The sequence below is a fragment of the Aeromicrobium sp. Root472D3 genome (assembly GCF_001426485.1).
Lineage (GTDB): Bacteria > Actinomycetota > Actinomycetes > Propionibacteriales > Nocardioidaceae > Aeromicrobium.
The window spans coordinates 1787856-1845241 of the sequence record NZ_LMET01000001.1; the positions used below are offsets into that span (position 1 = coordinate 1787856).

A 57386-nucleotide genomic window follows, 5' to 3' on the forward strand; every position below is an offset into this window, starting at 1 on the left:
GATCCCCTCGATCGCGGCACGCAGCACGTCGCCATCGGTGTCACCCAGGACGAAGGTGCCGCGCGAGGTGCCGTCGCCGCGGCGAGCCATGGCGAACCGGGTGCGGACCCGGGCCCGCTCCTCTTCCTGGCGCAGCTGCTCGCCGAGGTGCTCGTCGTACCCGTCGGGGTCGATGACCTCCAGCACCCGGTGCGCCAACCGCTGCAGACCCTCCAGGTCGTGCTCGCCGGCCAGGGCGATCAGGTGCGTCTCGGCGTCGGCGCGGGGCTGCTCGTCGACCCAGTCCGGAAGCGCGCCGACGGCCTTGATGATGATCGCCGCCTGATCGGTCGACAGCTCACCGCGACCCCACGCCTCACGGGTCGCCTCGCACCCGGTGCCCTTGGACAGGCCCACCAGCTTGGACGCCGCACCCTTGGTCATGTTCGCGGCTGCGGACAGCCACGCGGTCGTCGAGGCCGCACCGTCGTCCTTCGCCAACCCCATCTGATCGACACACCCCACCAGCCGCGACATCGTCGCGTCCAGGGCGGTGCGGGTGCGCTGCACCGCCACGATCACCTCGCGCACCTCAGTGCCCGTCAACTGCCAGGGCTCGAGCTCGGCGAGGTCATCGGCCAGCGACGACAGCTGATCCACGATCACCACNCGCAACCCAAAATGGCGACTTGGAGGTCGTCATGAGTCGCAGACGCGCGGACGGGAGCGCGATCCCAACCTGCCCTCGGGGGCACGAGAACACGGACGTGGTTCGCGCGGGAACCTACGGCGCAGGGTCCGCCAGGCGGCAGTTGTGGTGGTGCCGACCCACCGACGGAACCCCGAAGCACCGGTTCGCGGAACGTCTCCCACGCACCCTGCTCGCCTCGGCGGACGACCACGCGTGCGCGCACTGCGAGACGCATCTGGCGGTCTTCGAGGGGCCGCAGCATGCCCGGCAGTACGAGCACGCTGCCCGGACCATCGCGAACGCGCTCGCGTCGATCGGTGTGGGCGGCTCGTACCGGCATGCGGCGTTCGTGGCCAGGCGGGTGGCCGGCGGGGCGAAGACGTGGGACGTGAAGAAGCGGACCCACCCGGGCCGGGCGGGCGGGAACGGGACCCTGGCCGCGGACTGGGTCGCCGCGTTCGCTCCGGTGGTGACGGCGCCGGTCTTCGACGCGGAGGTGTGGCCGGAGGTCGTGGCGCTCGACGAGCTGCCGTTCAAGACCACGTACGCGGTCCCCGGGACACGGCACAAGCACCTGACGAACTGGGTGATCTGGGGTGCGTACGCGCACTACCGGTCCGGGCCGGGCCGCCTGTTCCGGTTGGGGTGCTCGGGGCAGCTGAACTCGGTCAAGGCGGCCGAGTGGCTCCTGACGGTGCCGGGGCGTCCGAAGTACGTGGTGTGCGACGGCGCGAAGATGTGGCCGAAGGCGATCGCGTTGGCGTGGCCGCAGGTGGTGGACGAGGAGACGGGCGAGATCCTCGAGGAGAGCCCGGTCATCGTCCCGTGCCGATGGCATCTTCAGCAGCAGATGCGCGAGCAGCTCAAGACCGCGTCCATCCTTCCGCCGCGGGACGCGCCGGCGCCACGGCCGGTCACACCGGCACCGAGGTTGCGCCTGGCGAAGAACAAGAACCTGCGGGTCCAGGCGGAGTCACCGCAGGAACGGCGGCATCGCACCTTGCTGCGCCAGGGCGACGACCCGGAGACGCACCCGATCACGATCGCGACCCACAAGGCGCTGAAGTCGGTGAAGGACTGGGACGCGTGCCTAGCCGAACTCGACCGGTGGCAGGTCAACACGATGGCCGCCTGGATGCGCCGCAACTCGCACATCCGTGAGGAGCTCGCGACCCGGCCGTCGTGGTTGCCGAACTCAATCGGCGGCCTGGAGAAGCAACTCGCGCAGGTCAGGGCCATCGTCGGGCCGCGGTCCAAGGTCCTGAAGAACCAGCCCCGGACTCAGCGGATGCTCGACCTGGTCACGCTCCACCAGCGGGGCCTGGACAGCGTCGACGAGTACGCGACGCACATCCGCCGGCACCTGGACCAGAACGCCGGAACGGCCCCGGACCAACGCCAAGGCGTGACCGGGACCGTCCCCATGTACTGACTTCAGAAGCCCGCCTGAGCCCCATTCGGGGCCGGCGGAGGGCTGGTGGTGGTGAACCCCTCGATCTGCGACCAGGACACTGCGCTGGGCTGACCTGGGAGGAAGCCGAAGCCGCTGATCTGGTCAAGGAACACGAGGTCCTTCGTGATGCCGAAGATCTGGCCCCGGACGGTGCGGTCATCCTTGAGGTTGACGCTGATGGTGTGGCCCACGGTGAGCCCCCAGGTGGTCATGTCGTCGAGCTTGACCTCAGGATCCTGCGCGGTCTCAGCGGTCCTGTCTGCCATGTGTACCTCCAGTGTTGGCCGCCACGGTGGCGGCGTTCCCGCCTGACGGTTCGGCGTATCGTCTGACGGCGCACGCACCCGCTAGAAGCTCGCCTCGGCGTCCTGCTTAGTGAGGACCAGGGCTCGCATCGTGTCGACCCAGGATTCCCGCAGGTGGGGGTCGGTAGCCCGGTCCCGCTCGAGAAACATGACCGCGAGCTTCCGGTCGAGGAGGTCTTGGGCCCCGACCGTCGGAAGCCGCTCGTGGAACCTCCCCTCGAAGACATCCGCCTGGACGACACCGTGGCCGAACGCTTCTCGCAAGGCCTCGTACGAGCCGACTGGTCCGAAGGCTGAAGGGTGGAGACCGTTGTGCTCGAGCAGGCCGAGGAGGGCTGCTTCGCCCTCGGCGAACGTTGTGCCGCGAGGTAGCGCGGCTACCGCCAACGCTTGCGGCGCACTGTGGCCGGCGGCCACCGCGTCCTCCGCTGCGACGACGACCTGCTGGACCACCGGGGTCATCGGGGCCTGTCCCTGGACGAGCGCCGCGGCGAGCGGGCGCAGGGCGTTGAGGAGCCGGTCGCCGCCCTGAGGTTCGTCCATGACCTTCATTGTCCAGCGTTGCGGGGCCCAATGCACGGCACTTGCGGCTGACCCGAGATGTTCCGGCAGCGCACCGTCCGTCGTCTGGTCGTCTCTCATGCCACTGTGATCACACCAGCCACAGATTCCATGCGCTCTGGTATCAACGGAATGCGTCACTGAACACCTGTTCGAACAAGTCCAATCTACTACCGCCCACCGACACACGTCCCGCGTCGTGCACAGGGCTCAGCGCACCTCGAAACCGCTGTGGCCCGAGGGCTCCCGTTCCGTCACGTCGACGCCCGTCACGACTGCCCTGGGCGGGCCGGTGCGGCACCAGTCGAGCATGTGGGCGACGGCGTGGTCCGGTCCCTCGAGCTCGGCCTCGACCGACCCGTCGGGACGGTTCGCGACCCACCCGGCGACGCCCACCCGGGTGGCCTCCTGCTGGCACGACGCCCTGAAGAACACCCCCTGGACGGTGCCATGGACGATGACGTGACGACGGGGCATGCGCACCACCGTAATAGGGTCGCCGGGTGGATCGTCTCGAGCTCGTCGCCGACTGCGGCAGCTGCTTCGGGCTGTGCTGCGTGGCGCTCGCGTTCGAGCGGTCGGCCGACTTCCCGGTCGACAAGGACGCCGGCGACCCGTGCGTGAACCTCGACAGCGGCTTCGGCTGCTCGATCCACTCGCGGCTGCGCGACGAGGGGTACCGCGGGTGCACCGTGTACGACTGCTTCGGAGCGGGTCAGCAGGTCTCGCAGGTGACGTTCGGGGGCGTGAGCTGGAGAGACGACCCGTCGACGTCGGCGTCGATGTTCGCGGCCCTGCCGGTCATGCGGCAGCTGCACGAGATGCTCTGGTACCTGGCCGAGTGCGTCGAACGCCCGGAGGCCCGGGGCCTGCGCGACGAGCTGGACGCTGTCACCGCACGCACGGTCGAGCTCACGCGCACCGACGCCGCGCACCTCGACGCGATCGACCTGCCCGCCCACCGCGCCGTCGTCTCACCCCTGCTGCAGCGCGTCAGCGCGCTCGTGCGCGAGCCGTTCGACGGACCCGACCACCGTGGGGCACCGATGTTCGGCGCGAGGCTGCGCCGTGGACGTCTGAGAGGAGCGGACCTCCGCGGCTCGATCCTGATCGCCGCCGACCTGCGCCAGGCCGACCTGCGGCAGGCCGACCTGCTCGGCGCCGACCTGCGCGACGCCCGCCTCGACGGAGCCGACCTGACGGGCTGCCTGTTCCTGACCCAGACGCAGGTGGGTTCGGCGAGGGGCGACGCCGCGACGCTCGTCCCGCCCGGGCTGCGGCGACCGGCGCACTGGGTCGCGTCGCCGTAGGCTCGGGGGATGCCAGACCTCACCGCCGTCGACGCCCTGAAGGAAGTGGCGTTCTGGCTCGAGCGGTCGCGAGCGTCGACCTACCGGGCGGAAGCCTTCCGCAACGCCGCCGCCGCCATCGACGACCTCTCGCCCGAGCAGGTCGCGACCCGCACCCGCAACGGCCAGCTCAAGCGGGTCAAGGGCATCGGCGACCGGACGTTCGGCGTCATCCGGCAGGTCGTCGAGGGCGACGTCCCCGAGTACCTGGCCGAGCTCCGCGACGAGGGTGCCGAGCCGTTGGCGTCCGGGGGAGCGGCGCTGCGCGCCGAGCTGCGCGGCGACCTGCACAGCCACTCCGAGTGGTCGGACGGCGGCTCGCCGATCGCCGAGATGGCACGTGTCGCACGGTGGAGGGGCCGCGCGTACCAGGTGCTGACCGATCACTCGCCGCGACTCAAGATCGCCAACGGGCTGAGCGCCGAGCGGCTGGCCCAGCAGCTCGACGTCGTCGCGGAGGTCGACGCGACGTACGACGACTTCCGGCTGCTGAGCGGCATCGAGGTCGACATCCTCGACGACGGCGGCCTCGACCAGACCGACGAGATGCTCGAGCGGCTCGACGTCGTCGTGGCGAGCGTGCACTCCAAGCTGCGGATGGAGCGGCGCGCCATGACCCGGCGCATGATGACCGCGGTCGCCGACCCGCACACCAACGTCCTGGGGCACTGCACGGGGCGCCTCGTGCAGGGCGGACGCGGCAAGCGTCCGGAGTCGGAGTTCAACGCCAAGGCGGTGTTCGCGGCGTGCGCCGAGTTCGACGTCGCGGTCGAGATCAACGCGCGCCCCGAACGCCAGGACCCGCCCGACCCGTTGATCGAGATGGCGCTCGACGCGGGGTGCCTGTTCTCGATCGACACCGACGCGCACGCGCCGGGCCAGCTCGACTTCCTCGATCTGGGCGCCGAGCGCGCGGACGCAGCCGGCGTCCCCGCCGACCGCATCGTCACGACGTGGCCCGTCGAGCGCCTGCTCGAGTGGTCGCACGCCAAGCGCTGAACCGCCGGGTCGTCAGGCGAGGCTGTCGGCCAGCTCACGCACCTGGTCGGGCGTGACGTCCACGGCGACGCGCCCCGTGACCTGGTCGTAGACGTCGATGAGGCCGCTGAGGTCCTTGACCATGCGGCGCGCGCGGGCGGGTCCGTTGGCGCAGTCGGCGCGGCACTCGCCGGCGGCGACGCGGTGCGCGACCACGAGTGCGGCGAGGGCGTACGCCTCGGCCGCCTCGAGCTCGGGGGAGAGCGCGAACGGGAACATGCGCGACATGCCGACGTGGAACTCCGCGTGCTCGGGGTCGAGGTCGCCGTCGGCGACGGCCGAGCCCATCGCCGACGCGAAGGCCGCGCGGACGTCGTCGTCGGTGCCGTCGCGACCGATCCACGTCTCGGCGTGCTCGATCGCGACGAGCGCACGGGACCGGGCGGACGGCTCGATCAGCGCGACGACCTGCCGCGCCTGGGCCAGTCGCAGGCGGGCGCGCAGCTCGGGCGAGTCGTCCGTCGTGCCGAACAGGCGTCCGATGAGCGGGACGAGACGCGAGCGGTCGCCGTCGCGCAGGAGGTCGTTGGTGGTGCGTGCCTCGTGGGCCAGCAGGGGGTGCGTGCACTCGGGGCGGTCGCTCCACTCCTCGCCGGCCAGCAGCGAAACGTACTCCATGACGCAGGCCTCGCCCTGCTCGGCGTCGTGCGAGCCGGAGGAGAGCGTGGGCAGGAAGTCGGGAGCCGTCATGCGTCCATCCTCCCGCGCCGGGTCAAGCGGGGCGAGCCGACGACTCAGTCGTTGCCGATCACGAAGACACGCGCCGTCCGGCACTCCTCGGGCACCTTGTCGTAGAACGAGCTCGAGGGCCCGATCGTCCCCTCGCCTCCGCCGGTGCTGATCCGGTCACCGAGACCGTAGGTCTCTCCGTCGATCGTCACGCGCAGCGGGTCGGGCGTCTTGATCGTCGTGCCGTGGGGCCAGATCACGACCATCCCGCCGCGCCCCTTGCCGTCGGAGCTGGTGCCGAGGCAGCCGCCCACGTCGGTGAGGACGGCGTCGAGCCCGACCTCGTCGGTCGGGGTGTCCTTGCCGACCAGCACGAGCGTCTCGCCGTTCTCGTTCAGCACCTTCTCGCCGGCGCTGCGCACCACGACGATCGCGATCAGGACGGCCGCGAAGGCGGCGACGAGGGCTCCGCCGACGATGCGGCGTCGTGGGGCGGTGCGGGTGCGGTCAGGTTCGGCCATGGCGCCATTGTCTCAGCACCGTCACGGCATCAGCGTGGCGGCGACCGTCAGCATGCCGGTGCGCGTTCCGACCTGTTCGACGGCCGTCGAGATCTTCGGTCGCCAGCGGGCGCCAAGGAGGGATGGACCCCTTGCCGCTCTCGTCGGCACGTGCTCGGTCCTCCGGGGGCTGGGAGTGCCGCTCGGAGGCAGTAGTCCTTTCGAGTCATATGTGAGCAAAACGTACAAGTTGTCTGTGACAGCCGTTAGCGTCACCTGGTCACGTTCATCGAGGGGGAGGAACCCACCAGCATGCCTGAAACACCGCGACCGTCCGAGAACGGCAAGCCCGCTCCCGGTTTCTATCCGGACGGCTCCGGTACGTCTCGCTACTGGGACGGCAACGGATGGACCGAGCAGACCGAGAGCGCCGGCTTCGCCCCGGGAGGACCGCCCGCCCGGACGAAGGCTGATCGTCCTTGGTTCAAGAAGAAGCGCATCATCATTCCGGGCGTGCTCGTGGCGCTCTTGGTCGTCGGCGGGGTTGCCGGCGGTTCGGAGAGCGATCCCGACGACAAGGAGGCCGCGGCCGCGGCGGCTCCCGCCGCTCCTGACACGACGGACGACGCCGCCGACGATGCCGCCGCCCAGGCTGAGTCAGATGCCAAGATCGCTGCGGCCGACCTGGCGAAGAAGACGGAGGCCGAGGCGAAGAAGGCGGCCGACGCGGCTAAGGCGAAGAAGGCAGAAGCGAAGGCCGCAGCGGCAGCCAAGGCGAAGGCCAAGAAGGAGAAGGCGAACACCGTCAAGGTGACGGTGGCGCAGATCCTGGGAGACTACGAGGCCAACGAGCTTGCCGCTGACACGAAGTACGAGGGCAAGATGATCCAGGTCACCGGGACCATCGACAAGATCGACAAGGAGATCTTCGGGAACGACTACGTCCTGAACATCAGTGACGGGTCCGAATACTCGTTCCTCACGGTGAACTGCAACGACATGAGCAAGAAGGCCCTGTCCAAGCTGACTGTCGGCAACGAGGTGACCGCGATCGGCAAGTTCGACGACGGCGGAGATCTGGGCGTCGAGCTGAAGAAGTGCAAGGTCGCCTGACGCAGCGCACACCAGAGCCACCGGTCCATCCACGTCGGAGTAGATGGACCGGTGGCTCTGCTTGTTCGAGATCGTGCAGCGGGCAACGGCAGCACGTTGCAGCTGGCGCTCCGCGTCTTGCTCACCCCACGCTTCGTCAACCGGTCGAGCTGTCGGCCGGCGCCGCGCTGGTGCGCCAGATCAGCGGTGGGGGCTCAGCACCGTCACGGCATCAGCGTGGCGGCGACCGTCGCGCCCAGCTCGGTCGCGGCGGCGAGGTGGGTGTCGTCGGGGTCGCCGAGGAAGCACAGGGGGTCGACGGCCCTCGACCAGCCGAGGCCCGTCGTGATCGACTGCATCGCCCGCTCTGCCCCGCTGGTGTCGCTGCGGCCGTGGACGTAGTAGCCGAACGGACGCCCGCGGGTCTCGGCGCTCGCGACGTCGAACGTGACGTCGAAGAAGTGCTTCACCGCGCCCGAGATGTAGCCGATGTTGGCGCTCGTGCCGATGACGTAGCCGTCGGCGGCCAGGACGTCGTCGACCGTCGCCTCGAGCGCCGGGCGGACGTCCACGTCGACGCCCTCGATGTCCTCATGCCGCGCGCCGGCCATTACGGCACCGAGGATGCGGGTCAGGTTCGGGGTGGGCGAGTGGTGGACGATCAGCAGTCGGGCCATGACGTCACGGTATCGACCACGCCGCCCACGGCCGCCGCACCGAGCGAGGAATCGGGGTTTGTCCGCACGGGGGCGGACAAACCCCGATTCCTTCGTCCCGATGAACCGGTCCGCCCGAATCGCACTGCGTGTTTGCGCTGGTGTGCCTAACATCGCGTATGGAGTTCGAGACCGTAGCGCGGGCCATTCTCGGCAACATCGAGAGGGTCATCGACGGAAAGCCCGAGGCCGCCGAGGCCGCGCTCGTCGTGTTCCTCGCCGAGGGTCATCTGCTGATCGAGGACGTGCCGGGCGTCGGCAAGACCGTGCTCGCCAAGGCCCTCGCCCGGTCGGTGAGCTGCTCGGTGCGACGCATCCAGTTCACCCCCGACCTGCTGCCGTCCGACATCACCGGCGTCTCGGTCTACAACCAGAGCGACCGCGAGTTCGAGTTCAAGCCCGGCGCGGTGTTCGCCAACATCGTGATCGGCGACGAGATCAACCGTGCGTCGCCCAAGACGCAGTCGGCGCTGCTCGAGGCGATGGAGGAGCGGCAGGTCACGGTCGACGGCACGACGTACTCGCTCGCCACGCCGTTCACGGTCGTCGCGACGCAGAACCCGTTCGAGATGGAGGGCACCTACGCGCTGCCCGAGGCGCAGCGCGACCGGTTCATGGCGCGCATCTCGATGGGCTACCCCGACGCGTCCGCCGAGCTCGCGATGGTGCAGCAGCGCGACTCGTACAACCCGTTCGACGGGCTCTCGGCCGTCGCCACGATCGACGACATCGCCGAGATGATCGCGGTCGCCCGGGCGATCCACGTGTCGTCGGCGGTCGAGCGGTACGTCGTCGACATCGTCCAGGCCACGCGCACCGACGCCGAGCTGCGCCTCGGCGCCAGCCCCCGCGCGACGCTCCAGCTCATCAGGGCGGCCAAGGCGCGCGCCGCCGTCCACGGCCGCGACTTCGTGCTGCCCGACGACGTCGACGCGCTGGTCCAGGTCGTCCTCCCGCACCGCCTGATCGCGATGCGCGGGGTGTCGTCGGTCGAGGACGTCGTCGCGCGCATCGTCGCCGAGACCCCGGTCCCGGCCGGCGCGGTCCACCAGAGCTGACGTGGCCCGCGACCGCTCGTCCGCGCTGCGTCGTGCGGTGACGTCCGTCGTCGTGACCCGACGGGGCATCGGGTTCGCCGTGGTGGCGATCGTGATGTTCGTCGCCGCGCCCGTGCTGTCGCTACCGGCGCTGCTCTACGTGACCGGTCTGCTGCTGGGGCTGCTGGTCGTGTCGACCGTCTTCGTGTTCGTCGGGCACTCCCGGGTGCGCATCGAGCGCTCGTTCTCGCCGCAGGTCGTGGCGCTCGGCAGGCCCACCCGGGCGACCGTCCGGGTCACCAACCTGTCGGTGCTGCCGTGCCTCGAGGCCGACTGGGACGATCGCCTGCCGGCCGGCGTCACCGGCGACCACACGGGCGCGCTGCCGTCGCTCGGCGGCAGCCGCGGCGCCGACGCACGGGCCACGTTCTCGTACGAGCTGCAGGGCCTGCGCCGCGGACGCCACCTCGTCGGCCCCCTGCGGGTCGACGTGCACGACCCGTTCGGCCTGGTGCACCGGCGACACACGTTCGGCGGAGTCGAGCCGCTCACGGTGCTGCCACGGCGGATCGACCTGCCGCCCATCACCCCGCGCGGAGCGGGCGACGACGGTGCGACCAGGCCCGCGCCGCAGAACGTCGGCGTCGGCGACGACGACATCATCGCCCGCGCGTACCTGCCGGGCGACGCCCTCAAGCGCATCCACTGGAAGGCCAGCGCCCACCGGGCCGAGCTCATGGTGCGGCAGGAGGAGAGCCAGGTCACCCCACGGGCGGCGGTCATCGTCGACACCGAGCCGTCGAGCCAGGGCACGGCCCGCGACCGCAAGGACACGTGGGAGCACTCGCCGGCCCTGGAGTGGGCGGTCACGGCGACGGCGTCGATCACGGCGCACCTGGCACGCGCCGGCTACGTCGTGGCGCTGCAGTCGAACAGCACGTCGCTCGACCGGGTCGTCGCCGAGGGGCACGACACGCTCGAGGACGCGATGGTCGACCTCGCGCTGCTCGAGCCCGATCCCGCCGACCGGCCCGGCCGGCACGACGCCGACGGCGCGGCCTTCGTCGTGCTCGGACGTCTGACGGTCGAGCGGGCCCAGCAGTGGGTCGCCGCGCTGTCGACGTCGCGGACGATCCTGGCGCTCGTGGCGCACGGCACGGCGGCCCAGGCGCTCGAGGTCCTCGACGGGGCCCGCTGGAACGTCGTGGCGTGGACGCCCGGCGACGACCTCGCCGAGGCGTGGGCCGCATTCGACGGCACGTCCCGACAGGGGGAGCCCGCCCGTGCTGCGCGCTGACCCGTCGACGCGGCCGCCGTCCGGGAGCGCCCGGCAGACGTGGTTCGACCACGGCGTCATCGCCCTGGCCCTGGTGCTGCTGCTCTCGGGCTTCGGCACGATCGTCGCGGGACGCGACTGGTGGGTGACGACGATCCTCGTCTCCCTCATGACGGGGCTGACGTGCGCGGTGCTGCGCGGGCTGGGTGCGCGATTCGTGGCCCCGGTCGCGATCGTCGTCGAGCTCGTCGCGATCGCCTGGATCTTCGTGCCCGAGACGCTCCTGGCCGTCGTCCCGACGCCGCAGACCGTCACGGCGCTCGCCGACCTGGTGGCGGCCGCGCAGGAGATCATCGTCGAGGAGCAGGCGCCGGTCGGTGCGGCGCGCCCGATCGTGCTGGTCGTGGCGGCGTCGTTCGGCCTGATCGTGGTCGTCGCCGACGTGATGCTGCAGCGGCGGCGTGCCGCCCCTCTGATCGGAGCCCTGCTGCTCGCGGTGTTCGCCACTCCGGCACTGATCGCGGGCGAGACGCCGCCCGTCTGGCTGTTCCTGTCGGTCGCCGCGCTGTGGCTCGTGCTGCTGCGGTCGCGCACCACGACGGTCGGTGCCTCCCGGCGCGGAGCGGGGCCGGCGCTCGCGCTCGGGGCGGGCGCGCTCGCCGCGGCGGTCGCGTTCCCCGTCGTCGCGCCGGACGTCAGCGCCGTCGCGGCGTCGTGGGGCAAGCCCCCGGCGACGGTGTTCGGGCGGGGCATCAACCCCATGCTCGAGCTGGGCCAGAACCTGCGACGCAACAGCACCACCACGGCCCTGACGTACCGCACGTCCTTCGACGAGGCGCAGTACCTGAAGGTCGCGACGCTGCGCGACTTCACCGGCAGGACGTGGCGCCCCACCGAGACCGTGCGCAACGACCTGTTCGAGGGCGAGATGCTGATCAAGGACGGCATCGAGGTCGACGAGGGGACGACCACGATCAACATCGACAACCTGCGCAGCTCGTTCCTGCCCGTGCCGTACCCGGCGACCGGCACCGTGACGGGCCTCGACGGCGCCTTCTCGTTCCGTCGGGCGGGCATGACGCTCTCGTCGCGCAGCGACGACTCACGGGGCGAGACCTACACCGTGCCGAGCCTCGACGTGAAGCCCACCGCCGAGCAGATGCGCGACATCCGCACGAGGATCGGCCCGGCGCTGGAGTCGTACCTCGAGCTGCCCGAGCGCATGCCGGCCATCATCGAGCGCACGGCCCGCGAGGTCACGGCCGACGCCGACAACGACTACGACCGCGCGCTCGCCCTGCAGAACTTCTTCCGCAACGGTGACTTCCGCTACTCCGAGACCGCGCCCGTGGCCGGCGACTACGACGGAAACGGCGTCGACGTCATCGCGGAGTTCCTGCAGGAGAAGGCCGGCTACTGCGTCCACTTCTCGTCGGCGATGGCCGTCATGGCGCGCTCGGTCGGCATCCCGGCGCGCATCGCGGTGGGGTACGCACCAGGCTCGGCGGGCGCGCTCGAGGACGGCGAGACGGTCTACACCAACACGTCCGACGACCTGCACGCCTGGACCGAGATCTACTTCCAGGGCGTCGGCTGGGTCCGCTTCGACCCGACCACCAGCATCGGCGACGCGACGGCCTTCGTCGAGCCCGTCGTCGACACCCCGGACGCCGAGACCCCCGACACCCCCGAGTCGCAGGCGCCCGCCCCGCAGCAGGGCGCCGACCGCCTCGACGACGCCGCGACGCCGCAGGCGCAGGCCGACGAGACGTCGACGGCGCCGCGCAGCGCGATCGTCACGCTGGCGGCCCTCGCGGTCGTCGGTGCCGTGCCGTGGGCGCTGCGCTCGTTGCGCCGCAGGTGGCGGCTCGCGCGCGGACGCGCGGACGTCGAGCCGCTGTGGCGCGAGCTCGAGGACGTCGCCCGAGACCTGCGCATCCCGGCCTCGGCAGCCGACACCCCCCGGGGGTTCGCGGGACGCCTGGCACAGCAGCCCGGCGTCGACCAGGCGTCGCTCGACGCGTTGCTGCGACGGGTCGAGCAGGTGCGGTTCTCGCGGGGCGAGCAGCCGGACGGCGACGGCGTCGGCGACCTGGTGGCGGTCACGTCGTCGCTGCGTGCCGGGGCGTCCGGGCGTCGTCGCCTGCTCGCGACGTTCCTGCCGCAGTCGCTGACCGGGCGGACGCCGGTGCGTCTGCTGCCCGACCCGGTCGGCACGTCGTCCCCAGCGTAGCGTCCGGCAGACTGGGGGAGTGAGCACCGCCGACGACCCCCTCGACGACGTCCTGATCGGGGGGCGCGAGAAGCGCGACATCGTGATCGTCGAGCACGACCCCGCCTGGGCGGCGCGGTTCGAGGAGGAGCGTGCCCGCGTCGTCGCGGCGCTCGGCGACCGGGCGCTGGCGGTCGAGCACATCGGCTCGACCAGCGTCCCCGGACTCGCGGCCAAGCCGATCGTCGACATCGACCTCACGGTCGCCGACCCCGCCGACGAGGACGCGTACGTGCCCGACCTCGAGGCGGCGGGCTACGTGCTGCGCGTGCGGGAGCCCGGGCACCGGATGCTCCGGACGCCGGAGCGCGACGTGCACCTGCACGTGTGCGCGCCGGGCAGCGAGTGGGAGCAACGCCACCTGGTGTTCCGCGACTGGCTCCGCACCCATCCCGACGACCGTCGGCGCTACGAGGACGTCAAGCGCGAGCTCGCGGCCCGGGACTGGGACGACATGAACGACTACGCCGACGCCAAGGACGACGTCGTCGCCGACATCATGGGCCGCGCCACCGCCCCCCGCGCGCCGGGCACGGGAGGCTGAGGCGGATCAGGCCTCGGGCGAGGGCGGGGTGCCGTCGCCGAACGGACGGCCGCCGAGTGCCTCGCGACCGTGCTCGGTCAGCCACACCGCGGGGTCGGGCCCGACCGGCACGATCTGCGTGGGGTTGATGTCGGTCTGCACGACGTAGTAGTGCTGCTTGATCTGCTCGAAGTCGATCGTCTCGCCGAAGCCCGGGGTCTGGTACAGGTCGCGGGCGTAGGCCCACAGCACCGGCATCTCGGTGAGCTTCTGGCGGCTCGCCTTGAAGTGCGAGTGGTAGACCGCGTCGAACCGCGCCAGGGTCGTGAACAGGCGGACGTCGGCCTCGGTGATCGAGTCGCCCATCAGGAAGCGGCGGTCGGCGAGGCGCTCCTCGAGCCAGTCGAGCGCCGTCCAGAGCCGGTCGTACGCCGCCTCGTACGTCTCCTGGGAGCCCGCGAAGCCGCAGCGGTACACGCCGTTGTTGACCTCGGTGAAGATCCGCTTCATGACGTCGTCCATCTCGTCGCGGACGTCGGCGGGCCACAGGTCGGGGGCGCCCTCGCGGTGGTGGTCGACCCACTCGGTCGAGAAGTCGTGGGTGATCCACGGGAAGTCGTTCGTGACGACCTCGCCCGACGCGATCTCGACGATCGCCGGCACGGTGATGCCGCGGGGGTAGTCGGGGTAGCGCTTCAGGTACGCCTCCTGGATGCGCTCGATGCCCAGCACGGGGTCGACGCCGCCCGGGTCGAGGTCGAACGTCCAGCTGCGCTTGTCGTGCGTCGGGCCGCAGTAGCCGATCGAGATCGCGTCCTCGAGCCCCAGCAGGCGGCGGACGATGATCGCGCGGTTGGCCCACGGGCAGGCCTTGGCCACGACGAGGCGGTAGCGGCCGGCCTCGACGGGCCACAGGGGCCGGTCCTGGCCCGACTCGTCGGGCTCGGAGCCGGCGGAGGGGTCGCGCACGATGCGGTCGGGGATGTAGTTCATGTCGCGGTCGAACTCCTGACCGGCGTGCACGTAGGCGCCCGTGGTCGAGTGATCGGTGCTGGTGTCAGACGTCATGCTGCTAGCCTAGGCGCGTGCTGCAGATCCGCTCGCTTCTTCTCTGCCGCGTCGAGGTCCTCTAGGTCGGACCCCTCGGCGCGGAGTTTGTCACGTCCCGGCCGCCAGCCCGACGAGCACACCAGACAGACACCCCGAGGACAACCGATGACCAGCTACGCCACCAGCCCCCAGCGTCCCAGCGGCATGCCGTTCCAGCGCTACCAGCCGTTCGCGCCGATCGACGTGCCCGACCGCACCTGGCCCGCCACGACGATCACGCAGGCGCCGCGCTGGTGCGCCGTCGACCTGCGTGACGGCAACCAGGCCCTGATCGACCCCATGACCGCGCCCCGCAAGCTGGCGATGTTCCAGCTGCTCGTGCGCATGGGCTACAAGGAGATCGAGGTCGGGTTCCCGAGCGCGAGCCAGACCGACTTCGACTTCGTCCGCCAGCTCATCGAGGGCGGGCACATCCCCGACGACGTCGTGATCCAGGTGCTGACGCAGTGCCGCGAGCCCCTGATCGACCGCACCTTCGAGTCGCTGGTGGGCGCCAAGCAGGCGATCGTCCACTTCTACAACTCGACCTCGACCCTGCAGCGTCGCGTCGTGTTCGGTCTCGACAAGGACGGCATCACCGACATCGCGACGCAGGGTGCCCGGCTGTGCATGAAGTACGCCGAGATCCACACCCCCGACACGAAGATCTTCTACGAGTACTCGCCCGAGTCGTACACGGGCACCGAGCTCGACTACGCCCTCGAGGTGTGCAGCCGCGTCATCGACGTCATCGACCCGACGCCCGACTGGCCGCTGATCATCAACCTGCCCGCGACGGTCGAGATGGCGGTGCCCAACGTCTACGCCGACTCGATCGAGTGGATGCACCGCAACCTGCCGCGCCGCGACAGCATCGTGCTGTCGCTGCACCCGCACAACGACCGGGGCACGGGCGTCGCGGCCGCCGAGCTGGGCTACATGGCCGGCGCCGACCGCATCGAGGGGTGCCTGTTCGGCAACGGCGAGCGCACCGGCAACGTCTGCCTGGTCACGCTGGGCCTCAACATGTTCAGCCAGGGCATCGACCCGCAGATCGACTTCCACGACATCGACGAGATCCGCCGCACGGTCGAGTACTGCAACGAGCTGCCGGTCCCCGAGCGTCACCCGTACGGCGGCGACCTGGTCTACACGGCGTTCAGCGGCTCGCACCAGGACGCGATCAAGAAGGGCTTCGAGCACATGGCGGTCGACGCGGCCGAGGCCGGCGTCGAGGTCGACGACGCGCCGTGGGCCGTCCCGTACCTGCCGATCGATCCCAAGGACGTCGGCCGGTCGTACGAGGCCGTCATCCGCGTCAACAGCCAGTCGGGCAAGGGTGGCGTCGCCTACATCCTGAAGAACGACCACCAGCTCGACCTGCCGCGACGCCTGCAGATCGAGTTCAGCCAGATCGTGCAGCAGCTCACCGAGGGCGAGGCCGGCGAGATCGAGCCGGCGTCGATCTGGGCGGCGTTCCAGCGGGAGTACCTGGAGCGCGAAGAGCCCTACCGTCTCGAGAGCTTCAGCTCGATCACCGCGACCGACGGCAGCGACCAGCAGGTCGTCGAGCTGCGGGTGCGCGGCGAGGTGCAGGAGTTCAAGGGCGAGGGCAACGGCCCCGTCGCGGCCTTCATCGACGGCATGCGCCAGGCCGGCGCCGACATCCGCCTGCTCGACTACTCCGAGCACGCGCTGTCGTCCGGCGGCGACGCGTTCGCGGCGTCGTACATCGAGTGCGAGGTCGCGGGCGAGACGGTGTGGGGCGTCGGCATCCACGAGAACATCGTGACGGCCTCGCTGCGGGCCGTCGTGTCGGCGGCCAACCGCGCCGTCGCCCAGACGATCCCGGGCTGACGTCCCCCGCTGGGCCTGTCGCCCGCGAGGTGGGCGACAGGCTCAGCGGCGTGCGGTGCGGCGCTGGTCGAGCACGAGCGTGACCAGTGCCAGGGCGGCCAGGACGGCCGCCGCGACCGAGAAGGCGATGCCGGTCGGGTCGAGCCCCCAGTGGTCGGACGCGATGCCGCTGCCGATCACGGGCACCGAGATCGCCACGTAGGCGACGACGAAGAACGCCGACGTCGTCCCGGCGCGCTCGTGCGGCTCGACGCGACCGAGCACCGCCGCGAGCCCCTTGCTGAACGACACGCCCTGCCCGGCTCCGGCGATCAGGGCCGCGAGCAGCATGAGCCACAGGTCCTCGGTGGCCAGCGCCGCCGTGAACAGCAGCATGCCGGCGGCCAGCAGCGCACATCCGCGCGTCACGCCGGTGTCGGTCGGGAGCCGGTGCCAGGCGACCTGCGCCAGGACCGACGCGCCGAACAACGCCGCGACGACCGACACCGACACGAGGGCGGGCGGGTCGTCGACGGCCTCGGCGACGAACCGCGGTGACACCGCGGTGAACAGCCCGCACACCGCGAACCCCGCGAACCCGGCGATCCCGGCGCCGACGAACGTCGTGCGGGCCTCGGACGGCACGGTCGGACGCTGCAGGCGGGGCCGGGCGCCGGGGGAGACCTCGACGGTCTCGGGCACCCGCGTCAGCAGCGCCAGCACGACGACGCCGATCGCCGCGTGCACGACGAACGTCAGGTGCACGGGCCACGGGAGGGTGTCGACCAGGACGGCGGCGACGACGGGGCCGAGCCCGAGCCCGCCGATGTTGGCCGCGGTCGCGACCAGGGGAGCCCGCGACCGCCAGCGCTCGGGAGCGGCCTCGAGGACGGCGGCGGTCGCCGTCCCGACGTAGATGCCGGCCGAGATGCCCGAGACGGCGCGCGCGAGCAGCAGCACCCAGGTGGCGTCGGCCACGAGGAAGACGACGTCGCTGGCCAGCGACGTGGCGAGGCCCGCCACCAGCAGGGGGCGGCGACCCAGGGCGTCCGACCACCTCCCGAACGCCAGCAGGGCCACCAGGACGCCCGCCGCGTAGGTCGCGAACACGACCGTCACGGTGGTCAGCGAGAAGCCGAGACGTTGCTGGTAGATGCCGTACATCGGTGTCGGCAGCGTCGTGCCGATCATCGTCACGAGGAAGGCGAGCGCGACGACCGCGAAGGCGCGGTCCCCGGTGAGGCGGGGCATGGGGCTCCTCGGCGTCGGTGATGGGACGTGGGAGGTCAACGCGGACGGCGCCGCGATCCATCCCCGGGCCTCTCTCGAGCCGCCAGGTTGCAGTTTGGTGTACCGGCCAGCCGGTACACCAACGAAACATTCGCGCGATATCCTCCTCGTGACGCCGATCACAGTCGGCGCGTCGAGATGCCGTGGTGCGACCCACCGTGGCGAGGGAGAAGGAGTGGCGATGTCACGCATCATCAACCAGGTCGCGGTGTTCGGCCTGGGCAAGGTCGGCGAGCTCGTCGCCGACCTGCTGGGGGAGTCCGGCTTCAAGGTCGTCGGCTACGACGCGGCGTCGCGTCCCGACCTCGGTTTCGAGACCAAGCTGCTGGACGTCCAGGACGCCGAGGGCCTGCGCGAGTCGCTGCGCGGCGTCGACGCCGTCGTGTCGTGCCTGCCGTTCCACCTCAACATCGCCGTCGCGGAGGCCGCCTACGACGCCCGGGTGCACTACTTCGACCTCACCGAGGACGTGCCGACGACCAACCGGGTCATCGAGCTCGCGGCCGACCGCCCCGGTGCCGCGTTCGCGCCCCAGTGCGGCCTCGCGCCCGGTCTGATCGGCATCATCGGTGCCTCGATCGCCCAGACCTTCGACGAGATCCGGTCGATCGAGCTCAAGGTCGGTGCGCTGCCGCAGAACCCGACGGGCCTGCTCGGCTACGCCATCAACTGGTCGCCCGAGGGCGTCGTCAACGAGTACCTCAACGACTGCGAGGTGCTGCGTCAGGGCCACCGCCAGATGGTGCCGGCCATGACCGAGAAGGAGCGCGTGTTCATCGGTGGCATCGAGCTCGAGGCGGCGCTGACGTCCGGCGGGCTGGGCACGATGTGCGAGACGTACGAGGGCTCGGTGCACCGTCTGGACTACAAGACGCTGCGCTACCCCGGCCACTTCGACCAGATGCACTTCCTGTTCGACGAGCTCAACCTGCGCGAGCAGCGCGACCTGGTCGGTCAGATGCTGGTCGACTCCAAGCCGCCGGTCAACGACGACGTCGTTTACATCCACGCCGCCGTCGAGGGGCGCAAGAACGGTCAGCCGTTCCGCGAGAACCACGTGCGCGCGTACAAGCCGCTCGACATCTCCGGACGCACGTGGCGCGCGATCTCGTGGACCACGGCGGCCTCGGCCGTCAGCGTCGTCGAGCTCGTGGCCGACGGCACGCTGCCCGCAACGGGCTTCGTCAAGCAGGAGGACATCACGCTCGAGGCGCTGTTCTCGACCCAGGCCGGTCGTCACTTCGCCGAGCAGGGGAAGGTGTGAGCATGAGCGCATCATCGGCGACGAGCGTCGCGAAGCAGGCAGCAGACATCCTCGACCGTCTCGGTGCGGGCGACCCGTTCGTCGCCGACGGCGACCTGGTGTGCCGGTCGCCGATCGACGGCAGCGAGCTGGGGCGACTGCGGTCGCACACCGCCGCCGAGGCGTCCGACGTCATCGGTCGCGCCCACGAGGCCTTCGGCCGGTGGCGCACCGTCCCGGCGCCGGTGCGCGGGCAGTTCGTCCGCGAGCTCGGCGAGCTGCTGCGCGAGCACAAGGACGACCTCGGCGCCCTGGTGTCGATCGAGGCCGGCAAGATCGTGTCGGAGGGCCTCGGCGAGGTGCAGGAGATGATCGACATCTGCGACCTGGCCGTCGGCCTGTCGCGCCAGCTGCACGGGCTCACGATCGCGACCGAGCGTCCCGGCCACCGGATGATGGAGCAGTGGCTGCCCCTGGGCGTCATCGGCGTCATCTCGGCGTTCAACTTCCCGGTCGCGGTGTGGTCGTGGAACGCGGCGCTGGCCTTCGTGGCCGGTGACGCCGTGGTCTGGAAGCCGTCCGAGAAGACACTGCTGACGGCGCTGGCGTGCCAGGCGCTGGCGGTCGAGGCGGGCCGTCGCGCGGGCGTCCCCGAGGGCCTGTCGGCCGTGCTGGTCGGCGACCGGACGGTCGGCGAGGTCATGGTCGACGACCCGCGCGTGCCGCTGGTGTCGGCGACCGGGTCGACGCGGATGGGCAAGGAGGTCGCCCCCCGGGTGGCCGCCCGCCTCGGACGGACGCTGCTCGAGCTCGGCGGCAACAACGCCGCGATCGTCGCGCCCTCGGCCGATCTCGACCTCGCGGTGCGCGGCATCGTGTTCTCGGCGGTCGGCACGGCGGGCCAGCGGTGCACGTCGCTGCGGCGCATCATCGTGCACGAGTCGATCAAGGACGACCTGGTCGCCCGCCTGAAGGCCGCGTACGAGACGCTGCCGATCGGCTCGCCGCTCGAGTCGTCGACGCTGGTCGGACCGCTGGTCGACCAGGCGGCGTTCGACGCGTTCGGCGCCGCGATCGAGACCGCCCGCGCCGACGGTGGCGAGCTCGTCACCGGCGGCACGCGCGCCGACGTCGAGGGCGACGGCTTCTACGTCCGCCCGGCGATCGTCGACATGCCGCGGCAGACCGAGATCGTCAAGGCCGAGACGTTCGCACCGCTGATGTACGTCCTGACGTACTCCGAGCTCGACGAGGCCCTGACGCTGCACAACGAGGTCGCGCAGGGCCTGTCGTCGTCGATCTTCACGCTCGACGTCCGCGAGGCCGAGACGTTCATGTCGGTGGTCGGCTCCGACTGCGGCATCGCCAACGTCAACATCGGCCCGTCCGGCGCCGAGATCGGGGGCGCGTTCGGCGGCGAGAAGGAGACCGGGGGCGGACGCGAGTCGGGCTCGGACGCGTGGCGCGCCTACATGCGCCGCACGACCAACACCGTCAACTACTCGACCGAGCTGCCCCTGGCGCAGGGGGTGGAGTTTGTCTGACGACGGGTCCGCCGTGTCGCCGACCGCACTGCGCGCGCGGTTCGCCGAGGCGCTGTCGGAGCTGTACGGCTCCGAGGTGCCGGCCTACACGACGCTGGTCGAGGTCTCGGCCGAGGTCAACGCCGACGTCCTGGCCAGCCGCGACGACGCCGAGCGGTTCGGGTCGATCGGCCGGGTCACGGCCGAGCGGCACGGCGCGATCCGGCTCGGGACGACCGACGAGCTGGCGCAGGTGGCCCGCATCTTCGGGGCCTGCGGCATGTACCCCGTGGGGTTCTACGACCTGCGCGAGGCGACGCCCGCGATCCCCGTCGTGTCGACGGCGTTCCGGCCGACCGCCCGGCCCGAGCTCGACGAGAACCCGTTCCGCGTGTTCACGTCGCTGCTCGTGGTCGACGACCGACGGTTCTGCGACGAGGGGCTGGAGGCCGAGCTGCGGGAGTTCCTCGCGGCCCGGACGCTGTTCCCCGGCGAGCTGCTCGAGCTGGCCGACCACATGGAGGGCGAGCACGAGCTGACGTCCGCCCAGGCCGACCGGTTCCTCGAGCTGGCGACGGCCGCGTTCGCGCTGTCGCCCGAGCCCGTCGACCGTGCCTGGTACGCGCGGCTCGAGGAGGTGTCGAGCGTCGCGGCCGACATCGGCGGCGTCGCGTCGACGCACATCAACCACCTGACGCCGCGGGTGCTCGACATCGACGACCTCTACGCGCGGATGTCCGAGCGGGGCATCGAGATGATCGACCGCATCCAGGGGCCGCCGCGCGCCGAGGGCGGACGGCCCGACGTCCTGCTGCGCCAGACGTCGTTCCGGGCGCTGGCCGAGCCGCGGACGTTCCGCGAGCCCGACGGCTCGCTGGCGTCCGGCGACCTGCGGGTGCGGTTCGGCGAGGTCGAGGCCAGGGGAGTCGCCCTGACGCCCAGGGGCCGCGACCTGTACGACGCGCAGGGCGTCGACGCGTTCCCGTCCACCGACGTCGAGCTCGACGCGGCCGATCTGGCGTACTACGCGCGGGCCGGCGACGGCACGCTGCAGCCGATCGTCTACGAGGACTTCCTGCCGAAGTCGGCGGCGGGCATCTTCGCGTCCAACCTGACGGGCGACGGCTCGGTCGACGGCTCGCGCGAGGGCACGGTCCGCGACGCGAGCTGGCTGCAGGACGTCCTCGGCCGCACCCTGCACGATCCGTACGACCTCTACGAGGCCGAGCGCGCCGCGACGCGGTGACCTGGCGACCTGTCCTCCACGGGAGCGGTGACCTGGCGACCTGTCCTCCGCCGGGACACGTCGCCAGGTCACCGTCTCGTGGTCAGGTCCAGATGGCGGGGTGCGGACGGTCGCGGGGCTCGGGAGGGAGACGCTCGGCGACGCCGTCGGCGACCCTGCGGGCGGTCCAGGCGGTCGCCGCCGCGTCGAGGACGTCGTCGACCGCGACGCCCCGCCGGCGCTCGGCCACGACGTCGATGCCGTGCGCGGCCAGCAGCGCGCGGCGCAGCGCCTCGCCCGGGGCGGTGGTCTTGCCGTCGACCAGCATGCCGCCGTTCATGGCCGCGAAGCACACCTCGGGGTGCGCCTCGACGACCGGCACGCCGGGATCGGACGTCAGCCAGTCGTGCACGTCGCGGATCTTCGGCACGAGGTACCACGTCTGCTTGCTGAGCCCCAGGCCCAGCGCGGCCCTGTTGGCCGCGTTGGCGGCGGGGTAGTCGGCGGCGTCGAGCACCGCTGCGGCGGGCGCGTTGAACACCGTCGACGCGCGGCCCGGCAGGAGACGGCGGGCCAGCCCCTCGGCGACCCGTGGCACGTCGGCTGGCAGCCCGATCGGGATGTCGATCGCGACGGCCTCGACGGGCCCCGCGGCCTCGACGAGCTCGGCGATCGTCGCCGCGACCAGCACGTCGGTGGAGCCGTCCCACCGCACGCCGACCCAGCCCAGCCTGCACCCGTCGACCCCCAGCACCGCCATGCGCCGATCCTGCCACTGGAATCCGTCGGCGGCCTGCGGGACGCTGTCGTCATGCCGAAGACCGTCCAGATCACGATCGACTGCTCCGACCCCGCGGCGCTGGCCGCCTTCTGGGCCCAGGCCCTCGACTACGAGGTGCAGGGGCCACCGCCGGGCTTCGACTCCTGGGACGACGCGCTGCAGGCGTTCGGCGTGCCGCCCGACCAGCGCAACTCCCGCTCGGCCGTCATCGCGGACGGCCTGCCACGGGTGTTCTTCCAGCGGGTGCCGGAGGGCAGGACCGGCAAGAACCGCCTGCACCTCGACGTCCGGGCGGCCCCGGGCCTGGTGGGTGACGAGCGCATGGAGGCGCTCGAGGCCGAGGCCGCGCGTCTGGAGGCCATCGGGGCCCGACGCGCCTACCGGGTCGAGCCTGACGGCCGCATGGAGCACGGCTTCATCACGATGCACGATCCCGAGGGCAACGAGTTCTGCCTCGACTGAGGCCTGCGCGTGGTCGGGTGCGCGGGCCGGCCGTGGCGCGGCGGGTGGCGCAAACGTCCCCGCCGCACGGCACAATGGACGGGTGAGTCTCTACCGCGACACCGGCATCGTGCTGCGGGTCCACAAGCTGGGTGAAGCCGATCGCATCATCACGCTCCTGACCCGGCAGCGCGGCATCGTGCGCGCCGTGGGCAAGGGGGTCCGCAAGACGACGTCGCGCTTCGGTGCGCGGCTCGAGCCGTTCATGCACGTCGACGTGCAGCTCGCCGAGGGGCGCTCGCTCGACATCATCACGCAGGTCGAGACCGTCAACGCCTTCGCCAAGGACCTCGGGCTCGACTACGAGGCCTACACCGCCGGCACCGCGATGCTCGAGACCGCCGAGCGGCTGGTGCAGGAGGACGGCGAGCCCGCCGTCGCCCAGTTCCAGCTGCTGGTCGGCGCCCTGCGCGCGCTGCGCCAGCGCACCATGGCACCGGGACTGATCCTCGACTCGTACCAGCTGCGGGCCCTGTCGATCGCCGGCTACGCGCCGACGTTCGACGGGTGCGCGCGCTGCGGCGAGGAGGGCCCGCACCGCAACTTCCACGCCGCATCGGGCGGCATGCTGTGCGACGACTGCCGCGTCGCCGGCTCGGCCGCCCCGTCGCCGTTCACCGTCACGCTGCTGGCCGGGCTGCTCAGCGGCGACTGGCCGACCGTCGGCACGGCCGACGAGCGGTCGCGGCGCGAGGCCAGCAGCATCGTCAGCGCCTACCTGTCGTGGCACCTCGAGCGGGGGCTGCGCTCGCTCAGCCACGTCGACCGGTGAGGCGTCCGGTGCGCCGCCCGGTGCCGCACGCCTCGGGAGCCACGCCGCCCAGCATCCCGGTGGCGCAGGTGCCGCGGCACGTCGCGATCGTCATGGACGGCAACGGCCGCTGGGCCAAGCAGCGCGGCCTGCCCCGCACGGCGGGTCACGAGATGGGCGAGGCGGCGCTGTTCGACGTCGTCGAGGGCGCGATCGAGATCGGCGTCAAGGCCGTGTCGGCGTACGCGTTCTCGACCGAGAACTGGAAGCGCTCGCCCGACGAGGTCCGGTTCCTGATGGGCTTCAACCGCGACGTCATCCGCCGTCGGCGCGACGAGATGCACGAGCTGGGGGTGCGGGTGCGCTGGGCCGGTCGTCGGCCGCGCCTGTGGCGCAGCGTCATCAAGGAGCTCGAGACCGCCGAGGAGCTGACCCGCGACAACGACGTGCTGACGCTGACGATGTGCGTCAACTACGGCGGGCGCGCCGAGATCGCCGACGCCGCGGCGGCGCTGGCCCGCGACGTCGCGGCGGGGCGGGTCAACCCCGACAAGGTCACCGAGAAGACGTTCGCGCGCTACCTCGACGAGCCCGACATGGAGGACGTCGACCTGTTCTGGCGCACGTCCGGCGAGCAGCGCACCAGCAACTTCCTGCTGTGGCAGTCGGCGTACGCCGAGATGGTGTTCAGCGACATCGCGTGGCCTGACGTCGACCGCCGCGCCCTGTGGGCCGCCGTCGAGGAGTACGCGGCGCGCAACCGCCGCTACGGCAGCGCCTGACCCGTTGTCGTCCGCGGACGCGCTACGGCAGCGCCTGCACCTCGGGCCACGGCGCGGTGCCCGCGAGGACGTCCTCGATCGTGGCGCGGAAGCCGGGGCAGCGCGTCACGTCGTGCGCCTCGCACTCGAAGGCGTGCAGCGTCATGGCGCGCGACAGCCGCATCTCCTCCATGCGGCGGTCGAGGTCGGCCAGGTGCTCCTGCAGCACGGCGTGGCGCTTGGGCCCGTGGTCGTCGTCGAGCAGCACGGCGATCTGGTCGAGCGTCATGCCGGCGGCCTTGCTGCGCAGGATGACGGCGATGCGCACGAGGTCGTCGTCGCCGTAGCGCCGCCGGTCGGCTCCGTCGCGCTCCGGCCGCAGCAGCCCCTTGTCCTCCCAGTGCCGCAGCACGTGGGTGTCGAGGCCGAACCGGGCCGCCGTGTCGCCGATCGAGCGCAGACTTGACTTCATGTCGACATGAACTCACACGATGAAGGAGTCACGCAACCCACGACCCCAGGAGATCACCATGCACGACGTCATCGTCATCGGCGGCGGACCCGCCGGCCTGCAGTCAGCCCTCACCCTCGGACGCATGCACCGCGACGTGCTGCTGCTCGACTCCGGTGAGTACCGGAACGCCACGGTCGACCATGCCCACAACTACGCGACGCACGACGGCATCGCGCCCGCCGAGTTCCGGCGTCTCGCCCGGGCCGACCTGGCGGCCTACGCGACGGTCGAGGTGCGCGAGGCGAGGGCCGAGCGCGTCGAGCGCGACGGCGACGGCTTCGCGGTGCACGTCGGCGGGACGACCGAGCGTGCGGCCGCCCTCGTGCTCGCCACCGGCGTGAGGGACGCCCTGCCCGACATCCCCGGACTGGCCGGGGCCTGGGGCAAGGAGATCGCCGCCTGCCCGTTCTGCCACGGACACGAGACGGCGGGGCAGCGGGTCGCCCTCGACCTCGAGGGGCCGCACCTCGACCGCCTCACCGCGATGCTGGGCCGCATCGGAGCCGAGCTGGTCGACGTCCACGGTCGGGTGCGCAGCATCGCCCGCGTCGACGGTGGCCTCGACCTGACCCTCGACGACGGCGGGACGCTGCGGGTCGGCGGCATGTTCATCGCGCCGACGTTCAGCCAGTCGGCACCGTTCGCCGAGCAGCTCGGCCTCGAGCTCAACGACTCGGGCTGCGTCCGCGTCGACGCCTTCCAGGCGACCTCGGTCCCCGGCGTGTTCGCCGCCGGCGACGCGGCTCACGTGCCGGCGCTGCCCGTGCCGATGTCGTCGATCATCACGTCGCAGGCCGCCGGCATGGTCGCCGGCGCGGCCGCCGTGCAGCACCTGCTCGCCCGCGAGGCCGCCCCGGTCGGCTAGGCGTCGAGGGGCCCCGGCCAGGACCGATAGGCTGGGGTCCTATGCGTATCGCCAGGTTTGCCGGGGACGACGATCCTCGTTTCGGAGTCATCGGGGACGACAACGGTGTCCCCACCATCGCCGTGCTGAACGGGGACCCGCTCTACGCGGGCCTCAACCTCAGCGGCCAGAAGATCCCGCTCGCGGACGTCCGGCTGCTCGCGCCGGTCATCCCGCGCAGCAAGGTCGTGTGCGTCGGCAGGAACTACGCCAAGCACGCCGCCGAGCTGGGCAACGACGTGCCCGAGGAGCCGCTGATCTTCCTCAAGCCCAACACCAGCGTCATCGGGCCCGGTGAGCCGATCTTCTACCCCGAGCAGAGCAGCGACGTGCAGTTCGAGGGCGAGCTCGCGGTCGTCATCGGACGCATCTGCCGCGACGTCCCGGCCGACGACGCGAAGAAGGTCATCTTCGGCTACACCGTCGCCAACGACGTCACGGCGCGCGACCTGCAGAACAAGGACGGCCAGTGGGCCCGCGCGAAGGGCTTCGACACGTTCTGCCCCCTCGGGCCGTGGATCGAGACCGACTTCGACCCGTCCGACGTCCGCGTGTCGACCGAGCTCGGCGGCGAGACCAAGCAGGACGGTCGCACGTCCGACATGGTCTTCACGGTGCCCGACGTCATCGCCTACGTCTCGTCCTTCATGACGCTGCTGCCCGGCGACGTCATCCTCACCGGAACGCCCGACGGCGTCGGCCCCATGCAGGTCGGCGACAGCGTCAGCGTGACGGTCGAGGGCATCGGCACCCTCACGAACCAGGTGGTCTCCCGCAATGACTGACATCTCGACCGGCTCCCCGTCCCGTCCCGTCGTGGCGCGCTTCTGCCCGTCCCCGACCGGCAACCCGCACGTCGGCATGGCCCGCACGGCCCTGTTCAGCTGGGCGTTCGCGCGCCACCACGGTGGACGGTTCGTGTTCCGCATCGAGGACACCGACACGTCGCGCGACAACGAGGAGTCGTACGCGCTGCTCGTCGAGGTCATGCACTGGCTCGGCCTCGACTGGGACGAGGGCCCCGAGGTCGGCGGCCCGAACGGCCCCTACCGCCAGTCCGAGCGCATGGACGTCTACGCCGACGTGGCCCAGCAGCTGCTCGACGCGGGCTACGCCTACAAGGCGTACGACTCCGCCGAGGAGCTCGAGGCCCGCCGCAACGCGGCCCGGGCCGCCGGCAGGCCGAGCGGCTACGACGGCCTGCACCGCGACCTGACGCCCGAGCAGGCCGCCGCGTACGAGGCCGAGGGCCGCGAGCCCGTCATCCGCTTCAAGATGCCGCAGAAGGACTGGACGTTCACCGACCTGGTCCGCGGCGAGATCACGTTCGGCGCCGAGAACGTGCAGGACTTCGTGATCGTCCGAGCCAACGGCCAGCCGCTCTACACGCTGACCAACCCCACCGACGACGCGCTGATGGGCGTGACGCACGTGCTGCGCGGCGAGGACCTGCTGAGCTCGACGCCCCGCCAGATCGCGCTGTACGAGGCGTTCGCCGAGATCGGCATCGGGGGAGGGTTCACCCCCGAGTTCGGCCACCTGCCGTTCGTGATGGGCGAGGGCAACCGCAAGCTCTCGAAGCGCGATCCCGAGTCGAACCTGCTCGACTACAAGCCGAAGGGCTTCCTGCCCGAGGGCCTGCTCAACTACATGGCCCTGCTCGGCTGGTCGATCGCCGACGACCGCGACGTCTTCAGCATCCCCGAGATGGTCGAGGCCTTCGAGATCGGCAGCGTCAACGCCAGCCCCGCGCGCTTCGACATCAAGAAGGCCGAGGCGATCAACGGCTCGCACGTGCGCCTGCTGAGCGAGAGCGAGCTGCGCGACCGCCTGGTGCCGTACTTCCAGGACGCCGGGCTGATCGACGAGGTGCCGACCGAGACGCAGCTGGGGGTGCTGGCCGCGGCGACGCCGCTGGTCCACGAGCGCATGACGTTGCTCACGGAGGCCGTCGACATGCTGCGCTTCCTGTTCGTCTCCGACGACGAGTTCTCGGTCGACGAGGCCGACGCGGCCAAGAACCTCGACGAGAAGGGGCTCGAGGTCGTGCGCGCCGCCCGCGATGCGCTCGACGCGATCCCCGGCACCGCCGAGTGGACCACCAGCACGATCGAGGGCGCCCTGCGGGTCACGCTGATCGACGGCATGGGTCTCAAGCCGCGCCTGGCATTCGGGCCCGTTCGCGTCGCCGCGACGGGCAGCCGCATCTCCCCGCCGCTGTTCGAGTCGCTCGAGCTGCTCGGCCACCGCCGGACGATCGCGCGCCTGGACGCCGCGCTGGGGTGACCCGGTTTGGGCTGCGGGCGTCCCGTCGGGTAAAGTCTGACCTCGGTTCGGACAGCGTCCGCAGCCAGTGGGATATGGTGTAATTGGCAACACAGCGGTTTCTGGTACCGCCATTCTAGGTTCGAGTCCTAGTATCCCAGCGACACCCTCCGAACAGCCTGCGAAGGGCTTTTGGTAGGGTTCTCGAGGTCGCAAGACCACCCATGGCCCCGTTGTGTAGCGGCCTAGCACGTCGCCCTCTCAAGGCGGTAGCGCGGGTTCGAATCCCGTCGGGGCTACCATGGACAAGACCCCCTGATCAGCCGAAGCGCTGGCCAGGGGGTCTTCTGTATCTCGGGACGTCCCAGGACCGGCCGTTCCCGTGACGGATCGAGGTCGTTGCCCGATCATTTCCTGCAGCAACGATCTTGAAACGTCCCTGACATGAGGTCGGGGCATCATCAGCCACGATCCGTCGACCCAGGGGTGGGGTTCCAACGCGGGCACGACTCCGAGGGAGGGCGCATGGCGCTCGCATCACGACACCTGGCACGTATCGCATCCCTGGCGCTGGTCGCCGGGACGCTCGTCGTCACGACCGGGACGGGAGCGGCCGTCGCCGCCGACGCGGTCGACGGCGGGCTGACGGCGGGGGACAGCCTCTTCCCGAATCAGGGCAACTCCGGCTACGACGCCCTGCACTACGACATCGACCTGTCGGTCGACGTGGCGGTGTCCGGCACCAACAACGCCCCGGCGGCGACGTCGTTCCGCACCGCGCGCACGACCGTCGACGCACGGACGACGGGCGCCCCGCTGTCGTCCTACGCCTTCGACTTCCAGGGCTCGGCCAGCACGCTCGAGGCCAGCACGCTCAACGTCGACTCGGTGACGGTCGACGGCAGGCCCGCGACGTTCACGCGCATCGAGAACACGACGGTCGACGACGCCACGACCGACGTCCACAAGCTCGTCGTGACGCCCGCGACCCCCGTGTCGGGCGACTTCTCGACGGTCGTCACCTACTCCGGCGTCCCGGTGCGCCACACCGACACCGACGGCTCGTACGAGGGCTGGAACAACACGACGGACGGCGCGACGTTCGTCAACCAGCCCGTCGGGTCCATGACGGCCTTCCCGAACAACAACACGCCGCGCGACAAGGCGACCTACACGATCTCGGTCGACGCGCCGAGCAAGCTGGCGACGTCCGCGACGGCCGCGGCGGCCAACCCCGGTCTCAAGGACGCCGCGGTCGTGAGCAACGGCGAGCTCGCGTCCCGCACACCCAGCAAGGACGGCTCCCGCACCACCTGGGTGTGGGAGCAGAAGAAGCCCATGGCCAGCATGGTGAGCCTGATCTCGGTGGGTCGCTACACGATGTACGAGTCGTCGATCACGCTCGCGAGCGGACGGGTGCTGCCGGAGTGGTCGTTCATCGACCCCGCCATCTCGGTGGCCAACCAGCAGACCACCCAGGCGACCCGCGCCCAGCTGACGTCGATCCTGAACTTCCTGGAGACGAAGTACGGCCCCTACCCGGGCAACAGCGTCGGTCTCGTCACCGACGTCGTCCCGTCCGCGATCAACTACGCGCTCGAGACGCAGGACCGGTCGTTCTTCCCCAACAGCGCGGGCCGGTCCACCACGATCCACGAGCTGACGCACCAGTGGTTCGGCGACGGTGTGTCACCGACCGACTGGAACGACATCTGGGTCAGCGAGGGCACCGCGACGTACGCGGAGGCGCAGACGGCCTACGAGGGAGCCGGGAGCTCCACCACGAGCACCGAGAGCTCGTACTTCACGTCGTGGAGCAACGCGAGCACCACCAGCTCTCTGTGGGCGGTCCCGACCGCTCGCATGGCGGAGGCGTCCCAGCTGTTCGGCGCGCAGGTCTACACCCGCGGCGCGATGACGCTCGAGGCGCTGCGCACCGCGATCGGCGCGGCCGACTTCGCCACGCTCATGCGCACGTGGCAGGACCGCCACATCGGCACCAGCAAGCGCACCACCGACTTCATCGCGCTCGCCGAGGAGATCTCGGGGCGTGACCTGACGGCCTTCTTCGACGAGTGGATCTACCGCGCGGGCAAGCCGTCCTGGCCGGCGAAGTTCACCCTCGCCCTGGCCGGCCCGACCACCCCGGTCTCGGCGGGCGCTGCGGCCTCGTACACGCTCACCAGCCGCAACACGGGCCGGGTCGCGCAGACCAGCAGCGTCGTGACGGTCGATCTCGCCGACGTGCTCGACGACGCGTCCCTGGGCACCCTGCCCGAGGGCACGAGCGTCGACGGCACGACGCTGACGTGGACGGTCCCGTCGACCGCGGTCGGGGCCACCTCGACCGTCACGATCCCGGTGACCGTCGCCGACGACGCCACGGGCGCGAGCCTGAAGGCCGCCGCGCGGGCCAGCACGCTGGGCTCGACGTGCGCCGGTTGCACCTCGACCGTCACGGTCGGTGCGCCGCCCGTGTCGCCGTCCGCCGTCCCGACCGTCACGGGTGGGGCGCCGACGGTCGGTCAGCCCCTCACGGCCGCCACGGCGGGGTGGGCCGGAGGCACGACGTTCACCTACCAGTGGCTCGTCGACGGGACGCCCGTCGCCGGCGCCACGACGTCGACCTTCACGCCGAGCGTGACGGCGGTCGGCCTGACCGTCCGCGTGATGGTCACCGGGTCGAAGGGTTCGGCGTCTCCCGTCACGCGCACCAGTGAGGCGACGGCAGCCGTCGCGCGCACGACCCAGACCGGCTCCACGCCCGTCGTCAGCGGCACCCCGAAGATCGGCCGACGGCTCACGCTCGACGTCGGAACCTGGGAGCCGGGGACGTTCTTCACCTACCAGTGGGCGGTCAACGGGGCGAACGTCACCGCGGCCAACGGCGGAACCGGCCCGAGCTTCGTCCCGTCGCTCGCGACCCAGGTGGGCCAGACCGTCACGGTGACGGTCACCGGCACCAAGTCCGGCTACGGCAACGTCGCCAGGACGAGCACCGCCACGGCGCCCGTCGTCGCGGGGGAGTTCGGTGACGTCCCGACGCCGACCCTCTCGGCCGCACCACGGGCGCTCGCGCCGGTCTCGGCCGTTCCGGGCGTCTGGGAGGACAACACGACCTTCGCCTACCAGTGGTCGGTCGAGGGCTCGCCGGTCACCGGCGCCACCGGCGTCACCTTCACCCCGACGCTCGCCCAGGTCGGCGCGCGCCTGACGGTCGCCGTCACCGGCACGAAGCCGGGCTACCCGACGGCGGTCACGAAGGTGAGCGAGGCCGTGGCGGTCGCGCCCGCGGCGCAGACGGCGACACCGGTGCCCACGATCAGCGGCACACCCACGGTGGGTGCCGAGCTGACGGCCGACCCGGGCACCTGGGACGACGGCACGACGCTGACGTTCCAGTGGTCCGCCGGAGACGTCGCCGTCGACGGAGCGACGGGCTCGACCTTCACGCCGGGTGCGGCGACGGTCGGCAAGACCGTCACCGTCGCGGTGACCGGCACGCGGGAGGCCTACGCGACGGTCACCCGCACGAGCAAGCCGACGGCGGAGGTGGCGCCGGGTGCGCTGGTGGAGACACCCCGGCCGACCATCAGCGGCACCCCGAAGGTCGGAGTGGCCCTGACCGGCACGCCGGGCGCCTGGGACGCGGGCACGACGCTGACGTACCAGTGGCTCGTCGGTGGATCGGCGGTCGAGGGCGCGACGGAGCTGTCGTTCACCCCGGACGCGTCGGCTGCCGGCAAGATCGTGACCTTCGCGGTCACCGGCAAGCGGGACGGCTACACCTCGGTCACCACGACGAGCGAGCCGACGGTCGAGGTCGCCGCCGGTGACCAGGCCACGACCGTCCCGACCGTGCAGGGTGTCGCGAAGGTCGGCGTGGAGCTGACCGGATCGGCCGGCGAGTGGGCCGCGGACACGACGCTGTCGTACCGCTGGCTCGTCGACGGCGACGCGGTCGAGGGCGCCACGGGCACGACGTTCACCCCGGCGGCAGGGATGGTCGGTGACCGGGTGGCCCTCGAGGTGACGGGTCGCCGTGCCGGCTATGCGACGGCGACCCGGACCAGCGAGCCGACCGGCGCGGTCGTCGAGGGCGATCTCGTCCTGACACCGGTCCCCGCCGTGAGGGGCACGGTGCAGGTGGGCCGCAGCGTCACGGCGGACGCCGGCACGTGGGACGCCGGGACGGCCCTGGCCTACCAGTGGACCCGCGACGGCTCACCCGTCACCGGTGCCACCGGTCCGACGTACTCGCTGACGCCGGCCGACCACCGCGCGGTGCTGGCGGTGACCGTGCGCGGCTCGAAGGACGGGTACCGCACGGTCTCGCAGACCAGCGCCGGGCAGCGTGTCGTCGCCGGCGCGCAGGCGCGGTCCCCGAGGCCCTCGGTCAAGGGGACGCGCAAGGTCGGTCGCACCCTGACGGTCCGCAGGGCGTCATACGACGCCGGGGTGAAGCTGTCCTACCGCTGGTACGTCAACGGTCACCGGGTCGGCGGCAACCGGCCGACGCTCCGCCTCGCGAAGGCCTACCGGGGCAAGCGGGTGGTGGTGCGCGTGACGGCCACCAAGCCGGGCTACGTGACCGAGGCGCGGAACAGCAGGAAGACGGCCCGCGTCAGGTAGGCCGCAGCAGGGGCGACCGGACCCGTCGCGGACGTCGCGGCCGGTCCGACCCTCCGCGCGCGCCCCGCTCAGGGCAGCGCGCGGAGGGTCGCGACGGCGTCGGTGCTCGTCGCGAGTGCCGCCACGACGGCCAGGATGCGTCGCGTGTCGTCGTCGCCGACCAGACGCCGCACCTTGGCCGTCACGTCGGCGGCCGACATCGGGAAGTGGTCGGAGTCGCCGATCGGGTTCGGCACGCCGAGGCCCAGCTCGGTGCCGTCGTGCAGGACGATCGTGACCTCGGCGGCGCGGCGGTGGGGGAGCAGGGCGTCGAGTGCTGGAGCCGCGGACACCTCGACCCGCGTGCTGAGCTCCTGCGCGACCGCGAACGTCGGACCGTCCGGGTCGAGCGTCGTCGCGTCGATCGCGGGGCTGACGACCGCGGCCGCCACGACGAAGGGCAGCGAGAACATCGCGGCCAGCCGCGAGCCCGGGTCGCGCTGGAACAGCGGGGTGGCGAGCGAGTGCGTGCGCACGGCGACCCGCGCGACGTCGTCGCCGTGCAGGCCGTACGAGGCCTTCAGCGCCTGCACCGCGTCGACCGCGGCGTGCGTGTACGAGCACGAGGCGTGCTGCTTGGTGTAGCCCTGCGTCGTCAGCCAGTCCTCGCCCAGCCCGTCGACCAGGCGTGTCGGGTCGAGGGTGCCGATGACGTCGCCGAGCGTGTGCTGGGCGCTGCCGTCGTTGTCGACCAGACCTGCCAGCGCGAGGCGGGCGGCGTCCAGGCCGGCGCGGTTGGCCCCCGCGATCCACAGGTTGCGGCTGAACCCGCCGGTCAGCACGACCTCCCACGGGGTGACCTGCACCAGCGTCGTCGACGCGTCGATCGCGGCGGCGACCTGCTCGGTCGTCGCGTCGAGCAGCAGTGCGGCGGCGCAGGCCGCGCCGGTCGCGCCCCAGTGGCCGTGGGTGTGCCACCGCGGGTCGCGGGTCGTGGCCCGGCCGAAGCGGGCCGCCACCTCGTAGCCGACCGCGACGGCGTCGACCAGCTCGGGCCCGGTCACCGGCCTGACGGCGATCCGTGCGGCGGCGACGGCGGCGAAGAGCACGTGGGCGGCCGGATGGCCCGCGGCGTGCTTGTTTCCCTCGTCGAGCTCGAGGCAGCAGGCGGCGATCGCGTCCAGGTGGGCCACGGTCTCGGCGGTGCCGGTCACGGACGAGCCGGTGGTCGCGTGCGTCCCGCGCTCGGCCCGCCAGGACGCCGCCAGCGCCTGCAGCTCGGGGGTCCTGCTGCCGACGAGGGTGACGCCGAGCAGGTCCACCAGCATCGTGGCGACCCGGTCGCGGACGGCGGGCGGCACGCCGTCGCGCCGGCACGTGGTCGCGAGCCGGGCCAGCTCGTCGGTGGCGGCGCGCTGTTCCGCTAGGCGAAACGTATGTGGTGTGTCCATGGTGGTGGACGCTACGCGGCGCGCCGCGAGTGCGTCAATGATCTGCGCCGAGACGACGGGCTGAGCGCCAGAAAGCGGTGGCGACGGGGTTCCCCTCGCCGCATCGGCGCACTAGAGTGAGCGGGACAGATGTTCCTCTCAGCGAAACAGGTGTCTTCGTGACTGACCTTCCCATGCCGTTGTCCGGTGTCCGGGTGCTGGACGTGTCCACGATCCTGGCGGGCCCGCTGTGCTGCCAGATCCTCGGCGACTTCGGTGCGGACGTGGTCAAGATCGAGCACCCCGCCGGCGGCGACAACATGCGCGGCCACGGCGCCAGCAAGGACGGCGTCCCGCTGTGGTGGAAGGAGATCAGCCGCAACAAGCGCACCGTCGCGCTCGACCTCAAGGCACCCGGTGGCGCCGAGGTGTTCCGCCGGCTGGCCGCCGAGGCCGACATCGTGGTCGAGAACTTCCGGCCCGGCACGCTGGAGCGCTGGGGCATCGGGCCCGACGTGCTGCTCGCCGACAACCCCGGACTCGTCCTGGCCCGCCTGACGGGCTTCGGCCAGACCGGCCCCTACTCCGCCCGTCCCGGGTTCGGCACGCTGGCCGAGGCGATGAGCGGATTCGCCGACGCGACCGGCGAGGCCGACGGCCCGCCGACGCTGCCGGCCTTCGGCCTGGCCGACAGCATCTGCGGCATCGCCGCGTCGTCGGCGGTGCTGATGGCGCTGCGCCACCGCGATGCCACCGGCACGGGACAGGTCGTCGACCTGAGCATCCTCGAGCCCATCATGACGGCCGTCGGCCCGGCGCCGACCTACTACCAGCAGCTCGGCGTCGTCGCCCAGCGCCACGGCAACCGCTCGACCAACAACGCGCCCCGCAACACGTACCGCACGGCGGACGGTGCGTGGGTCGCCGTGTCGACCAGCGCGCAGCGGATCGCCGAGCGCGTCCTGACGCTCGTCGGGCACCCCGAGGTCATCGACGAGCCGTGGTTCGCGACGGGTGCCGGTCGCGCCGAGCACGTCGACCTGCTCGACGAGTACGTGGGCGACTGGATCGCCCAGCGCGACCGCACCGAGGTCCTCGACGTCTTCGAGGCGGCCGGTGCCGCGATCGCACCCGTCTACGACGCCCGTGACATCACCCAAGACCCCCACATCAAGGAGACACAGATGCTGCTCGAGGTCGACGACCCCGATGTCGGTCCGCTGCTGCAGCACAACGTGATGTGGAGGATGAGCCAGAGCCCGGGCGCGATCCGCTTCACGGGCCGCGCCCTCGGCCAGGACACGCACGAGGTGCTCGCCGAGTCGGGCTACTCCGCCGACGAGATCGCCGAGCTGACGAGCGCGGGGGTCGTCCGATGACCGACGCCTTCCTCCAGGCCACCCTCGGCGGCGTCGACGTCGTCGACCTCGGGCGCCAGCTGCGCGTCGGCATGCCGCAGTCGCCCAACCACCCGCAGTTCTGGCACACCCTGCCACGCCGTCACGGCGACATGACCCGCGCGGACGGCGGCAGCGCCGCGAACGACATGATCACGACCGGCACGCACGTCGGCACCCACATCGACGCGCTGGCCCACGTGTCGCACGACGGCAAGATGTTCGGCGGCGTCGACGCGGCGGCCGCGGGCGTCGGCGGCAAGTACGACGAGCTCGGCGTGCACACCATCGCGCCGATGGTCCGGCGCGGCGTGCTGCTCGACATCCCGGCCCTCCTCGGCGTCGACGTCTGCGACGGCGGCTACGAGATCACCGTCGCCGACCTCGAGGCCGCGGCCGAGCGCGAGGGCGTCGAGGTCCGCGAGGGCGACGTCGTCCTCATCCGCAGCGGCTGGGGCAGCCTGTTCTCGCAGGGTGCGCCGTACGTCGGCGGCCCCAGCGGCGTGCCCGGCATCGGCGAGGCCGGTGCCGAGTGGCTGGCCGCGCGCGGCGTCCACGCAGCGGGAGCCGACACGATCGCCTTCGAGCGGCTCGCCCCGGGCGGCGGTCACGCCCTCCTGCCGGCGCACCGCGTGCTGCTGGTCGAGAACGGCATCTACATCATCGAGGCGCTCGACCTCGAGGAGCTCGCGGCCAAGGGTCGCCACGAGTTCACCTTCGTGCTGATCCCGCTCAACATCTACGGCGCGACCGGCTCGCCCGTGCGCCCGCTGGCGGTGACCTCGGCATGAGCGAGCCGACCCTGGCCCAGCAGATCGCGGCCTTCGCCGAGGGCACGTCGTACGACGACCTCCCGGCCGACGTCGTCGAGAGCGTCGGCATGCGCGTGCTCGACACGCTCGGCATCGCCGTCGCGGCCGCCGACCTCGACACCAGCCGCGCGGCCCGCTCGTGGGCCCGCGACCAGGCCGGCGGGGGACCGGCGTCGGCGGTCGGCGTCGACGCCCCGCTGCCGGCCAACCTCGCCGCGTTCGTCAACGGCGTGCTGGCGCACTCGCTCGACTACGACGACACCCACCTGCCGTCGGTGCTGCACCCCAGCGCGACCGTGATCCCCGCGGCCCTCGCCGCGGCGCAGGCGCACGGCGCCGACGGGCGCGAGCTCGTGCGCGGCATCGCGATCGGGCTGGAGGTCTGCGTCCGGCTCGGCATGGCCGGCTACGACGCCGAGAAGAAGAACTCGACGTTCTTCGAGAACGGCCAGCACGCGACGTCGATCTGCGGCGCGATGGGCGGCGCCGTCGCGGCGGCGGTCATCGGCGGCGCCTCGGCCGCGTCGATCACCGACACGATGGGTGTCGCTGCGTCGATGGCGTCGGGCATCATCGAGGCCAACCGCACCGGCGGAACCGTCAAGCGCATCCACTGCGGGTGGGCGGCGCACGCGGCGATCTCCGCCGCGAGCCTCGTCGAGTACGGCATCACCGGCCCCCCGACCGTCCTGGAGGGGCGGTTCGGCTTCTTCCAGTCGTGGCTGCACGGCACGTACGACCCCGCCCAGGTCAGCGACGGCCTCGGCACCACCTGGTCGGTGCCCGGCATCTTCGTCAAGCCCTATCCGGCCAACCACTTCACGCACGCGGCCGTCGACGCGGCGTCCGCGCTGCGGGTCGCCGGCATCGCGCCCGACGACGTCCGCCGGCTGACGCTGGGCGTCCCCGCGCCGAACCTGCGCACGATCGGCGAGCCGATCGACGTCAAGCGGGCACCCGAGACGGGGTACATGGCCCAGTTCAGCGGTCCGTACGCCGTGGCGGTCGGCCTGCTCGGCGGCAGCGGGCTCGGGGCCGGTCTCGAGGACTACACCGACGAGCTCGCGCACGACCCGGCGCGGCGCGCCATCATGGCGAAGGTCGACGTCGTGGCCGACGACGAGTGCACCGACATCTTCCCGCACCAGTTCCCGGCGGTGCTGACCGCCGAGCTCGAGGACGGGCGTACCGTCGTCGAGAAGGTGCTGACCACGCGGGGAGGACCGCAGCGACCGCTGTCGTTCGACGAGATCGCCTCGAAGTTCGCGACCAACGCGGGCCGCAACCTCGACCCCGCCGCCGTCGCGACGCTGTCCGCCGTGTGCCGCGACCTCGCGGCAGCGTCGTCGATGGACGACCTGCTGACACCCCTGACCCTGATCGACCCTGCTCCGAGCAAAGGACTGACCCATGCCTGAATTCGATCTCATCATCACCAACGTCCAGGTCGTGCGCCCGGGCCACGAGGCCCCCGAGCGCCTCGACGTCGCGGTCAAGGACGGACGCTTCGCGGCGTTCGAGGCCGACCTCGACGCGAGCCGCGCCGAGACCGTGCTCGACGCCGGTGGCAAGCACCTGTTCCCGGGTGCCGTCGACGTGCACCAGCACTGGGGCATCTACAACGAGCTGGGCGAGGACGCCGCGAGCGAGAGCCAGGCCTCGGCGCAGGGCGGCGTGACCTCGGGCATCACGTACATGCGCACCGGCGCCTACTACCTGAACCGCTCCGGTCCGTACACCGAGATCTTCCCCGAGGTGCTCGCCGCGACCGAGAAGAAGGCCTACATCGACTACGGCTTCCACATCGCGCCGATCCTGGCCCAGCACATCGACGAGATCCCGTACCTCGTCGAGAACGGCGTCCCGTCGTTCAAGGTCTTCATGTTCTACGGCAGCCACGGCCTGCACGGTCGCTCGACCGACCAGGGCTCGTTCCTGATGCTGCCGGAGGACGAGTCGTACGACATCGCGCACTTCGAGTTCGTCATGCGCGGCATCCAGAAGGCCCGCGAGGACGAGCGCTTCGCCGCCGACCGCGACCACATCTCGCTGTCGCTGCACTGCGAGACCGCCGAGATCATGCGGGCGTACACCAAGCTCGTCGAGGCCGACGGCACGCTCGAGGGCCTCGAGGCGTACAGCGCGTCGCGTCCGCCGCACTCCGAGGGCCTCGCGATCACGATCGCGTCGTACCTCGCGCACGAGACCGAGCTGCCCAACATCAACCTGCTGCACCTGACGTCGCGCAAGGCGATCGAGGCCGCGATGATGATGCAGGCCACCTTCCCGCACATCAACTTCCGTCGCGAGGTCACGGTCGGTCACCTGCTGGCCGACTTCCACACCGCGAACCTCGGTGGCAAGGTCAACCCGCCGCTGCGCTCGCGCGAGGACGTCGAGGCGCTGTGGGACCACCTGCTCGCGGGCAACTTCTCGTGGGTGACGTCCGACCACGCGTGCTGCAAGGACGAGACGAAGTTCGGCGAGCCGCGCGACGACGTGTTCGTCGCGAAGTCCGGCTTCGGCGGCACCGAGTACCTGCTGCCCGGCATGATCTCCGAGGGCCGCAAGCGCGGGCTGTCGTACAACGCGATCGCCGAGCTGACGGCCCGCAACCCCGCCGACCGCTTCGGCCTGGCCAACAAGGGCGACCTGCAGGTCGGCTACGACGCCGACTTCAGCCTCGTCGACGACGACGTGCAGTACACCGTGCGGGCGGCCGACTCGGTCTCGACGCAGGAGTACACGCCGTTCGAGGGCTTCGAGCTGACCGCCAAGGTCACCGACACGTACCTGCGCGGTGAGGTCGTGTGGGCCGACGGCGCGATCGTCGGCGAGCCGCGCGGCACGTTCCAGAAGCGCTCGGGCAGCTGACGCCGCACGGCGGAAGCCGACACCGCACGACCTGACGCCGGGCCGGCGCCGCGATCAGCGGCGCCGGCCCATCGTCTCTCGTGCCTCGCGCACGACGGCGGCGTCGATGAGCCGGCCTCGCGCGTCGAGCGTGATGCCGCCCTGCGAGCGCTCGAACTGGTCGAGCACCTCCTGCGCCACCGACAGGCTCTCGGCCGACGGGCTGGCGACGGTGTTCACGACCCCGACCTGGGCGGGGTGGATCGCGGTCCTCGACCGGAAGCCCAGGTCGAGCAGGTGGCGCGTGCTCTCCTCGAACGCCTCGAGGTCGCGGAAGTCGGTCGACGTCGGGGCGACGGGTGCCGAGCGGGCGGCCGCCGCGCAGTGCACGACGACCTGCGTGCGGAAGGCGTCGATCGCCGCGGCCGTGCGGGGGGAGCGGGTCATGCGCAGGTCGCCGAGAAGGTCCACCTCGCCGATGCCCAGCGTCGTGAGCCGGGCGTGCGCCGTGAGGGTGGCGAGGTCGCGCAGCGCCGCGGCCGTCTCGACCAGGCCGACGACGTCGAGCCGGGGGGTGACGTGCCGCTCGGCCTCCAGGGCGGCCAGGCGGGGCGCCGCGGCGTCGAGCTGCTCGGTCGAGCACTTGGCGAGGAACAGCCCGCGCACGCCCGGACGCACGGCGGCGTCGAGGTCGGCGTCGAGGAACTCGGGGGAGACCCGAACCCAGATCTCCGGCCCGGTGGCGTCCGCCGGACGGGCGTCCAGCCAGGCGACGAGCCCACGGCGGGCGGCGTCCTTGGCGGGGACGGGCACGGCGTCCTCGAGGTCGACGACCAGGGCGTCGGCCGGGCCCCCCACGCCCTTGTCGAACAGCTCGGGGCGGTTGGCCGGGACGTAGAGGAACGACCGGGGCAGGACGCGTGCGGCGGCGCTCACGAGCGGGCCGGCTGCAGCAGGTGGGTGATGGAGCGCGCCGCGGCGAGCACCTGGGCGACGTGCTCCTGGTGCGACTCGTCGGCGGGCTGGGCGTACCGGGCGGCCGGGCCCGACGAGCTGATCGAGCCCAGGACGTTGCCGCTGGCGTCGAAGAACGGCGCCGCGATCGAGGCGGCCCCGGTGTTGCGCTCGTTGGTGGACGTCGCGTACCCGAGGTCGCGCACCTGCGCGAGGCCGTCGAGGAACTCGTCCGGGTCGACGTCCGGCCGCAGGTCGACGAGCTCGGCCACGACCTCGTCGATGAAGGCCTGGGGGAGGAAGGCCAGGATCGACCGGCTCGAGGCGCCGGAGTGCAGGGGGAACTGGGGTCCGATCTCGATGACCATCTTGACCTCCTGCGGGCTCTCGTACTGGTCGAGGTAGATGCGCCGGTTGCCGACCAGCACCGAGAGGGTCGCGGTCTCGCGCGTCTGGTCGCGGAGCCGTCGCAGGGCGGGCGCCGCGAGGCTGCGGACGTCGAGCTGGCTCCACGCCTTGGTGCCGAGCCCGACCGCGGTGGGCCCGAGGGCGTACCGGGCGTCGCCCGGGATGGCCTGCACGAGCGCGCGCGACGCCAGCGACTGCAGGATGCGGTGGACGACGGCCTTGCTCAGGCCGAGGTCGCGGGCGATCTGCGAGACGCCGAGCGGACGGTCCGAGCGCGTGAACGAGACCAGCACGTCGGCGACGCGATCGGCCGACTCGGTGCCGCTGGCGCTCTCCGCCGGAGGTCGGGAAGGATGGGCTGACGTCATGATGTTCCTCTCAACGAACGTAGGCGTTCCGCTGAGCGGAACTGTAACATCTTTGTTTCAGTGTGATCTAGATCTAGTAATCGCGGCCTTGTCATGGAATAGTGACGTGAAAGTGGCCGTCGGCTTCTGCGCAGTAGTTCGCTGAGCGGAACACACGCCCCGAAGAGCGTTCCTTTCAGTGGAACACACATCTGGTGCCCCCCGGCACGGAAGGCAGGTCCTGGAATGAAGAAGATCGCGAGCGTGATGACCGCACTGGTCGTCACCGGAGGGCTGGCCGCGTGCGGCAGCTCCGATGGAGGCTCCTCGGACTCGGACACCGTCACCATCGGTTCGATCCACCCCACCTCGGGTCCTCTCGCCGGTGTCGGCGGGCTGATGGACGACGGCGCGAAGCTCGCCGTCGCCGACATCAACGCGGCGGGCGGCATCAAGGCGCTCGACGGCGCCCAGCTCGAGCTCGCCGGCGGTGACAGCCAGGGCAAGGCCGAGGTCGGACAGAGCGAGGCGCAGCGGCTCATCGGCGACGGCGCGGTCGCGCTGATCGGCACGTACCAGAGCGACGTCACCCAGAACGTCGCCGCGGTCGCCGAGCGCGGACGCGTGCCGTTCGTGATCGACGTCGCGGTCGACGACAAGATCCTCGAGCAGGGCTACAAGTACTCGTTCCGCGTGCAGCCCGATGCCACCAGCATGGGCACGTCCGGCGCCGACTCGCTGGTCAAGATCGGCCAGGACAAGGGCACCCCGATCAAGACGGTCGCCTACCTGCACATCGAGGGCGCCTTCGGCGACAGCGTCTTCGACGCGTTCAAGAAGGAGGCCGAGGCGCAGGGCATCACGACGGTCAAGGAGATCACGTACCCCGGCACCAACTTCTCCGACGCCACGACGCAGGTGCGCGAGGCCGCGTCGATCAACCCCGACGTCATCGTGGCCACCGGGTACTTCCCCGACGGCGTCCTGATCGCCAAGGCGGTCTCGGAGCTCGGTCCCGACATCCAGGGCCTGTACGGCATCGCCAACGGAGCCTTCGACGACGGCTCGTTCCCCGCCGCGTCGGGTGCCTCGGGCCAGAACGTGCTGAGCGCCAACTACCACTACGACGCCAACAACGAGCGCGTCACCGACATCCGCACGCGCTTCGAGGCCAAGTACGGCAAGCCCATGGAGACCGCGTCGATCCTGTCGTACCAGGCGGTCGAGGTCATCGCGGCCGGGCTCGAGAAGTCCGGCTCGGACGACCCCGAGAAGCTGCGTGAGGCCATCGCCGGCATCGAGATCGACGACCCGCTGCTGGCCTTCGACGGACCGATCACGTTCGACGAGCGCGGCCAGAACGAGAACGCGACGGTCATCGTCATGCAGGTGCAGGGCGACAACGTCGAGCAGGTCTTCCCGCAGGAGGTCGCGACGAAGGACCTCGTCTTCCCCGCGGCCCCGGCACGATGACCGAAGCGACCACCCGTGGTGACGGGCCGACCCGGGTCGTCCGGGTCGGCACGCACCCCACGACGGTCGTGGCGGTCACCGTCGTCGTCCTGCTCGCCGCGGTCTTCGCGGTGGGCGGGAAGGACAGCGGTCTCGTCACGCAGTCGATCGTCACGGGCCTGCTGCTGGGCGGCGTCTACGCGCTGGTCTCGATCGGCCTGACGCTGATCTTCGGCGTGCTCGGCGTCGTCAACTTCGCGCAGGGCTCGATGCTGACGATGTCGATGTACGTCGTCTACGCCCTCGTCGCCGGCCCCGGCATCCCGGTCTACGTCGCGACGCTGCTCGCGATCCCCGTGATGTTCCTGTTCGGCATGATGGTGCAGCACTTCCTGCTCAACCGTCTGACGTCGACCGGCAGCCACGAGGGCCCGCTGCTCGTGACGCTCGGCATCCAGCTGCTGATCGCCAATGTCCTGCTCATGATCTTCACGGGCCGGCCGAAGTCGGTCGGCACGCCGGTCGACGGGTCGTTCGAGGTGTTCGGCGCGATCGCGTCGTACTCGCGCATCATCGCGTTCGTCGGCGCCGTGCTGGTGGGCGTCGCACTGACGCTGGTGCTGCGACGCACGTCGCTGGGCCTGTCGATCCGCGCCGTCGCCGCCAACGCACAGGGCGCTGCGCTCGTCGGGGTCAACGTCCGGCGCGTCTACGCGCTGACGTTCGGCATCGGCGCGGCCAGCGTCGCCGTCGCCGGCGGCCTCATGACGCCGTTCACGAGCCTCACCCCGTCGGTCGGCGAGCAGTTCACGATCCTCGCCTTCGTCATCGTGGTGCTCGGAGGCCTCGGCAGCGTGCTCGGCGCGACGATCGGCGGCCTGGTCATCGGCCTGGTCCAGACGGTCGGAGCCCTGTACCTGCCCGGCACGGGATCGCTGATCCTGGTGTTCGCGGTGTTCGTCATGGTGCTGTTCCTGCGCCCCCAAGGTCTGTACGGAGCCAAGTGATGACCGACACCACAGCCCCGCGCCCCACCACGGCGCACGAGCTCCCCGCGGCGGACGACCCGCGGCTCAAGGACACCTGGATGCGGCGCCAGCTCGTCGTGCTGGTCGTCGGCGTCGCGGTGCTCTCGCTGCTGCCGCTGCTCCTCGGCGAGCAGGCCCAGAGCGTCGCGATCCGCACCCTGATCTTCGCGATCATGGCGGTCGGCTGGAACCTGATGAGCGGCTTCGGCGGCATGTTCAGCTTCGGCCACGCCGCGTTCTTCGGCATCGGCGCCTACACCGGTGCGTACCTGCTGGTCGACCACGGCATCTCGCCCTGGATCTCGATGGTCGTGGCGGCCGTGCTGTCGGCGGCCGTCGGCGTCGCGATCGCGTACATGTGCCTGCGCTACAAGCTCGCGGGCTCGTACTTCGCGCTGGCCACGTTCGCCTTCGCGCAGATGTTCCTGCTGATCGTGCAGAACCTCGACGTGCTCAACAAGACCGAGGGGTTCAACGTCGAGATCCTCCCGAGCGACTCGTGGTCGATGCTGCAGTTCCAGCAGGGCAGCCCGCTGTACTTCTGGATCCCGCTGGCCATCCTCGCCGTCGCGGTGCTGATCTCGATCCTCTACGTCCGCTCGCGGGCCGGGCAGTACGCCCAGGCCGTGCGCGACGACGAGGTCGCGGCGTCGTCGCTCGGCATCGACACCATGCGGGCACGTCTGATCGCCGTCGCCCTGAGCTGCGGCGTCACGGCGGTCGCCGGCGTCTACTACACGCAGTACTACTTCTTCGTCGGGCCCGAGCAGGCGTTCGGGTCGGCGGTGTCGGTCGAGGCCATCATCCCGGCGGTCATCGGCGGCATCGGCACGATCTGGGGCCCCGTCATCGGCGCGGCCGTCGTCGGCCCGCTGTCCGAGCTCGTCGCGACGGTGCTGCGCAACCCGCCCGGCTTCCTGTCGTTCCTGCAGGGCACGTCGGGCCTGGACGTCGCGGTCTACGCGACCCTGCTCATCATCATCGTCATCGTGATGCCCAAGGGCATCTTCGGAACCATCAGGGATCGGTGGCGCTCATGAGCCTGCTCGAGGTAGAGGGACTGACCAAGAAGTACACGGGCCTGACCGCCGTCGACACCGTCGACGTGACGGTGGACGACCGCGAGTTCCTGGGCATCATCGGACCCAACGGCGCCGGCAAGACGACACTGTTCTCGCTGCTGGCCGGCAGCCAGGAGCCCACGTCGGGGCGCATCGTGTTCGACGGCACCGACATCACGGGCTGGTCGGCCCAGAAGGTCGCGCGCACCGGTCTGGTGCGCACGTTCCAGCTCATGCGGCCGTTCGAGTCGATGTCGGTGCTCGAGAACGTGACGATCGCGTCGCTGGGCCGGCGGTCCCGCAAGGACGCCCGCCGGCACGCGCTCGGGGTGCTCGAGCGCGTGCAGCTCGAGCAGTACGCGACCGCGGCGTCGGGCAGCCTGCCGACGGCGGGGCTCAAGCGCCTCGAGCTCGCGCGGGCGCTCGCGATGGAGCCGCGCATGATCCTGCTCGACGAGGTGCTGGCCGGGCTCGTCCCCGCCGAGCGCGCCCCGATGATCGAGCTGCTGCGCGACCTGCACGGCGACGGCCTCACGGTGATGTTCGTCGAGCACATCATGGCGGCCGTCATGGCGCTGTCGGAGCGGCTCGTCGTGATGCACGACGGACGGGTCCTGACCCAGGGCGTCCCCGCCGAGGTCATCGCCGAACCGCAGGTCATCGAGGCCTACCTCGGAGAGGACTACTAGATGCTCGAGCTCAAGAACCTCAGTGCCGGCTACCGCCGCCTGGAGATCCTCCACGAGATCGACCTGCGGGTCGACGAGAAGGAGATCGTCTCGCTGATCGGTGCCAACGGCGCCGGCAAGACCACGACCCTGCGGGCCGTCGCCGGCATCATCAAGGCCACCGGGGGAGAGATCCTGCTGGGCGGGGAGCCGGTGCAGTCGCTGCGGCCCGACGAGATCGTGCGCGCCGGCATGCTGCACGTGGCGCAGGACCGGGCCCTCTTCGGCGACCTCGACGTCATCGAGAACCTCGAGATGGGGGCGTACTCGCAGCCGCGGTCGAGCATCAAGGCGTCGCTCGACGAGGTCTTCGACCTGTTCCCGATCCTCGCGACGCGTCGCTCGCAGCGCGCCAACACGATGTCGGGCGGTCAGCAGCAGATGCTCGCGATCGGTCGCGCGCTGATGGCGCGTCCGACGGTGCTGACGCTCGACGAGCCGTCGGTGGGCCTCGCGCCCAACCTGTCGGCCCAGGTGCTGGCGGCGATCCGTCAGATCCGCGACACCGGCGTGACGGTGCTGATCGTCGAGCAGAACGCGTCGCAGGCGCTGGCGATCTCCGACCGGGCGTACGTCATCGAGAGCGGCGCGATCGTGCTGGAGGGCTCGGGCGCCGAGCTCGCCGACGACCCGCGGGTCCGCGCCGCCTACCTGGGCACCTGATGCCCGAGTTCCTGGTGCACATCGAGATCGTCTGGCCCCCCGGGCGGGACGACGAGCAGGAGCGCGAGGAGATCTTCGCCGCCGAGCTCCTACAGGGCCAGCGGCTGGCAGGTGCGGGACACCTGCGCCGGCTGTGGCGCATCCCGGGCCGGTGGGCCAACTGGAGCCTGTACGACGTCCCGGACGCGACGGTGCTGCACGAGGCGCTGACGTCGCTGCCGCTGCACCCGTGGATGGACATCCAGGTGCACCCGCTGGCCGAGCACCCCAACGATCCGCGCGCGCTCGGCATCGACCCGCCCGCGCCGGCGAAGGAGACATCATGAGGATTCTGTCGTTCACGCCGATCGCGGTCGGTGAGCAGGAGCTGGCCCGCCGTCAGGCCCGTTACGACGAGCACAGTCCCGAGGGCGTCGAGGTCGTGCTGCGCGACATCGGCGCAGCATCGGGCGCCCCGGCGGCACTCGACACGTCCGAGGACGTCGCGACGTCCGAGCGCGCCGTGCTGGCGGCGTTCGCCGCGGCCGACCCGGAGGGCTTCGACGCGTTCCTGCCCGACTGCGTGCTCGACCCGGGCATCGACGACCAGGACGGCCTGACCCGTCCGCTGCTCGGCATCGGGCGGCTCACGGCGTCGTTCCTCGCGAGCCAGGGAACCCCGCTGTTCTCGGTGGCCCGCAACCCCGCGATCGCGGCCGAGCTCGACCGTCGCTTCGCGTCCTACGGGCTCACGGCACCCGACACGCGCGTGCTCGACCTGTCGTTCGACGCGATCGCCGACGACCGGGTCTGGAACGAGACGGTGGAGCGCAGCGTCGCCGACCTCGACGGCGGATTCGTCTTCAACGCGTGCTCGGCGGTCGACGTCGCCCCGAGCGCGGGCGGTGCGGTGCTCGTCGATCCCACGGCCACCGCGCTGCGGCTGATCGGTCTGCGAGCGTCCCTCGACGGGAGCGCCGCGTGAACGCCGACGGCGGACCCGACCTGGTCGTCGCGGGTGCGGGCGGTGGCCTGGCCGCGGCCCTGCGCGCCGCGTCGCTGGGCCTCGACGTCCTGGTGGTCGAGACCAACGAGCACTTCGCGGTGGGCAACAACACCGCGATGTCGACGGCCATGATCCCGGGGGCGGGGAGCCGATGGCAGCGTGACGCGGGCGTCGACGACTCGGCCGAGACGTTCGTCGGCGACATCATGGCCAAGACCCACGACGAGGCGGACTCCGCGCTGGCCACGACGCTGGCCGGCGTCAGCGCCGAGCTCGTGGAGTGGCTCGCCGACGAGGTCGGCATGCCCCTGTCGCTCGTCACCGACTTCGACTACCCGGGCCACAGCCGCACCCGGTGCCACACCGTGCCCGGACGGTCCGGTCGCTCGATGCTGTCGCACCTCGTGCGCGAGGCCCGCCGCCACCCGCGCATCGACTTCCTCGTCCCCGCGCACCTCGACGACGTGCTGGTGGGGGAGTCGGGCGTGCGTGCCGTCGTCGTCTCGACGCCCGGTGGCACCGAGGAGATCCCGACCGACGCGGTGCTGCTGGCGACCAACGGCTTCGCGGCGAACCGCGACCTGGTCGCGCAGCACGCCCCCGAGATCGCCGACGCGGTCTACCACGGCAGCGAGGCCTCGAGGGGCGACGCGCTCTCGATCGGCACGCGCCTCGGCGGTGCGACGGCCTACCTCGACGCGTATCAGGGGCACGCCGCCCTCGCGATGCCCGCCGCGACGCTGACCGGCTGGGCCACCGTGATGCACGGTGCCTTCCTGGTCGACCGTCACGGCCGGCGCTTCGGCGACGAGACGACCGGTTACTCCGAGTACGCCGCCGCGGTGCTGCAGCACGCGGACGGCCAGGCCTGGATCATCCTCGACGCCCGCATCGACGAGGCGTGCTCGGTGTTCCAGGACTACCTCGACACGCGTGCGTCCGGTGCGGTCAAGTGGGCCGACACGACGCGTGAGCTCGCCGAGCAGGTCGGCATCGACGCCGACGGCCTGGAGCAGACGCTCGCGCAGACGCAGCGCATGGCCCGCGGCGACGTGAAGGACGAGCTCGGACGCACGTCGTGGGAGCAGGAGCTCACGGGGCGTCTCGCGGCGGTCGCGGTGCGCCCCGCGCTGTTCCACACCCAGGGCGGGCTGCGCGTCGACGAGCACGCCCGCGTCGTCGACGAATCCGCCACGCCGATCGCCGGCCTGTACGCGGCCGGTGGCGCAGCGATGGGCATCTCCGGCCACGGGGCCGGCGGCTACCTCGCCGGCAACGGTCTGCTCCCGGCACTGGGCCTGTCGTACCTGGCGGCCAACCACGTGGCGGCCGGGCGCTGACCACGAGAGACCCGTACGACCCCGCACAGCACCGCGGCCGGCTCCCCGAGGGGAACCGGCCGCGGTGTCGTCGCAGGGTCGACGTCAGCGGATGCGGACCTTCACCGCCTTGGTCGTGCCGGGTGCCACGAGGCCGTTGCCCGAGAAGGTGGCGCGCAGCTGGTGCGTGCCCTTCTTGAGCTTCAGCGTGACGGTGCGCGACGAGCCGGCCTTGACGTAGATCGTCTTGACCGTGCGGCCCTTGTCGGTCACGACGACCGATCCGCCGGTCGGGACGCCGGGCACCGACAGGGACACCGTGACCCGCGCCTTCTTCGCGACCTTCCACTTCTTGGCCTTCAGCGTCAGCCTCGGGCTCGCCTTCGCCACGGAGATCGCGGCGGGGGCGCTGGTCGACGCCGTGAAGCGCGCCGACGACGGCGTGAACGTCGCGACGACCGACGTGGTGCCGGGCGTCAGGCCCGGGACCGTCAGCGTGGCCTTGCCGCCACTGGTGGCGCCGGAGGCGACGACCGTGCCGCCCGCCGTGAGCTCGACCGTGCCGTCGAGCGAGGCGCCCGACGCGTCGGACGCGGCGACCGTCACCGACGCGGACGCCGGGTAGGTGACCGGCGAGACCGACGTGATCGAGACGCCCGATCCGCCGGGTGCCACGACCGCGTCACCCGTCGGACCCGCCCAGAACAGACCGCGGGCGGCCTGGCTCATCCCGCCCTTGGGGTGGGTGCGGAAGAACACCGAGGTGCCGAACACCATCGACTTGGCACCCGTCGTCGGCTTGACGTACGACACGACCGAGGCCTTGCCGGCCGCCGTCGCGGGGCCGTTCGTCTCGGTGGTGCCACGCCAGTGCCCGGCCAGGAACGGCTTGGCCGCGTACGTCTGCTCGGTCCTGACGCCCTCGCCCAGCCCGGTGAAGGAGAACGCCGGGTAGATGAACGCACTGTCCTGCGCGTACGGCGCGAGCGCCGAACCGGCCGGCGTGTCGACGTCGACGATGCCGTTGCCCGAGCTGTTGCCGTTGACGACGGTCCCGCTCATGAGGCCGAACGACACCGCGGCGTTGAAGCCGGCGTTCGAGCGGCCCACGATCGAACCGCCGGCGTCGACGAACGCCTGGACGGCGGTGCGAGCCGCAGCCTGCGCCGACGTCGGGTTGAACGTCGAGCCGACCCACAGCACGTCGACGCCCTTGAGCAGCGTCGGGTCGGCCGCGAGCGACGCGGCCGTCAGCGGCACGAGGTCGTCGAAGCCGAGCTGCTGCAGCGAGAGCTTGTCGTCCTGCGTGCCGACGTAGCCGATCGTCAGATCGGCCAGTGCCTTGGTGCCGGCATCGTCGAGGGCGTCCAGATCGGCCTTCGTCGCGACGTCGAGGTCGATGTCGAACGTCGACGCGACCTCCTTCGCGGCGTCGTACGACTCGGGACCGACGACGGCCGATCCGTCGGCGAGCATCGAGACCTGCTCGTCGTCCTCGAGCAGGGCGTTGAGCGCCTGGTAGTCGGCGACGCCCGCGACGTCGAACGTCAGGTAGCCGGCCTTCGCCGGCGTCGAGACGTTCGACGCGGGCGCCGTGATCGGCGAGACGGTGCCGAACGGGGCGTCCGTCGTCAGGCCGACCTTGTCGACCGTGGCGCCCCACGTGTACGCGTAGCTCCAGGCCGAGATGTCGTACATCGACGGCACCTTGGCCGAGATGTCCTCGCCCAGGTCGAGCAGGGCGTTGGCCAGTCCGCGCAGGGGCTGGTGCATGTCGACGACGTACGAGCCCTTCGGGTAGGTCGTGCCGCCCACCGTCGTGTCGGCGGCCAGCGTGCCCACCTCGACGTCGTGGGTCAGCAGCTGCTGCACCAGGCGGCCGGCGTCGCTCGCCGAGCGCTGGCCGTCGCCCACGGGGATGACGTACGCCCGGGGCAGGGTGATCTTCTCCTGGTCGTCGGCGACGTCCCAGAGCGAGCGCCACTGGGTCGGGCCCGGGACGCTGCCGACCTTGCTGACCGTGAGGTTGTCCTTCGGCTCACCCGCGACGCCGCGGCGGAAGGTCTCGATCTGGTTCTTGATCATGTCCTTGGCGGTGCCGGCGGTGTTCATGTAGTCGACGATGCTCGTCATGGTCTGGTAGGCGACGGCGGAGTTGATGACGGCGTTGGCCGGCGACTGGCGTCCCGAGGGGGTGCCGTTGCGCGTCTTGGGCAGCTCGACCGTGGCGGCCGCGGCACCGAAGAACGACGCGTACTGCGCCGTGAAGATCGGCGGGAAGTCGTCCCAGCCGTCCGGGGTGTCGCGGTAGGGGATCTTGATGTGCGCCGTGTCGGCCGACGTGTTCTCCGAGACGATCGCGCCCGTCGTGATGTTGCGGTACGTGTTGCCCGGGATCGCGGCGTCGACGACGTCCTTCTCGACCTTGAGCGCGAGCGCGTAGTTGTGCGGCATCACGAGGTCGTACTCGTAGTTCGAGCCGTGCGGCGGGCCGGTGGGCTCCATCTGCAGCACGCTGGTGTAGCCGTGGAAGTCGGCCGCGTAGATCGGCTGGATCGCCTGGGCCTGGCGGATGAACGACTTCGTCTCGGGCGTCGTGTTGGTGATCATGTCGCGGTTGGGGTCGAGCCCCAGCGCCGTGGCACGCGTCGCGTTGGTGCGACCGTCCGGGTTGAGCGACGGCGAGAAGTACAGGCGGTTGTTCTCGAGGATGCTGCGCACCTCGCTGAGCGGGGCCGTCGCGAGGTAGTCGATGTACTTCATCGCCGCGTCGGTGCCCTCCCACTCGTTGCCGTGGATGTTGTTGCTGATCCAGACCGGCGTCTTGTAGTCGCGCAGCAGGGCGGCGTCCTGCGCGGCGGCGACCGGATCGGACTTCATCTCGTCCTTCCAGGCGGCCTGCTGCGCCGTCTCGGCCTCCGACTCGGGTGCCGTCACCGTGACGAGGTACAGGTCGCGTCCCTCGGTCGACTGGCCCACGACCTGCGCCGAGACCCGGTCGCTCTCCGCCATCAGGTCGAGCAGCTTCGGAGCGATCTCGGGGTGCCCGATCAGCTCGGCCGAGTGGGCCGCGTCGTCGGCGTTGTCGCGGTACACCTTGAGGTTCGGCTGGTACGGGTACGACGTCGGCATGCTGATCGGGTCGCCCGCGACGGCCGTCTCGGCAGCGCGCTTGACGACCTGCGCCTTGCTGAGCGGCTCGACCGTCGTGGCGGTCGAGGGACCGCGGCCGGGTGCGGGGGTCGGGGTGGACGTGGTGCCGGACGACGGCTCGACGGCTGACGCCGCGACGCTGGTGCTCGAGAGCACGCAGGTCGCGGCGAGCGCGAGACCGGTCACGCCGATGAGAGCGCGAGAGTTCCTCACGGATGGGCTCGTTCCTGTGGGGTGCGGACGGGTGCCGCCCGGCGAGGGGGCACCCACGGGTGAGGACAGCCTGCCCTGAAGGTCGCGTGGTTGGCTACGGTTAACAGAGCGTTAATGTGACGATTCGGAGAAGCCTGTCGTCCCGGGCGTCGACGCCGCGCGGGGATGAGACGGGGTCACGCGGTCGAAACATGGCGCGACGCCGCCGACGACCGGTGCACCGTTCACCGCTCGTTCACGTGGTGGGCCCATGCTGGTGCCGTGACGGCACCGCGGCTCGATGCAGCCACCTCCTCCCTCCTGCGCTCGTCGGCAGCTCCCGGGCCCCGCACCCTGGTCGACATCGTGCGGCAGACGGCCCTCGAGGCACCCGACGCACCCGCCCTCGACAACGGCTCGGGCGTGCTGACGTACGTCGAGTTCTGCGAGGCGGCCGACGCCTTCGCCGCCGAGCTGCACGAGCGGGGCGTCGGGCGCGGCGACACGGTCGGCGTCCGGGTCGCCTCGGGCACGATCGACCTCTACGTCGCGATCATGGGCATCCTCGTCGCCGGCGCGGCGTACGTCCCGGTCGACGTCGACGACCCCGACTCACGGGCCCGCACGGTCTTCGAGGAGGCCGACGTCGCCGCGGTCGTCGGCAACGAGCTCGTGATCTCGTCCAGGAAGCCCGCAGGCGCCGTGGCGGACGCCGAACCGCCCTCGACGACCGACGACGCCTGGGTCATCTTCACGTCCGGCTCGACCGGCACGCCGAAGGGCGTCGCGGTGACCCACCGCTCGGCCGCCGCCTTCGTCGACGCCGAGGCCGCGCTGTTCCTGCAGGACGCGCCGCTCGGACCGGGCGACCGGGTCATGGCGGGCCTGTCGGTCGCCTTCGACGCCTCGTGCGAGGAGATGTGGCTGGCGTGGCGGCACGGGGCGTGCCTGGTGCCGGCTCCTCGCTCGCTCGTCAAGAGCGGCGGAGACCTCGGGCCGTGGATGATCGCGAACGGCATCACGGTCGTCTCGACGGTCCCGACGCTGGTGTCGTTGTGGCCCGCCGGCGTGCTCGACGACGTCCGGCTCCTCATCGTCGGCGGCGAGGCGTGCCCGCCCGAGATCGGCGACCGCCTCGCCGGGCCCGACCGCGAGGTCTGGAACACGTACGGCCCCACCGAGGCGACCGTCGTCGCCTGCGCCGCGCAGCTCGCCCCCCGCGAGCCCGTGCGCATCGGGCTGCCGCTCGCGGGCTGGGACCTCGCGGTCGTCGACGCGCAGGGCGTGCACGTGGCGCCGGGCGAGACCGGCGAGCTGATCATCGGCGGCGTCGGGCTCGCGCGCTACCTCGACCCCGCCAAGGACGCCGAGAAGTACGCGCCGATGCCGACGCTGGGGTGGGAGCGGGCCTACCGCAGCGGCGACCTCGTGGTGTTCGATCCCGACGGCCTGGTGTTCGGGGGTCGCGCCGACGAGCAGATCAAGATCGGCGGCCGCCGCATCGAGCTCGGCGAGATCGACAACGCGCTCCTGGGGCTGCCGGGCGTCGTGGCGGCGGCCGCCGCGATCCGCACGACCGGTGCGGGCAACAAGATCCTCGTCGGCTACGTCTCGACCGACGAGACCTTCGACCAGCGCGCGTCGCTCGACATCCTGCGCCGGCAGATGCCCGAGGCCCTCGTGCCGCGCCTGGGTCGCCTCGAGTCGATGCCGACGCGCACCTCGGGCAAGATCGACCGCGACGCCCTGCCGTGGCCGCTGCCCGGCGTCGCCTCGTCCGCCTCGGCGGCCGAGCTCGCGGGCACCGCCGCGTGGCTCAAGGACATCTGGCTCGAGCTGCTCGGCGCGGTCGTCACGAGCCCCGCCGACGACTTCTTCGCCCTGGGCGGCGGCAGCCTCAGCGCGGCCCAGCTCGTCGGCCGCCTGCGCGAGCAGTTCCCCGAGGTCACGGTGGCCGACGTGTACGCGCACCCGTCGGTGGCCGAGCTGGCCGGCACGCTCGACGCGATGTCGACGGCGCAGGCGCCACGCAACGCGTCGGTCCACCCGGTGCGCCGCTCGACCCAGGTGGCGCAGGTGCTGCTGACGATCCCGCTGCGCACCATCACGGGCCTGCGCTGGCTCACGTGGACGGCCGCCGGCTCGCACGTCGTCGCCGACGTGCTGGGGTGGACGTGGCTGCCCCAGGTGTCGTGGGCGTGGATCGTCGTCGGGGCGCTGCTGCTCGTCACGCCGCCCGGGCGCATGACGCTCGCCGCGCTGGCGGCGCGCCTGCTGCTGCACGGTGTCGAGCCGGGGCCGCACCCGCGCGGCGGTGGCGTGCACCTGCGGCTGTGGCTGGCCGAGCACGTCGCCGACGAGCTGCGGGCCGGATCGCTGTCGGGGGCGTCGATGCTCGGCCTGTACGCGAGGGCCCTGGGTGCGCGTGTCGCCCGCGACGTCGACCTGCACTCGCTGCCGCCCGTCACCGGCCTGCTGACCGTCGCCACGGGTGCGTCGGTCGAGCCGGAGGTCGACCTGACGGGCCACTGGATCGACGGCGACACGCTGCACGTCGGCGCCGTCGACATCGGGGCCGATGCGCGGATCGGCGTGCGCAGCCTGCTCGGGCCCGGTGCCCGGATCGGGGCGGGCGCCGAGATCGGTGCGGGCTCGGCGGTGTTCGGCGACGTGCCCGACGGCGAGTACTGGTCGGGCGCGCCGGCCCGTCGCATCGGGCCGGCGAGGGGGCCGCAGACCACGACGCGCGCCCCGCGCCACCTGGGCTGGACCGTCGCCTACGGCGTCGCGGCGGTCGTCCTCGCGTGCCTCCCGGTCGTCGCGGTCGTGGTGGGAGGGCTCGCCGTCGTGCCGCTCGTCGAGCCGGCGGACGGCCTGGGCGACGCCGCCGTGCGCCTCGCGCTGGCCTCGCCCGTCGCAGCCGTGGTCGCGTTCGTGACGCTGTCGGTGCTCGTGGTCGTCGTGGTGCGCGTGCAGTCGATCGGCCTGACCAGCGGCACCCACGCCGTCCACAGCCGTCAGGCTTGGCAGGCGTGGTCGGTGTTCCGCCTCATGGACGACGCCCGCACCTGGCTGTTCCCGCTGTACTCGAGCACCCTCACCCCCACGTGGCTGCGTCTGCTGGGGGCGCGCATCGGCGACGGCGTCGAGGCCTCGACGGTCCTGATGCTGCCGGCGCTCACGTCCGTCAACGACGGCGCCTTCCTCGCCGACGACACGATGCTCGGCATGTACGAGCTGGGCGGCGGGTGGCTGCGTGTCGAGCAGGTCAAGATCGGTCGGCACGCCTTCGTCGGCAACTCCGGCATGACGGCGCCGGGTCGCAAGGTGCCCAAGGGCGGGCTCGTCGCGGTGCTGTCGGCGGCCCCCCAGCGCACCAAGGCCAAGAAGGGCACGTCGTGGCTCGGCAGCCCGCCGCAGAAGCTGCGTCGCACCGCCGGCGACGCCGACCTGTCGCGCACGCACGAGCCCGCCCGGCGCCTGCGGGTCGCGCGGGCCCTCATCGAGCTCGCTCGCGTCGTGCCGCTGGTGGGTGTCGCGCTCGCCGCCCTGGCCGCGGTCGTGGCGCAGGTCGTGGTGGCCGACCGGCTCGGGTGGTGGCAGGCCGCCGTGCTCGCGGGCGTCGTGATGATCGCGGTCGGCGCGGTCGCGGCCCTGGTCACGGCGCTGGCCAAGTGGGTGCTGGTCGGACGCGTCCGGGCGGGGGAGCACCCGCTGTGGAGCTCGTTTGTGTGGCGCAACGAGCTGGCCGACACCTTCGTCGAGCTGCTCGGCGCCCCGTGGATCGCCCGCAGCGCGTCCGGCACGCCCGTCCTCAACCTGTGGCTGCGCACGCTGGGCGCCCGGGTCGGCCGGGGCGTCTGGTGCGAGACGTACTGGCTGCCCGAGGCCGACCTGATCGTGCTGGGCGACGGCACGACCGTCAACAGGGGCTGCGTGGTGCAGACGCACCTGTTCCATGATCGGATACTCAGCATGGACACGGTGACGTTGGAGAAGGGCTCGACCCTCGGACCGCACGGGGTGATCCTCCCCGCGGCGGCCCTGGGCTCGCACGCCACGATCGGACCGATGTCGCTGGTCATGCGCGGCGAGTCGGTGCCCCGCAAGACGCGCTGGATCGGCAACCCCATCGGCCCCTGGGCCGAGGACGACGCCCAGTGAAGTCGCAGGCGGCCTCGGACCACACGATCGACCCGTACGTCCCGGGTCACGGCGACCACTCGTTCGACGTCGACCACTACTCCCTCGAGCTGACGTACACCGTCGACTCCAACAGCCTGGGCGGTCGGGCCGTCATCACCGCCACCGCGATCGACGACCTGGAGCGCTTCGAGCTCGACCTCTACCACCTGCGCGTCTCGAAGGTCACGGTCGACGGCGCGCCGGCCGCCAAGTACACGCACCACAAGAGCCGGCTGGTCGTGCGCCCCAAGACGGCGATCGCGGCCGGCAGCTCGTTCACGGTCGTCGTGGCGTACGCCGGCTCGCCGCGCCCCATGCCGGGGCTGGACGGCGACGCGGGCTGGGAGGAGCTCGCGGACGGCGTCATCGTGGCGTCCCAGCCGCACGGGGCCCCGTCGTGGTTCCCGTGCAACGACCGCCCGTCGAACAAGGCGACGTACGAGATCGAGCTGACGGCCCCGGTCGGCTACGTCGTCGTCGCCAACGGCGTGCTCGAGAGCCAGCGCCGCCGGGCGGGCTCGGTCGTGTGGCGGCATGTCGAGAGCAGCCCCATGGCGACGTACCTCGCGACGGTGCAGATCGGCCGCTACGAGTCGGTCGAGGACTCCGGCCCCGTGCCGATCCGCACGGTGTTCCCGGCCGGCACGCGGTCCGAGAGCGTCGCGGCGTTCGAGCGGCAGGGCGAGATGATGGCGCTGTTCGTGCGGTTGTTCGGCGCGTACCCCTTCGCGTCGTACACCGCGGTGATCACCGAGGACGAGCTCGAGATCCCCCTCGAGGCGCAGGGCCTGTCGGTGTTCGGCTCCAACTTCATGACCCGCGACTGGGAGCACCAGCGTCTCGTCGCGCACGAGCTGGCCCACCAGTGGTTCGGCAACAGCGTCACGCTCGCGCACTGGCGCGACATCTGGCTGCACGAGGGCTTCGCGTGCTACGCCGAGTGGCTGTGGTCGGAGGAGTCGGGCGGACCGTCGGCCGACGAGCAGGCCGAGGAGCACTGGGAGAAGCTCGACCAGCTCCCGCAGGACCTCGTCCTCGGCGACCCCGGGCCCGACCTGATGTTCGACGACCGTCTCTACAAGCGCGGCGCCCTGCTGCTGCACGCGCTGCGCCTGACGGTCGGCGACGACGACTTCTTCACGCTGCTGCGCACGTGGACGACCCGCTACGCGACGGGCTCGGTCGTGACCGAGGAGTTCGTGGCCGTCGCGGCCGAGCTGTGCGGCGCGGCGGTCGGTCCGCTGTTCGACGCCTGGCTGCGCGGCACCGTGCTGCCGGAGCTGCCTACCGCGTCGTGACGTCCAGGGGCCGTCCGGTCAGCACCGTCACTGCGGCCACGCAGCCGTCGGGGGCCGGCAGGTCGAGCGTCCGTCGGTCCACGTCGAGCGAGGCCGGGTCGATCGTCAGACCGTGACCCGTCGCCTTGACGAGCGACTCGGCCCGCACCCAGTCGACGAGGTCGTTGGGGGCGGCGGGCCCGGCCTCCTCGACGTCGACGCCTACGTCGCCGACGTCGGTGACGGCCACCACCGCCCGGCCGCGCGAGCGTGCCAGGCTGACGAACACGTGGGCCGCACCCGGCTCGCGCACGACCCGCGGCTGGCCGTGCCGGTCGCTGCCGCACGTGCGGCACGCGCGGACGACGCGGACGCCGTCGGTCGTCC

At 71.6% G+C, this 57386-nt stretch carries 48 protein-coding genes and 2 tRNA genes (1 of these 50 only partly in view); 34 read left to right on the forward strand and 16 right to left on the reverse strand.

The window, feature by feature from the left end; translation table 11 throughout:
- From ASD10_RS08760 to ASD10_RS08780, 4 genes are all read right to left on the reverse strand, one after another.
- Positions 1-639 (reverse strand): DUF222 domain-containing protein (locus ASD10_RS08760; protein WP_235501791.1); only part of this gene is annotated, 639 nt, incomplete at its 3' end.
- A 1465-nt stretch (positions 640-2104) separates the two neighbouring features.
- Entirely contained in the window at positions 2105-2389 is a 285-nt protein-coding gene (locus ASD10_RS08770; RefSeq protein WP_056607392.1) for a hypothetical protein, read from the reverse strand.
- 81 nt (positions 2390-2470) lie between these two features.
- Complete coding sequence (locus ASD10_RS08775; RefSeq protein WP_056607394.1) at positions 2471-2980, reverse strand: hypothetical protein; 510 nt, start codon at positions 2978-2980, stop codon at positions 2471-2473.
- 219 nt (positions 2981-3199) lie between these two features.
- The gene (locus ASD10_RS08780) at positions 3200-3466 is read right to left on the reverse strand and encodes an acylphosphatase (RefSeq protein ID WP_056610060.1); all 267 of its coding nucleotides are present in this window, start codon (positions 3464-3466) and stop codon (positions 3200-3202) included.
- Between the two features lie 26 nt (positions 3467-3492).
- Here ASD10_RS08780 and ASD10_RS08785 point away from each other — a divergent pair, with 26 nt between their 5' ends.
- Both ASD10_RS08785 and ASD10_RS08790 read left to right on the forward strand, forming a co-directional pair.
- Positions 3493-4299, forward strand: a complete 807-nt coding sequence (locus ASD10_RS08785; RefSeq protein ID WP_056607396.1) for a pentapeptide repeat-containing protein — start codon at positions 3493-3495, stop codon at positions 4297-4299.
- 9 nt (positions 4300-4308) lie between these two features.
- Entirely contained in the window at positions 4309-5337 is a 1029-nt protein-coding gene (locus ASD10_RS08790) for a PHP domain-containing protein (RefSeq protein ID WP_056607398.1), read from the forward strand.
- 12 nt (positions 5338-5349) lie between these two features.
- Here ASD10_RS08790 and ASD10_RS08795 read toward each other — a convergent pair whose 3' ends face one another.
- Together ASD10_RS08795 and ASD10_RS08800 are read right to left on the reverse strand one after the other, a co-directional pair.
- The gene (locus tag ASD10_RS08795; RefSeq protein WP_056607400.1) at positions 5350-6066 is read right to left on the reverse strand and encodes a hypothetical protein; all 717 of its coding nucleotides are present in this window, start codon (positions 6064-6066) and stop codon (positions 5350-5352) included.
- A 44-nt stretch (positions 6067-6110) separates the two neighbouring features.
- Positions 6111-6566: a hypothetical protein gene (locus ASD10_RS08800; protein ID WP_056607401.1), complete on the reverse strand. Its 456-nt coding sequence runs from the start codon at positions 6564-6566 to the stop codon at positions 6111-6113.
- A 291-nt stretch (positions 6567-6857) separates the two neighbouring features.
- On the opposite strand from ASD10_RS08800, the gene ASD10_RS08805 reads away from it, so the two are divergent.
- Positions 6858-7658 (forward strand): DUF2510 domain-containing protein, encoded by an 801-nt coding sequence (locus ASD10_RS08805; RefSeq protein ID WP_082556109.1) that lies wholly within the window; start codon positions 6858-6860, stop codon positions 7656-7658.
- Between the two features lie 203 nt (positions 7659-7861).
- Here the strand turns inward: ASD10_RS08805 and ASD10_RS08810 are convergent, their stop codons facing one another.
- Positions 7862-8314, reverse strand: coding sequence for a flavodoxin family protein (locus ASD10_RS08810; protein WP_056607405.1), 453 nt, complete (start codon positions 8312-8314; stop codon positions 7862-7864).
- 158 nt (positions 8315-8472) lie between these two features.
- On the opposite strand from ASD10_RS08810, the gene ASD10_RS08815 reads away from it, so the two are divergent.
- From ASD10_RS08815 to ASD10_RS08830, 4 genes are read left to right on the forward strand one after another with little or no spacing between them, the layout of a single operon-like run.
- Positions 8473-9411, forward strand: a complete 939-nt coding sequence (locus tag ASD10_RS08815) for a MoxR family ATPase (RefSeq protein WP_056607407.1) — start codon at positions 8473-8475, stop codon at positions 9409-9411.
- Position 9412: 1 nt separating this feature from the next.
- Positions 9413-10687, forward strand: coding sequence for a DUF58 domain-containing protein (locus tag ASD10_RS08820; RefSeq protein WP_056607408.1), 1275 nt, complete (start codon positions 9413-9415; stop codon positions 10685-10687).
- Positions 10674-12899, forward strand: a complete 2226-nt coding sequence (locus ASD10_RS08825; protein WP_056607411.1) for a DUF3488 and transglutaminase-like domain-containing protein — start codon at positions 10674-10676, stop codon at positions 12897-12899. The genes ASD10_RS08820 and ASD10_RS08825 overlap by 14 nt, the downstream gene beginning before the upstream one ends.
- Before the next feature lie 19 nt (positions 12900-12918).
- The gene (locus ASD10_RS08830; RefSeq protein ID WP_056607413.1) at positions 12919-13482 is read left to right on the forward strand and encodes a GrpB family protein; all 564 of its coding nucleotides are present in this window, start codon (positions 12919-12921) and stop codon (positions 13480-13482) included.
- A 6-nt stretch (positions 13483-13488) separates the two neighbouring features.
- On the opposite strand, the gene ASD10_RS08835 is transcribed toward ASD10_RS08830, so the two are convergent.
- Positions 13489-14529, reverse strand: coding sequence for a glutathione S-transferase C-terminal domain-containing protein (locus ASD10_RS08835; protein WP_056607415.1), 1041 nt, complete (start codon positions 14527-14529; stop codon positions 13489-13491).
- Between the two features lie 147 nt (positions 14530-14676).
- Between ASD10_RS08835 and leuA the strand changes: the two genes are divergently transcribed.
- A complete protein-coding gene (gene leuA / locus ASD10_RS08840; protein ID WP_056607416.1) occupies positions 14677-16407 on the forward strand; it encodes a 2-isopropylmalate synthase in 1731 nt (576 codons plus the stop codon).
- 42 nt (positions 16408-16449) lie between these two features.
- Here leuA and ASD10_RS08845 read toward each other — a convergent pair whose 3' ends face one another.
- A complete protein-coding gene (locus ASD10_RS08845) occupies positions 16450-17637 on the reverse strand; it encodes an MFS transporter (protein WP_056607419.1) in 1188 nt (395 codons plus the stop codon).
- A 220-nt stretch (positions 17638-17857) separates the two neighbouring features.
- Here ASD10_RS08845 and ASD10_RS08850 point away from each other — a divergent pair, with 220 nt between their 5' ends.
- From ASD10_RS08850 to ASD10_RS08860, 3 genes are read left to right on the forward strand one after another with little or no spacing between them, the layout of a single operon-like run.
- The gene (locus tag ASD10_RS08850) at positions 17858-18940 is read left to right on the forward strand and encodes a saccharopine dehydrogenase family protein (protein ID WP_056607421.1); all 1083 of its coding nucleotides are present in this window, start codon (positions 17858-17860) and stop codon (positions 18938-18940) included.
- A 2-nt stretch (positions 18941-18942) separates the two neighbouring features.
- Positions 18943-20463: an aldehyde dehydrogenase family protein gene (locus tag ASD10_RS08855; RefSeq protein WP_056607423.1), complete on the forward strand. Its 1521-nt coding sequence runs from the start codon at positions 18943-18945 to the stop codon at positions 20461-20463.
- A gap of 13 nt (positions 20464-20476) precedes the next feature.
- On the forward strand, positions 20477-21688 hold the full coding sequence (locus ASD10_RS08860; RefSeq protein ID WP_235501792.1) for a VOC family protein: 1212 nt from the start codon (positions 20477-20479) through the stop codon (positions 21686-21688).
- A gap of 82 nt (positions 21689-21770) precedes the next feature.
- Here ASD10_RS08860 and ASD10_RS08865 read toward each other — a convergent pair whose 3' ends face one another.
- A complete protein-coding gene (locus ASD10_RS08865) occupies positions 21771-22427 on the reverse strand; it encodes a DUF429 domain-containing protein (RefSeq protein ID WP_056607427.1) in 657 nt (218 codons plus the stop codon).
- A gap of 51 nt (positions 22428-22478) precedes the next feature.
- Between ASD10_RS08865 and ASD10_RS08870 the strand changes: the two genes are divergently transcribed.
- From ASD10_RS08870 to ASD10_RS08880, 3 genes are all read left to right on the forward strand, one after another.
- Positions 22479-22910: a VOC family protein gene (locus ASD10_RS08870; protein ID WP_056607430.1), complete on the forward strand. Its 432-nt coding sequence runs from the start codon at positions 22479-22481 to the stop codon at positions 22908-22910.
- Positions 22911-22992: 82 nt separating this feature from the next.
- On the forward strand, positions 22993-23721 hold the full coding sequence (gene recO / locus ASD10_RS08875) for a DNA repair protein RecO (protein ID WP_056607432.1): 729 nt from the start codon (positions 22993-22995) through the stop codon (positions 23719-23721).
- An 8-nt stretch (positions 23722-23729) separates the two neighbouring features.
- A complete protein-coding gene (locus tag ASD10_RS08880) occupies positions 23730-24482 on the forward strand; it encodes an isoprenyl transferase (protein ID WP_235501793.1) in 753 nt (250 codons plus the stop codon).
- 22 nt (positions 24483-24504) lie between these two features.
- Here ASD10_RS08880 and ASD10_RS08885 read toward each other — a convergent pair whose 3' ends face one another.
- Positions 24505-24933, reverse strand: coding sequence for a MerR family transcriptional regulator (locus ASD10_RS08885; RefSeq protein WP_056607436.1), 429 nt, complete (start codon positions 24931-24933; stop codon positions 24505-24507).
- A gap of 58 nt (positions 24934-24991) precedes the next feature.
- Between ASD10_RS08885 and ASD10_RS08890 the strand changes: the two genes are divergently transcribed.
- From ASD10_RS08890 to ASD10_RS08915, 6 genes are all read left to right on the forward strand, one after another.
- Entirely contained in the window at positions 24992-25840 is an 849-nt protein-coding gene (locus tag ASD10_RS08890; protein ID WP_056610061.1) for an NAD(P)/FAD-dependent oxidoreductase, read from the forward strand.
- 41 nt (positions 25841-25881) lie between these two features.
- A complete protein-coding gene (locus ASD10_RS08895; RefSeq protein ID WP_056607438.1) occupies positions 25882-26664 on the forward strand; it encodes a fumarylacetoacetate hydrolase family protein in 783 nt (260 codons plus the stop codon).
- Positions 26657-28165, forward strand: coding sequence for a glutamate--tRNA ligase (gene gltX / locus ASD10_RS08900; protein ID WP_056607440.1), 1509 nt, complete (start codon positions 26657-26659; stop codon positions 28163-28165). The genes ASD10_RS08895 and gltX overlap by 8 nt, the downstream gene beginning before the upstream one ends.
- 68 nt (positions 28166-28233) lie before the next feature.
- Positions 28234-28305, forward strand: a tRNA-Gln gene (locus ASD10_RS08905).
- Between the two features lie 65 nt (positions 28306-28370).
- A tRNA-Glu gene (locus tag ASD10_RS08910) sits at positions 28371-28446 on the forward strand.
- A gap of 223 nt (positions 28447-28669) precedes the next feature.
- Entirely contained in the window at positions 28670-32776 is a 4107-nt protein-coding gene (locus ASD10_RS08915) for a M1 family metallopeptidase (protein WP_056607443.1), read from the forward strand.
- 68 nt (positions 32777-32844) lie between these two features.
- Here the strand turns inward: ASD10_RS08915 and ASD10_RS08920 are convergent, their stop codons facing one another.
- On the reverse strand, positions 32845-34206 hold the full coding sequence (locus ASD10_RS08920; RefSeq protein WP_082556111.1) for an MmgE/PrpD family protein: 1362 nt from the start codon (positions 34204-34206) through the stop codon (positions 32845-32847).
- A 173-nt stretch (positions 34207-34379) separates the two neighbouring features.
- On the opposite strand from ASD10_RS08920, the gene ASD10_RS08925 reads away from it, so the two are divergent.
- Genes ASD10_RS08925 through ASD10_RS08940 form a run of 4 tightly spaced genes read left to right on the forward strand, consistent with a single transcriptional unit; the run spans position 34380 to position 39268 of the window.
- Entirely contained in the window at positions 34380-35564 is a 1185-nt protein-coding gene (locus ASD10_RS08925) for a CaiB/BaiF CoA-transferase family protein (protein WP_200938313.1), read from the forward strand.
- Positions 35561-36373 (forward strand): cyclase family protein, encoded by an 813-nt coding sequence (locus ASD10_RS08930; RefSeq protein ID WP_056607449.1) that lies wholly within the window; start codon positions 35561-35563, stop codon positions 36371-36373. Before ASD10_RS08925 ends, ASD10_RS08930 begins: the two co-directional genes overlap by 4 nt.
- Positions 36370-37812: an MmgE/PrpD family protein gene (locus ASD10_RS08935; protein WP_056607450.1), complete on the forward strand. Its 1443-nt coding sequence runs from the start codon at positions 36370-36372 to the stop codon at positions 37810-37812. The genes ASD10_RS08930 and ASD10_RS08935 overlap by 4 nt, the downstream gene beginning before the upstream one ends.
- Complete coding sequence (locus tag ASD10_RS08940) at positions 37805-39268, forward strand: dihydroorotase family protein (protein WP_056607452.1); 1464 nt, start codon at positions 37805-37807, stop codon at positions 39266-39268. Before ASD10_RS08935 ends, ASD10_RS08940 begins: the two co-directional genes overlap by 8 nt.
- A gap of 54 nt (positions 39269-39322) precedes the next feature.
- Here ASD10_RS08940 and ASD10_RS08945 read toward each other — a convergent pair whose 3' ends face one another.
- Together ASD10_RS08945 and ASD10_RS08950 are read right to left on the reverse strand one after the other, a co-directional pair.
- A complete protein-coding gene (locus ASD10_RS08945) occupies positions 39323-40183 on the reverse strand; it encodes a CoA ester lyase (RefSeq protein WP_056607453.1) in 861 nt (286 codons plus the stop codon).
- On the reverse strand, positions 40180-40977 hold the full coding sequence (locus tag ASD10_RS08950) for an IclR family transcriptional regulator (RefSeq protein WP_056607456.1): 798 nt from the start codon (positions 40975-40977) through the stop codon (positions 40180-40182). Before ASD10_RS08950 ends, ASD10_RS08945 begins: the two co-directional genes overlap by 4 nt.
- Before the next feature lie 246 nt (positions 40978-41223).
- Here ASD10_RS08950 and ASD10_RS08955 point away from each other — a divergent pair, with 246 nt between their 5' ends.
- From ASD10_RS08955 to ASD10_RS08990, 8 genes are read left to right on the forward strand one after another with little or no spacing between them, the layout of a single operon-like run.
- Complete coding sequence (locus tag ASD10_RS08955) at positions 41224-42429, forward strand: ABC transporter substrate-binding protein (protein ID WP_235501947.1); 1206 nt, start codon at positions 41224-41226, stop codon at positions 42427-42429.
- The gene (locus ASD10_RS08960) at positions 42426-43415 is read left to right on the forward strand and encodes a branched-chain amino acid ABC transporter permease (protein WP_056607460.1); all 990 of its coding nucleotides are present in this window, start codon (positions 42426-42428) and stop codon (positions 43413-43415) included. Before ASD10_RS08955 ends, ASD10_RS08960 begins: the two co-directional genes overlap by 4 nt.
- On the forward strand, positions 43415-44476 hold the full coding sequence (locus tag ASD10_RS08965; protein ID WP_056607462.1) for a branched-chain amino acid ABC transporter permease: 1062 nt from the start codon (positions 43415-43417) through the stop codon (positions 44474-44476). Before ASD10_RS08960 ends, ASD10_RS08965 begins: the two co-directional genes overlap by 1 nt.
- Positions 44473-45186 (forward strand): ABC transporter ATP-binding protein, encoded by a 714-nt coding sequence (locus tag ASD10_RS08970; RefSeq protein WP_200938198.1) that lies wholly within the window; start codon positions 44473-44475, stop codon positions 45184-45186. Before ASD10_RS08965 ends, ASD10_RS08970 begins: the two co-directional genes overlap by 4 nt.
- On the forward strand, positions 45187-45888 hold the full coding sequence (locus tag ASD10_RS08975; protein ID WP_056607466.1) for an ABC transporter ATP-binding protein: 702 nt from the start codon (positions 45187-45189) through the stop codon (positions 45886-45888).
- Positions 45888-46214 carry a muconolactone Delta-isomerase gene (locus ASD10_RS08980; protein ID WP_056607468.1) on the forward strand — a complete coding sequence of 109 codons (327 nt, stop codon included), beginning with the start codon at positions 45888-45890 and terminating at the stop codon, positions 46212-46214. Before ASD10_RS08975 ends, ASD10_RS08980 begins: the two co-directional genes overlap by 1 nt.
- Positions 46211-46852, forward strand: coding sequence for a hypothetical protein (locus tag ASD10_RS08985; RefSeq protein WP_056607470.1), 642 nt, complete (start codon positions 46211-46213; stop codon positions 46850-46852). The genes ASD10_RS08980 and ASD10_RS08985 overlap by 4 nt, the downstream gene beginning before the upstream one ends.
- A complete protein-coding gene (locus ASD10_RS08990) occupies positions 46849-48213 on the forward strand; it encodes an FAD-binding protein (protein ID WP_056607472.1) in 1365 nt (454 codons plus the stop codon). The genes ASD10_RS08985 and ASD10_RS08990 overlap by 4 nt, the downstream gene beginning before the upstream one ends.
- 84 nt (positions 48214-48297) lie before the next feature.
- On the opposite strand, the gene ASD10_RS08995 is transcribed toward ASD10_RS08990, so the two are convergent.
- Positions 48298-51558 carry a M14 family metallopeptidase gene (locus ASD10_RS08995; RefSeq protein WP_082556112.1) on the reverse strand — a complete coding sequence of 1087 codons (3261 nt, stop codon included), beginning with the start codon at positions 51556-51558 and terminating at the stop codon, positions 48298-48300.
- A gap of 261 nt (positions 51559-51819) precedes the next feature.
- Here ASD10_RS08995 and ASD10_RS09000 point away from each other — a divergent pair, with 261 nt between their 5' ends.
- A complete protein-coding gene (locus ASD10_RS09000) occupies positions 51820-55701 on the forward strand; it encodes a Pls/PosA family non-ribosomal peptide synthetase (RefSeq protein ID WP_056607476.1) in 3882 nt (1293 codons plus the stop codon).
- The gene (locus ASD10_RS09005; protein ID WP_056607479.1) at positions 55698-57020 is read left to right on the forward strand and encodes a M1 family metallopeptidase; all 1323 of its coding nucleotides are present in this window, start codon (positions 55698-55700) and stop codon (positions 57018-57020) included. The genes ASD10_RS09000 and ASD10_RS09005 overlap by 4 nt, the downstream gene beginning before the upstream one ends.
- Here the strand turns inward: ASD10_RS09005 and ASD10_RS09010 are convergent.
- Positions 57007-57386 carry the 3' portion of a 4'-phosphopantetheinyl transferase superfamily protein gene (locus ASD10_RS09010; protein ID WP_157432517.1) on the reverse strand. It continues 100 nt past the right edge of the window, so 380 of the gene's 480 nt are visible here — the last part of the coding sequence; the start codon falls outside the window, past its right edge — the gene reads right to left on this strand; its stop codon occupies positions 57007-57009. The two genes, ASD10_RS09005 and ASD10_RS09010, sit on opposite strands and share 14 nt — an antisense overlap.

Coding starts and splice junctions, on each gene's coding strand:
- leuA (WP_056607416.1), top strand. CDS start 14,677: ATGACCAGCTACGCCACCAGCCCCCAGCGTCCCAGCGGCATGCCGTTC.
- ASD10_RS08925 (WP_200938313.1), top strand. CDS start 34,380: ATGCCGTTGTCCGGTGTCCGGGTGCTGGACGTGTCCACGATCCTGGCG.
- ASD10_RS08970 (WP_200938198.1), top strand. CDS start 44,473: ATGAGCCTGCTCGAGGTAGAGGGACTGACCAAGAAGTACACGGGCCTG.
- ASD10_RS08940 (WP_056607452.1), top strand. CDS start 37,805: ATGCCTGAATTCGATCTCATCATCACCAACGTCCAGGTCGTGCGCCCG.
- ASD10_RS08960 (WP_056607460.1), top strand. CDS start 42,426: ATGACCGAAGCGACCACCCGTGGTGACGGGCCGACCCGGGTCGTCCGG.
- ASD10_RS08845 (WP_056607419.1), bottom strand. CDS start 17,637: ATGCCCCGCCTCACCGGGGACCGCGCCTTCGCGGTCGTCGCGCTCGCC.
- ASD10_RS08930 (WP_056607449.1), top strand. CDS start 35,561: ATGACCGACGCCTTCCTCCAGGCCACCCTCGGCGGCGTCGACGTCGTC.
- ASD10_RS08855 (WP_056607423.1), top strand. CDS start 18,943: ATGAGCGCATCATCGGCGACGAGCGTCGCGAAGCAGGCAGCAGACATC.
- ASD10_RS08965 (WP_056607462.1), top strand. CDS start 43,415: ATGACCGACACCACAGCCCCGCGCCCCACCACGGCGCACGAGCTCCCC.
- ASD10_RS08790 (WP_056607398.1), top strand. CDS start 4,309: ATGCCAGACCTCACCGCCGTCGACGCCCTGAAGGAAGTGGCGTTCTGG.
- ASD10_RS08775 (WP_056607394.1), bottom strand. CDS start 2,980: ATGAAGGTCATGGACGAACCTCAGGGCGGCGACCGGCTCCTCAACGCC.
- ASD10_RS08850 (WP_056607421.1), top strand. CDS start 17,858: ATGTCACGCATCATCAACCAGGTCGCGGTGTTCGGCCTGGGCAAGGTC.
- ASD10_RS08980 (WP_056607468.1), top strand. CDS start 45,888: ATGCCCGAGTTCCTGGTGCACATCGAGATCGTCTGGCCCCCCGGGCGG.
- ASD10_RS08835 (WP_056607415.1), bottom strand. CDS start 14,529: ATGACGTCTGACACCAGCACCGATCACTCGACCACGGGCGCCTACGTG.
- ASD10_RS08935 (WP_056607450.1), top strand. CDS start 36,370: ATGAGCGAGCCGACCCTGGCCCAGCAGATCGCGGCCTTCGCCGAGGGC.
- ASD10_RS08815 (WP_056607407.1), top strand. CDS start 8,473: ATGGAGTTCGAGACCGTAGCGCGGGCCATTCTCGGCAACATCGAGAGG.
- gltX (WP_056607440.1), top strand. CDS start 26,657: ATGACTGACATCTCGACCGGCTCCCCGTCCCGTCCCGTCGTGGCGCGC.
- ASD10_RS08890 (WP_056610061.1), top strand. CDS start 24,992: ATGCACGACGTCATCGTCATCGGCGGCGGACCCGCCGGCCTGCAGTCA.
- ASD10_RS08955 (WP_235501947.1), top strand. CDS start 41,224: ATGACCGCACTGGTCGTCACCGGAGGGCTGGCCGCGTGCGGCAGCTCC.
- ASD10_RS08770 (WP_056607392.1), bottom strand. CDS start 2,389: ATGGCAGACAGGACCGCTGAGACCGCGCAGGATCCTGAGGTCAAGCTC.
- ASD10_RS08895 (WP_056607438.1), top strand. CDS start 25,882: ATGCGTATCGCCAGGTTTGCCGGGGACGACGATCCTCGTTTCGGAGTC.
- ASD10_RS08865 (WP_056607427.1), bottom strand. CDS start 22,427: ATGGCGGTGCTGGGGGTCGACGGGTGCAGGCTGGGCTGGGTCGGCGTG.
- ASD10_RS08800 (WP_056607401.1), bottom strand. CDS start 6,566: ATGGCCGAACCTGACCGCACCCGCACCGCCCCACGACGCCGCATCGTC.
- ASD10_RS08985 (WP_056607470.1), top strand. CDS start 46,211: ATGAGGATTCTGTCGTTCACGCCGATCGCGGTCGGTGAGCAGGAGCTG.
- ASD10_RS08975 (WP_056607466.1), top strand. CDS start 45,187: ATGCTCGAGCTCAAGAACCTCAGTGCCGGCTACCGCCGCCTGGAGATC.
- ASD10_RS08795 (WP_056607400.1), bottom strand. CDS start 6,066: ATGACGGCTCCCGACTTCCTGCCCACGCTCTCCTCCGGCTCGCACGAC.
- ASD10_RS08885 (WP_056607436.1), bottom strand. CDS start 24,933: ATGAAGTCAAGTCTGCGCTCGATCGGCGACACGGCGGCCCGGTTCGGC.
- ASD10_RS08810 (WP_056607405.1), bottom strand. CDS start 8,314: ATGGCCCGACTGCTGATCGTCCACCACTCGCCCACCCCGAACCTGACC.
- ASD10_RS08915 (WP_056607443.1), top strand. CDS start 28,670: ATGGCGCTCGCATCACGACACCTGGCACGTATCGCATCCCTGGCGCTG.
- ASD10_RS08920 (WP_082556111.1), bottom strand. CDS start 34,206: ATGGACACACCACATACGTTTCGCCTAGCGGAACAGCGCGCCGCCACC.
- ASD10_RS08870 (WP_056607430.1), top strand. CDS start 22,479: ATGCCGAAGACCGTCCAGATCACGATCGACTGCTCCGACCCCGCGGCG.
- ASD10_RS08950 (WP_056607456.1), bottom strand. CDS start 40,977: ATGACGTCAGCCCATCCTTCCCGACCTCCGGCGGAGAGCGCCAGCGGC.
- ASD10_RS08780 (WP_056610060.1), bottom strand. CDS start 3,466: ATGCCCCGTCGTCACGTCATCGTCCATGGCACCGTCCAGGGGGTGTTC.
- ASD10_RS08805 (WP_082556109.1), top strand. CDS start 6,858: ATGCCTGAAACACCGCGACCGTCCGAGAACGGCAAGCCCGCTCCCGGT.